Source organism: Pseudomonas sp. A-1 (genome assembly GCF_004801855.1).
Taxonomy (GTDB): Bacteria; Pseudomonadota; Gammaproteobacteria; order Pseudomonadales; family Pseudomonadaceae; genus Geopseudomonas.
This window is the reverse complement of sequence record NZ_SSTC01000029.1, coordinates 1-49,381: the sequence shown is the minus strand read 5'-3', so window position 1 is coordinate 49,381 and position 49,381 is coordinate 1. Positions and strand designations below refer to the sequence as shown.

50 protein-coding genes are annotated in these 49,381 nt (G+C 69.9%); 28 read left to right on the top strand and 22 right to left on the bottom strand.

Features of this window, described 5'->3' with window-relative positions; genetic code table 11:
• From E5198_RS08890 to E5198_RS08865, 6 genes are all read left to right on the top strand, one after another.
• Positions 1–1,376 (top strand): ATP-dependent helicase C-terminal domain-containing protein (locus E5198_RS08890; RefSeq protein ID WP_305956042.1); only part of this gene is annotated, 1,376 nt, incomplete at its 5' end.
• Between the two features lie 200 nt (positions 1,377–1,576).
• Positions 1,577–2,323 (top strand): sulfite exporter TauE/SafE family protein, encoded by a 747-nt coding sequence (locus E5198_RS08885; RefSeq protein WP_136489640.1) that lies wholly within the window; start codon positions 1,577–1,579, stop codon positions 2,321–2,323.
• Between the two features lie 81 nt (positions 2,324–2,404).
• Complete coding sequence (locus E5198_RS08880) at positions 2,405–2,644, top strand: CDGSH iron-sulfur domain-containing protein (RefSeq protein ID WP_136489639.1); 240 nt, start codon at positions 2,405–2,407, stop codon at positions 2,642–2,644.
• Positions 2,645–2,675: 31 nt separating this feature from the next.
• On the top strand, positions 2,676–3,521 hold the full coding sequence (locus tag E5198_RS08875) for an SDR family oxidoreductase (RefSeq protein WP_136489638.1): 846 nt from the start codon (positions 2,676–2,678) through the stop codon (positions 3,519–3,521).
• 46 nt (positions 3,522–3,567) lie between these two features.
• Positions 3,568–4,044 carry an NYN domain-containing protein gene (locus tag E5198_RS08870; protein ID WP_136489637.1) on the top strand — a complete coding sequence of 159 codons (477 nt, stop codon included), beginning with the start codon at positions 3,568–3,570 and terminating at the stop codon, positions 4,042–4,044.
• Positions 4,045–4,110: 66 nt separating this feature from the next.
• Positions 4,111–5,445 carry a DEAD/DEAH box helicase gene (locus E5198_RS08865; RefSeq protein ID WP_136489636.1) on the top strand — a complete coding sequence of 445 codons (1,335 nt, stop codon included), beginning with the start codon at positions 4,111–4,113 and terminating at the stop codon, positions 5,443–5,445.
• Between the two features lie 3 nt (positions 5,446–5,448).
• On the opposite strand, the gene E5198_RS08860 is transcribed toward E5198_RS08865, so the two are convergent.
• Positions 5,449–6,489 (bottom strand): zinc ribbon domain-containing protein, encoded by a 1,041-nt coding sequence (locus tag E5198_RS08860; protein WP_136489635.1) that lies wholly within the window; start codon positions 6,487–6,489, stop codon positions 5,449–5,451.
• 158 nt (positions 6,490–6,647) lie between these two features.
• Here E5198_RS08860 and E5198_RS08855 point away from each other — a divergent pair, with 158 nt between their 5' ends.
• Together E5198_RS08855 and E5198_RS08850 are read left to right on the top strand one after the other, a co-directional pair.
• Positions 6,648–7,796, top strand: a complete 1,149-nt coding sequence (locus tag E5198_RS08855) for a pyridoxal phosphate-dependent aminotransferase (protein WP_136489634.1) — start codon at positions 6,648–6,650, stop codon at positions 7,794–7,796.
• A gap of 89 nt (positions 7,797–7,885) precedes the next feature.
• Positions 7,886–8,680, top strand: a complete 795-nt coding sequence (locus E5198_RS08850; protein WP_136489633.1) for an amidohydrolase — start codon at positions 7,886–7,888, stop codon at positions 8,678–8,680.
• 114 nt (positions 8,681–8,794) lie between these two features.
• Here E5198_RS08850 and E5198_RS08845 read toward each other — a convergent pair whose 3' ends face one another.
• On the bottom strand, positions 8,795–8,983 hold the full coding sequence (locus tag E5198_RS08845; protein WP_136489632.1) for a hypothetical protein: 189 nt from the start codon (positions 8,981–8,983) through the stop codon (positions 8,795–8,797).
• Positions 8,984–9,048: 65 nt separating this feature from the next.
• Between E5198_RS08845 and E5198_RS08840 the strand changes: the two genes are divergently transcribed.
• Positions 9,049–9,582 (top strand): flavin reductase family protein, encoded by a 534-nt coding sequence (locus E5198_RS08840; RefSeq protein ID WP_136489631.1) that lies wholly within the window; start codon positions 9,049–9,051, stop codon positions 9,580–9,582.
• On the opposite strand, the gene E5198_RS08835 is transcribed toward E5198_RS08840, so the two are convergent.
• The 5 genes from E5198_RS08835 to E5198_RS08815 form a co-directional block, all read right to left on the bottom strand.
• Entirely contained in the window at positions 9,579–9,947 is a 369-nt protein-coding gene (locus E5198_RS08835; RefSeq protein WP_136489630.1) for a DUF2784 domain-containing protein, read from the bottom strand. The genes E5198_RS08840 and E5198_RS08835 overlap by 4 nt on opposite strands.
• Positions 9,948–9,949: 2 nt before the next feature.
• The gene (locus E5198_RS08830; RefSeq protein WP_136489629.1) at positions 9,950–10,309 is read right to left on the bottom strand and encodes a cupin domain-containing protein; all 360 of its coding nucleotides are present in this window, start codon (positions 10,307–10,309) and stop codon (positions 9,950–9,952) included.
• 112 nt (positions 10,310–10,421) lie between these two features.
• On the bottom strand, positions 10,422–11,600 hold the full coding sequence (locus E5198_RS08825; protein WP_136489628.1) for an MFS transporter: 1,179 nt from the start codon (positions 11,598–11,600) through the stop codon (positions 10,422–10,424).
• Between the two features lie 186 nt (positions 11,601–11,786).
• Positions 11,787–12,398 (bottom strand): DUF2238 domain-containing protein, encoded by a 612-nt coding sequence (locus E5198_RS08820; protein WP_136489627.1) that lies wholly within the window; start codon positions 12,396–12,398, stop codon positions 11,787–11,789.
• Between the two features lie 73 nt (positions 12,399–12,471).
• Positions 12,472–13,188 (bottom strand): endonuclease, encoded by a 717-nt coding sequence (locus E5198_RS08815; protein WP_136489626.1) that lies wholly within the window; start codon positions 13,186–13,188, stop codon positions 12,472–12,474.
• Positions 13,189–13,397: 209 nt separating this feature from the next.
• Here E5198_RS08815 and arfB point away from each other — a divergent pair, with 209 nt between their 5' ends.
• Positions 13,398–13,811, top strand: coding sequence for an alternative ribosome rescue aminoacyl-tRNA hydrolase ArfB (arfB, locus tag E5198_RS08810; RefSeq protein ID WP_136489625.1), 414 nt, complete (start codon positions 13,398–13,400; stop codon positions 13,809–13,811).
• Positions 13,812–13,881: 70 nt separating this feature from the next.
• On the opposite strand, the gene leuA is transcribed toward arfB, so the two are convergent.
• Positions 13,882–15,552, bottom strand: a complete 1,671-nt coding sequence (leuA, locus tag E5198_RS08805; RefSeq protein WP_136489624.1) for a 2-isopropylmalate synthase — start codon at positions 15,550–15,552, stop codon at positions 13,882–13,884.
• A 60-nt stretch (positions 15,553–15,612) separates the two neighbouring features.
• Between leuA and E5198_RS08800 the strand changes: the two genes are divergently transcribed.
• The 3 genes from E5198_RS08800 (at position 15,613) to E5198_RS08790 (ending at position 18,766) form a co-directional block, all read left to right on the top strand.
• A complete protein-coding gene (locus E5198_RS08800; protein ID WP_136489623.1) occupies positions 15,613–15,846 on the top strand; it encodes a hypothetical protein in 234 nt (77 codons plus the stop codon).
• A 131-nt stretch (positions 15,847–15,977) separates the two neighbouring features.
• Positions 15,978–16,355, top strand: a complete 378-nt coding sequence (locus E5198_RS08795; protein ID WP_136489622.1) for a DUF2946 domain-containing protein — start codon at positions 15,978–15,980, stop codon at positions 16,353–16,355.
• Between the two features lie 89 nt (positions 16,356–16,444).
• A complete protein-coding gene (locus E5198_RS08790) occupies positions 16,445–18,766 on the top strand; it encodes a TonB-dependent receptor (protein WP_136489621.1) in 2,322 nt (773 codons plus the stop codon).
• 121 nt (positions 18,767–18,887) lie between these two features.
• On the opposite strand, the gene E5198_RS08785 is transcribed toward E5198_RS08790, so the two are convergent.
• The 5 genes from E5198_RS08785 to E5198_RS08765 form a co-directional block, all read right to left on the bottom strand.
• Positions 18,888–20,144 carry a mechanosensitive ion channel family protein gene (locus tag E5198_RS08785; protein ID WP_136489620.1) on the bottom strand — a complete coding sequence of 419 codons (1,257 nt, stop codon included), beginning with the start codon at positions 20,142–20,144 and terminating at the stop codon, positions 18,888–18,890.
• A 133-nt stretch (positions 20,145–20,277) separates the two neighbouring features.
• Positions 20,278–21,549 carry a mechanosensitive ion channel family protein gene (locus E5198_RS08780; RefSeq protein ID WP_136489619.1) on the bottom strand — a complete coding sequence of 424 codons (1,272 nt, stop codon included), beginning with the start codon at positions 21,547–21,549 and terminating at the stop codon, positions 20,278–20,280.
• Positions 21,550–21,672: 123 nt separating this feature from the next.
• Positions 21,673–22,509, bottom strand: a complete 837-nt coding sequence (locus E5198_RS08775) for a peptidoglycan DD-metalloendopeptidase family protein (RefSeq protein WP_136489618.1) — start codon at positions 22,507–22,509, stop codon at positions 21,673–21,675.
• 53 nt (positions 22,510–22,562) lie between these two features.
• Complete coding sequence (rhlB, locus tag E5198_RS08770) at positions 22,563–24,071, bottom strand: ATP-dependent RNA helicase RhlB (RefSeq protein ID WP_136489643.1); 1,509 nt, start codon at positions 24,069–24,071, stop codon at positions 22,563–22,565.
• 97 nt (positions 24,072–24,168) lie between these two features.
• Complete coding sequence (locus E5198_RS08765; protein ID WP_136489617.1) at positions 24,169–24,834, bottom strand: alpha/beta hydrolase; 666 nt, start codon at positions 24,832–24,834, stop codon at positions 24,169–24,171.
• Positions 24,835–24,969: 135 nt separating this feature from the next.
• Between E5198_RS08765 and E5198_RS08760 the strand changes: the two genes are divergently transcribed.
• Positions 24,970–25,263: a GIY-YIG nuclease family protein gene (locus E5198_RS08760; RefSeq protein ID WP_136489616.1), complete on the top strand. Its 294-nt coding sequence runs from the start codon at positions 24,970–24,972 to the stop codon at positions 25,261–25,263.
• Between the two features lie 126 nt (positions 25,264–25,389).
• On the opposite strand, the gene E5198_RS08755 is transcribed toward E5198_RS08760, so the two are convergent.
• Positions 25,390–26,208, bottom strand: a complete 819-nt coding sequence (locus E5198_RS08755; protein ID WP_178084057.1) for a polyphosphate kinase 2 family protein — start codon at positions 26,206–26,208, stop codon at positions 25,390–25,392.
• 47 nt (positions 26,209–26,255) lie between these two features.
• Entirely contained in the window at positions 26,256–27,263 is a 1,008-nt protein-coding gene (gene yejK / locus E5198_RS08750; RefSeq protein ID WP_136489615.1) for a nucleoid-associated protein YejK, read from the bottom strand.
• Between the two features lie 113 nt (positions 27,264–27,376).
• Here yejK and E5198_RS08745 point away from each other — a divergent pair, with 113 nt between their 5' ends.
• Both E5198_RS08745 and E5198_RS21980 read left to right on the top strand, forming a co-directional pair.
• Positions 27,377–28,582: an MFS transporter gene (locus E5198_RS08745; protein ID WP_136489614.1), complete on the top strand. Its 1,206-nt coding sequence runs from the start codon at positions 27,377–27,379 to the stop codon at positions 28,580–28,582.
• On the top strand, positions 28,582–28,704 hold the full coding sequence (locus E5198_RS21980) for a hypothetical protein (protein ID WP_256659015.1): 123 nt from the start codon (positions 28,582–28,584) through the stop codon (positions 28,702–28,704). The genes E5198_RS08745 and E5198_RS21980 overlap by 1 nt, the downstream gene beginning before the upstream one ends.
• Positions 28,705–28,714: 10 nt before the next feature.
• Here E5198_RS21980 and E5198_RS08740 read toward each other — a convergent pair whose 3' ends face one another.
• Genes E5198_RS08740 through E5198_RS08720 form a run of 5 tightly spaced genes read right to left on the bottom strand, consistent with a single transcriptional unit; the run spans position 28,715 to position 32,877 of the window.
• The gene (locus E5198_RS08740) at positions 28,715–29,506 is read right to left on the bottom strand and encodes an ABC transporter permease (protein WP_136489613.1); all 792 of its coding nucleotides are present in this window, start codon (positions 29,504–29,506) and stop codon (positions 28,715–28,717) included.
• Positions 29,503–30,225 carry an ABC transporter ATP-binding protein gene (locus tag E5198_RS08735; protein ID WP_136489612.1) on the bottom strand — a complete coding sequence of 241 codons (723 nt, stop codon included), beginning with the start codon at positions 30,223–30,225 and terminating at the stop codon, positions 29,503–29,505. The genes E5198_RS08740 and E5198_RS08735 overlap by 4 nt, the downstream gene beginning before the upstream one ends.
• The gene (locus E5198_RS08730; protein WP_136489611.1) at positions 30,222–31,193 is read right to left on the bottom strand and encodes a YVTN family beta-propeller repeat protein; all 972 of its coding nucleotides are present in this window, start codon (positions 31,191–31,193) and stop codon (positions 30,222–30,224) included. Before E5198_RS08730 ends, E5198_RS08735 begins: the two co-directional genes overlap by 4 nt.
• Before the next feature lie 22 nt (positions 31,194–31,215).
• The gene (locus tag E5198_RS08725) at positions 31,216–31,701 is read right to left on the bottom strand and encodes a tetratricopeptide repeat protein (protein ID WP_136489610.1); all 486 of its coding nucleotides are present in this window, start codon (positions 31,699–31,701) and stop codon (positions 31,216–31,218) included.
• A 3-nt stretch (positions 31,702–31,704) separates the two neighbouring features.
• On the bottom strand, positions 31,705–32,877 hold the full coding sequence (locus tag E5198_RS08720; protein ID WP_136489609.1) for an ABC transporter substrate-binding protein: 1,173 nt from the start codon (positions 32,875–32,877) through the stop codon (positions 31,705–31,707).
• Positions 32,878–33,033: 156 nt separating this feature from the next.
• Between E5198_RS08720 and E5198_RS08715 the strand changes: the two genes are divergently transcribed.
• The 3 genes from E5198_RS08715 to E5198_RS08705 are packed head-to-tail and all read left to right on the top strand — an operon-like array spanning position 33,034 to position 35,411.
• Positions 33,034–33,471 carry a copper-binding protein gene (locus E5198_RS08715; RefSeq protein ID WP_136489608.1) on the top strand — a complete coding sequence of 146 codons (438 nt, stop codon included), beginning with the start codon at positions 33,034–33,036 and terminating at the stop codon, positions 33,469–33,471.
• Positions 33,472–33,498: 27 nt separating this feature from the next.
• Complete coding sequence (locus E5198_RS08710; RefSeq protein ID WP_136489607.1) at positions 33,499–34,779, top strand: sensor histidine kinase; 1,281 nt, start codon at positions 33,499–33,501, stop codon at positions 34,777–34,779.
• A complete protein-coding gene (locus tag E5198_RS08705; protein ID WP_136489606.1) occupies positions 34,767–35,411 on the top strand; it encodes a response regulator transcription factor in 645 nt (214 codons plus the stop codon). Before E5198_RS08710 ends, E5198_RS08705 begins: the two co-directional genes overlap by 13 nt.
• A gap of 208 nt (positions 35,412–35,619) precedes the next feature.
• On the opposite strand, the gene E5198_RS08700 is transcribed toward E5198_RS08705, so the two are convergent.
• Together E5198_RS08700 and exaA are read right to left on the bottom strand one after the other, a co-directional pair.
• Entirely contained in the window at positions 35,620–36,270 is a 651-nt protein-coding gene (locus tag E5198_RS08700) for a pentapeptide repeat-containing protein (protein WP_136489605.1), read from the bottom strand.
• 157 nt (positions 36,271–36,427) lie between these two features.
• A complete protein-coding gene (exaA, locus tag E5198_RS08695; RefSeq protein WP_136489604.1) occupies positions 36,428–38,302 on the bottom strand; it encodes a quinoprotein ethanol dehydrogenase in 1,875 nt (624 codons plus the stop codon).
• Between the two features lie 322 nt (positions 38,303–38,624).
• On the opposite strand from exaA, the gene pedF reads away from it, so the two are divergent.
• The 9 genes from pedF to E5198_RS08650 form a co-directional block, all read left to right on the top strand.
• Complete coding sequence (gene pedF, locus E5198_RS08690; RefSeq protein WP_136489603.1) at positions 38,625–39,062, top strand: cytochrome c-550 PedF; 438 nt, start codon at positions 38,625–38,627, stop codon at positions 39,060–39,062.
• 6 nt (positions 39,063–39,068) lie between these two features.
• Positions 39,069–39,974: an ABC transporter substrate-binding protein gene (locus E5198_RS08685; protein WP_136489602.1), complete on the top strand. Its 906-nt coding sequence runs from the start codon at positions 39,069–39,071 to the stop codon at positions 39,972–39,974.
• A 148-nt stretch (positions 39,975–40,122) separates the two neighbouring features.
• A complete protein-coding gene (locus E5198_RS08680; RefSeq protein ID WP_372239872.1) occupies positions 40,123–40,863 on the top strand; it encodes a quinoprotein dehydrogenase-associated SoxYZ-like carrier in 741 nt (246 codons plus the stop codon).
• 108 nt (positions 40,864–40,971) lie between these two features.
• A complete protein-coding gene (locus E5198_RS08675) occupies positions 40,972–41,910 on the top strand; it encodes a quinoprotein relay system zinc metallohydrolase 1 (protein ID WP_136489600.1) in 939 nt (312 codons plus the stop codon).
• A gap of 285 nt (positions 41,911–42,195) precedes the next feature.
• On the top strand, positions 42,196–42,405 hold the full coding sequence (locus E5198_RS08670) for a hypothetical protein (RefSeq protein WP_136489599.1): 210 nt from the start codon (positions 42,196–42,198) through the stop codon (positions 42,403–42,405).
• A gap of 148 nt (positions 42,406–42,553) precedes the next feature.
• On the top strand, positions 42,554–44,443 hold the full coding sequence (locus E5198_RS08665) for an SLC13 family permease (protein WP_136489598.1): 1,890 nt from the start codon (positions 42,554–42,556) through the stop codon (positions 44,441–44,443).
• A gap of 171 nt (positions 44,444–44,614) precedes the next feature.
• Positions 44,615–46,399 carry a PQQ-dependent methanol/ethanol family dehydrogenase gene (locus E5198_RS08660; protein WP_136489597.1) on the top strand — a complete coding sequence of 595 codons (1,785 nt, stop codon included), beginning with the start codon at positions 44,615–44,617 and terminating at the stop codon, positions 46,397–46,399.
• A 189-nt stretch (positions 46,400–46,588) separates the two neighbouring features.
• A complete protein-coding gene (locus tag E5198_RS08655; RefSeq protein ID WP_136489596.1) occupies positions 46,589–48,244 on the top strand; it encodes a methyl-accepting chemotaxis protein in 1,656 nt (551 codons plus the stop codon).
• A 196-nt stretch (positions 48,245–48,440) separates the two neighbouring features.
• Positions 48,441–49,381 (top strand): aldehyde dehydrogenase family protein (locus tag E5198_RS08650; protein WP_136489641.1); only part of this gene is annotated, 941 nt, incomplete at its 3' end.

The window sequence follows — 49,381 nt, the reverse complement described above, 5'->3', positions numbered from 1 at the left end:
AGGCCCGCGAGCTGCTGCAGCGCCTCGGCGCGCTGGAGCCGCGCGGCAAGGGCTGGGCGCTGACCGCCCACGGCCAGGCGATGGCCACGCTGCCGACCCATCCGCGCCTCGCCCACCTGCTGCTGCGCGGGCAGGTGCTCGGCCTCGGCGCGCTGGCCGCCGACCTCGCCGCGCTGCTGTCCGAGCGGGACATCCTGCGTAGCAGCGGTGGCGCCGACCTGCACACTCGCATCGCCCTGCTCGCCGGCGATTCGCGCGCGGCGCGTGGCGCCCAGCGGGGTGCCGCCCAAGGCGGCGTGCAGCGCGCGCGCCAGCTGGCCCGCCAGTTCCGCAGCCTCCTGCCGAGAAAGGTCGAACAGGCGGTGGCCGATCCCGAACATCCGCGCTGGCTCGGCTGCCTGCTGGCCTTCGCCTATCCCGACCGCATCGCCCGCCAGCGCCGCGCAGGCTCAGCCGACTACCGCCTGGCCAACGGCCGCGCGGCGCAGTTCGGTGAGCCCGATGCGCTGATGAAGCACGAGTGGCTGGTGATCGCCGACCTGGGCAGCCGCCAGGGCCAGCGCGAGGAGCGCATCTACCTGGCGACCGACCTCGACCCGGCGCTGTTCGACGGCCCGCTGGCCGAGCAGGTCAGCGCCAGCGAGGTGCTCGACTGGGACGAGCGCGAGGGCGTGCTGCGCGCCGAGCGCCAGCGCAAGGTCGGCGAGCTGGTGCTGTCCAGCGAGGCGCTGGCCGGGCTGGACGAGGCCGCCCGCGGCCGCGCGCTGATCAATCTGGTGCGGCGCAAGGGCCTGGAGCTGCTGGCGTGGACGCCGGAGCTGCGCCAGTGGCAGGCGCGCGTGGCGCTGCTGCGTCGCCTCGACCTGGCGGACAGGGGCACCAGCGAATGGCCGGACGTCTCCGACAGCGCCCTGCTGGCGACGCTGGAGGACTGGCTGCTACCGTACCTGGGCAGGGTCAGCCGCCTCAGCCACTTCGCCGCACTGGACCTTTCGGCGATCCTCCACGGCCTGCTGCCCTGGCCGCTGCCGCAGCGCCTCGACGAGCTGGCGCCCAGGACCCTCGAGGTGCCGTCCGGATCGAAGGTCCGTCTCGACTACGCCGAGGAGCCGCCGGTGCTGGCGGTGCGCCTGCAGGAGCTGTTCGGCCTGGCCGCCACGCCGCGTATCGCCGGCGGGCGCCTCGGCGTCAAGCTGCACCTGCTGTCACCGGCGCAGCGCCCGGTGCAGGTCACCCAGGATCTGGCCAGCTTCTGGGCCAACACCTACGCCGAGGTGAAGAAGGACCTCAAGGGCCGCTATCCCAAGCACTACTGGCCGGACGACCCGCTGGTCGCCGAGCCCACCGCGCGGGCCAAGCCGCGCAAGGCGACCTGAGGAGGGGTGATCATGCCCACGCTCCGCGTGGGCATGCACGCCGGGGCCGCTCCTGCGGCTGGACGCGGAGCGTCCATGGCCCGGGCTCCCACGCAGAGCGCAGGAGCCATCAATCGGGAGCGGGGAGGCAGGCGCTCTCGCTATCCCCTTTCCCGGCAGCTTCCTACAATGCCCGCTCCTTTCCTGTCTCGAGCCATGCCATGGACCTGCTGCCCGCATCCCTCTCCCTGCTCGACGCCGGCATCCTGATCGCCACCGCCGGCTTCACCTCGCTGCTCACCGGCGCCATGGGCATCGGCGGCGGGGTGCTGCTGCTGGCGATCATGGCCGGCATCGTCCCGGCCGCGGCGCTGATCCCGGTGCACGGCCTGGTGCAGCTCGGCTCCAACGGCAACCGCGCCTGGATGACCCGCCGGCACATCGACCGCGGCCTGCTCGGGCGCTTCGCCCTCGGCGCGCTGGGTGGCGCGCTGCTGGCCTCGCTGATCGTCGTCCAGCTGCCGCTGCAGTGGATCCAGTTCAGCGTCGCCGCCTTCATCCTCTACCTGGTCTGGGGGCCCAAGCCGGGGCAGCGCAGCCTGGGTGCCGGCGGGCAGTTGCTGGCCGGCGGCTTCACCACCCTGGTGTCGATGTTCGTCGGCGCCACCGGGCCGCTGGTGGCCGGTTTCCTCCACCGCCACGACATGGACAAGCTGGCGACCACCGCGACCTTCGCCGCCTGCATGAGCGCCCAGCACCTGCTGAAGATGGCGGTGTTCTCGGCGGTCGGCTTCGCCTTCTGGGACTGGCTGCCGCTGGTGGCGGCGATGATCCTCGCCGGCATGGCCGGCACCTGGCTCGGCCTGAAGCTGCTCGACCGCATGCCGGCGGCGCAGTTTAAGCGCATCTTCGCCTGGGTCGTGACCCTGATGGCGCTGCGCCTGCTGTGGCAGGCGAGCGGATTCTGAGGGCGGCGCGCTCGGGTGGCGTACCCACCGCTCGTCGGGCGGCTATGCTGGAAGGGCACAGCAGCCCGAGGGAGGTGCAGCATGTCCGAACCCCATATCGCCCAGCGCGGCCCCTATGCGGTGGCGGTCGAGGCCGGCAAGGAATACTGGTGGTGCCGCTGCGGCCGCAGCCAGAGCCAGCCGTTCTGCGACGGCTCGCACAAGGTCGGGCCCTTCCGACCGCTGCGCTACCTCGCTCCGCGCAGCGAGACCCTGTACTTCTGCGGCTGCAAGCACAGCGCCACGCCGCCGCTGTGCGACGGCAGCCACAAGCTGTTGTAGGCTGAAGTTCCGGACACGCCAGGAGGGCCCCATGCGCCGAGTCATCCGCAAGGTATTCCGCAGCAAGGTATTCGACCGCAAGGTGGTGCTGATCACCGGCGCCTGCGCCGGCATCGGCCGCGCGCTGGCGCTGCGCTTCGCCCAGGGCGGCGCGCGCCTGGTGCTGCTCGATCTCGACCAGGCGGCGCTGGACAGCCTGGCCCAGCACCTGGCCGACCACCACAACGCCCAGAGTCTGGCCCTGCGCTGCGACGTCGCCGACGCCCAGGCGGTGCAGGCGGCGGTGGCCCTGGCGGTGGAGCGCTTCGGCGGCATCGACGTACTGGTCAACAACGCCGCCATCGCCCAGAGCAGCCCGTTCGCCCGGACCGATCTGGCAGTGTTCGAGCGGGTCATGGCGGTCAATTTCTTCGGCGCGCTGCACTGCACCCAGGCGGCGCTGCCGAGCATCCTCGCCCGCCGCGGGCAGATCATCGTGATGAGCTCGCTGTCCGGCTTCGCGCCGATGCTGCACCGCAGCGCCTACAACGCCAGCAAGCATGCCCTGCACGGCCTGTTCGACACCCTGCGCCTGGAGCTGGACGGCAGTGGCGTCAACGTCATGCTGGTGTGCCCCGGCTTCACCGCCACCGACCTGCGCAAGCACGCGCTGGTCGGCGACGGCTCGGTGACGCCGTCGCCGCTGCCCTTCGTCGGCAAGGTCTATGCGCCGCAGGATACCGCCGAGGCCATCTACCGCGGCGCGGTGCGCCGCAGGCGCCTGCTGGTGCTGTCCAACGTCAACTGGGTCGCCCGCCTGCTGGCGCGCTTCGCCCCGCGGTTGTTCGAACGGGTGCTGGTGCCGCGGTTGTCCGGGCTGAAGGCGCAGACGCGCTAGAATCGGCCAGCCGGCCAGTCCCGCGCCGGCGCCGCAAGGAACCCCGTTGAAGAAGATCGCCCTGTTCGCCGATGTGCAGAACCTCTACTACACCGTGCGCCAGGCCCACGGCTGCCACTTCGACTACGCCGCGCTGTGGCGCGAAGTGGCGGCGCGCGGGCAGATCGTCGAGGCCTACGCCTACGCCATCGAGCGCGGCGACCCGCGCCAGCAGCAGTTCCAGCAGACCCTGCGCCGGCTCGGCTTCACCGTGAAGCTCAAGCCGTACATCCAGCGCAGCGACGGCAGCGCCAAGGGCGACTGGGACGTCGGCATCACCATCGACGTGCTCGACGCCGCGGCGCGGGTCGACGAGGTGGTGCTGGCCTCCGGCGACGGCGACTTCGACCTGCTGCTCGAGCGCGTGCGCCGTGGCGGCACCGAGGCCACCGTCTACGGCGTACCAGGCCTTACCGCGCAGTCGCTGCTGCGCGCCGCCGACCGCTACGTGCCGATCGAGGGCGACCTGCTGCTGCGCGGCTGATCGGCGCCGTGCCGGCCGCCGATTGCAGGTAAACTGGCGCCCTCGTTTTTCTGCCGGTTGCCTGCCATGACCTTCGCTTCCCTCGGCCTGATCGAGCCGCTGCTGCGCACGCTCGACGCCCTCGACTATAAAACGCCCACGCCGGTGCAGAGCCAGGCGATCCCCGCCGTGCTCAAGGGCCGCGACCTGATGGCGGCGGCGCAGACCGGCACCGGCAAGACCGCCGGCTTCGCCCTGCCGCTGCTGCAGCGCCTGAGCATGGCAGGGCAGGTGGCGCCCAACTCGGTGCGCGCGCTGATCCTGGTGCCGACCCGCGAGCTGGCCGAGCAGGTCCACGAGAGCTTCCGCGTCTACGGCCAGCACCTGCCGCTGCGCACCCTGGCGGCCTACGGCGGGGTGAGCATCAACCCGCAGATGATGCGCCTGCGCAAGGGCGTCGACGTGCTGGTGGCCACCCCCGGCCGGTTGCTCGACCTGTTTCGCCAGAATGCGGTGCGCTTCGAGCAGGTGGAGACCCTGGTGCTCGACGAGGCCGACCGCATGCTCGACCTGGGTTTTTCCCGCGAGCTCAACGAGCTGTTCGCCATGCTGCCGCGGCGCCGGCAGACCCTGCTGTTCTCGGCGACCTTCTCGGAGACCATCCGCGAGCTGGCCCGCGTGCTGCTGCGCGACCCGCTGAGCATCGAGGTCAGCCCGCGCAACGCCGCGGCGCAGTCGGTCAGGCAGTGGCTGATCCCGGTGGACAAGAAGCGCAAGAGCGAGCTGTTCTGCCACCTGCTCAAGGCGCGGCGCTGGGGCCAGGTGCTGGTGTTCGTCAAGACCCGCAAGGGCGTCGACGAGCTGGTCGACGAGCTGCAGCATCTGGGCGTCAGCGCCGATGCGATCCACGGCGACAAGCCGCAGCCGGCGCGCCTGCGCGCGCTGGAGCGCTTAAAGGCCGGCGAGGTGCAGGTGCTGGTGGCCACCGACGTGGCGGCGCGCGGCCTGGACATCGACGACCTGCCGCTGGTGGTCAACTTCGACCTGCCGATCGTCGCCGAGGACTACGTGCACCGCATCGGCCGCACCGGCCGCGCCGGCGCCAGCGGCGAGGCGCTCTCGCTGGTGTGCGCCGACGAGGTGCAGCTGCTCGCCGCCATCGAGCTGCTGATCCGCCAGGTGCTGCCGCGCCGCGACGAGCCGGACTTCATCCCCGACCACCGCGTGCCGCAGACCACCATCGACGGCCAGGTGGTGAAGAAGCCGAAGAAGCCCAAGAAACCCAAGATCGAACTGGGCAAGCCGGGCAAGGCCGGCAAGCCGCTGGGCAACTGGATCGACAGCAGCGAACCCAGGGTCAAGGCGGTGCGCAAGATGCCCAGCCTGGGCGGCGGCGCCAAGCGTCCGGCGAAGAAGAAGTAGCGGCTACGGCCGCTGCGCGCTGCTGCCGCAGGCGAAGCAGAAGCGCGCGAAGGCGCTCTTGCGCGTCTGGCACTGCGTGCAGTGGTCGAACAGGCTGAGACCGCAGTGCTGGCAGAAGTCGATCTGCGGGTTGTCCAGCTCGACCGGCCGCTCGCAGCCGGGGCAGACCTTCTTGGCCAGGCGCAGCAGCGAGGTGTCGTAGGAGATCTCCTGGCGCCGCTCGGCATCGGGCTTGGCCTCGGCCTCCAGCTGGCGCTGGCGGTAGCGGTTGAACGCGACGATGGCCTGGCGGCCGATCAGCACGGTGATCACCACGCCGACGATGTTGCGCACATAGCCGCCGTAGCTCGGCAGGTAGGGCACCAGCTCGACGAAGAACACGAACAGCGCGAAGTAGATGTAGCCCCACACGAAGGGCCACCAGGTGCTCTTGCGCTGGCGGGCGAACAGCCAGCCGGCGACCAGCAGCAGCGGCAGGGTGATCGCCAGGCGGATCAGGAACACCCTGAGTTCCTGCGCGCTCTGCTGGCTGCTCATCTGATCGAAGGCGGCGCTGCGCAGCGCGTCGAGCTGGCGCTGCGCTCGCTGCTGCGCCTGCTGGGCGTCGAGCAGGTGCTGCTGCTCGGCCTCCACCGTGCTGCGCACCTGGCGCTCGGCCAGGCGCAGGTGCTCCAGCGCCTCGGTGCGCTTGAGCAGCTCGTCATCGCGGTCCGCCTGCTGGGTCACCTGGCGGCTGGCCAGCCAGGCGCTCAGGCTGTCGCGGGCGGTCTGGCTGTTCTGCCGCGCCGCCTCCAGTCTGAGGCGGCTCTGCTCCAGGGCGTCCTGGGCATCTTGGGCCAGGTCGTGCTGGCGCCTGATCTCCTGCTCGATGCGCTGGCTCGCCTCGGCGTCGAGGAAGTCCTCGACCGTGAAGCGCTGCTCGACCAGCGGCAGGTTCTTCACCACCGCGCCGCCGAGGTTGACCAGGAAGCCGGCGAACACCACGGCCACCGCCCACAGGATGAGGCGGAAGAACTTCTCGGAGCGGCGCTGGGCCTTGTTCATGGGGAGCATCCTTCCTCGCTGGACCGGGTCACAGCATAGCCCAGCGCTTTGGCGGCGCACCGGACGCAGCCGGCAGTTCCGCGCGCTGCGCAGCGGCTGCCCCGGGGCGGCGGATCGGCTATCCTCGCCGCTTGCGCTCCATGCCTTCAGGAACTGCGATGATCGTCAGCAAGCTGCCCAACGTCGGCACCACCATCTTCACCACCATGTCCCAGCTCGCCGCGCAGACCGGCGCGCTCAACCTGTCGCAGGGCTTTCCCGACTTCGACGGCCCGCAGGCGCTGCGCGAGGCGGTCGGTCGCCACGTGATGGCCGGGCACAACCAGTACGCGCCGATGACCGGCCTGCCGGCGCTGCGCGAGCAGGTGGCGGCGAAGATCTCCCGCAGCTACGGCCGCAGCGTGGACATGGACAGCGAGGTGACCATCACCCCCGGCGCCACCGAGGCGATCTTCTGCGCGGTGCAGGCGCTGGTGCGCCCGGGCGACGAGGTGATCGTCTTCGACCCCTGCTACGACAGCTACGAGCCCTCGGTGGAGCTGGCCGGCGGGCGCTGCGTGCACGTGCCGCTGGCGCTGCCGGACTTCGCCATCGACTGGCAGCGTCTCAGCGATGCGATCAGCCCGCGCACCCGGCTGATCATCCTCAACAGCCCGCACAACCCCAGCGGCGCGCTGATTTCCTCTGCCGAACTGGCCCAGCTGGCTGCGCTGATCCGCGAGCGCGAGATCTACCTGATCAGCGACGAGGTCTACGAGCACCTGGTGTTCGACGGCGTGCAGCACGCCAGCGTGCTGGCCCACGAGGAGCTGTACCAGCGCGCCTTCGTGGTCAGCTCGTTCGGCAAGACCTACCACGTCACCGGCTGGAAGACCGGCTACGTGGTGGCGCCGCCGGCGCTCACCGCCGAACTGCGCAAGGTCCACCAGTTCGTCACCTTCTGCGGCATCACCCCGCTGCAGTGGGCGCTGGCCGACTACATGACCGCCCATCCCGAGCACGTCGCCGAGCTGCCGGCCTTCTACCAGGCCAAGCGCGACCTGTTCTGCGACCTGCTGCAGGGTTCGCGCTTCACCTTCAAGCGCACCCCCGGCACCTACTTCCAGCTGGCCGACTACTCGGCGATCCGCGACGACCTGAACGACGTGGAGATGTCGCTGTGGCTGACCCGCGAGCACGGCGTGGCGACCATCCCGGTGTCGGTGTTCTACCAGACCCCGCCCGAGGGCCTGCGGCTGGTGCGCTTCTGCTTCGCCAAGCGCGAGGACACCCTGCGCCAGGCCGCCGACAAGCTGTGCCGGGTTTGACCGGTAGGGTGCGCCATGCGCACCACGGATGAATGGTGCGCATGGCGCACCCTACGTCAGCCGACGATCAAGGATTTACGGAGATTCCCATGCGTGACCTGACCGCCTTGCCCGACCTCAAGCTGGCCCTGGTGCAGACCGCCCCGGTCTGGCAGGACCCGGCCGCCAACCATGCCCATTTCGCCCGCCTGCTCGACCAGGCCGCGGGCGCCGACCTGGTGATCCTGCCGGAGATGTTCAGCACCGGCTTCTCCATGGACGCCGCCGCGCTGGCCGAGTTCGAGGACGGCCCGAGCCGCGCCTGGCTGCTTGAACAGGCCGCGCGGCTGAACGCCGTTGTGGTCGGCAGCGTCATCACCCAGGCAGCCGATGGCAGCTACCGCAACCGCCTGTACTGGGCGCGCCCGGACGGCAGCTGCGCCCACTACGACAAGCGCCACCTGTTCCGCATGGCCGGCGAGCACGAACACTATGCGGCGGGCACCGAGCGCGTGCTGCTGGAGCTGAAGGGCTGGAACGTGCGCCCGCTGGTCTGCTACGACCTGCGCTTCCCGGTGTGGAGCCGCGACCCGCACGACACCGACCTCTTGCTGTACATCGCCAGCTGGCCGGCGGCGCGGCGCAACCCGTGGAACCGCCTGCTGCCGGCGCGCGGCATCGAGAACCTCTGCTACGTGGCGGCGGTCAACCGCATCGGCTCCGACGGCAACGGCTACCCGCACGCCGGCGACAGCCAGGTGCTCGACTTCATGGGCGACAGCCTGCTGGACGCCGGTGAGGCCGAAGGCGTGTTCCACGTCACCCTGTCGGCGCAGGCGCTGGCCAAGTTCCGCACGCGCTTCCCGGCGTACCGGGATGCCGACGAGTTCGAGCTGAAGATCTGAAGTCGGAAGTTGCGTAGGGCGGGTTAGCCGCAACGCGGCGTAACCCGCCATGGCGGCCGGCAGGTCGTCTGTTGTGGGTGGGTCGTCGGGTCACGGCCTGCGGCCTGACCCGAACTACGCCTCCCTCTGCTCCTCGCGCACCAGATACGCCTGCTTGTGCCCGCGCGCCTCGTACTCGCGCATCGCCGCCTCGGCGTCGTCGCGCGTGGCGAAGCGGCGCATCGCCACCTCGTTGCCGTTGTCGTCGATGCGGTAGAGCAGCCAGCGCTCTCGCTCCGGGGCTGCGTCTGTCGAGTCGTCCACGCGCCATGCCTCCCGCCGGGCTATGGTTGATCGGGCCAGTATCCTCCCCTGCCCGGAGCTGCCCGATGAAAGAGTTCCTGCCCCTGGCCGAAGTCTATGCCATCCTCGAACCCGGCCCGGTGGTGCTGCTCAGCACCGCGCAGGCGGGGCGGGTCAACCTGATGCCGATGTCCTGGCACACGATGATGGAGTTCGAGCCGCCGCTGGTCGGCTGCGTGGTCAGCGCGGCCAACCATTCCTTCAAGGCGCTGGAGGCGACCGGCGAGTGCGTGCTCAACGTACCGACCGCCGAGCTGCTCGACCAGCTGGTGGCCTGCGGCAACAGCCATGGCGACCAGGTTGACAAGTTCGCCAAGTTCGGCCTCACCGCGCTGCCCTCGGCGCAGGTGGCGGTGCCGCGGGTGGAGGAGTGCTGGGCGAACCTCGAATGCCGGGTGGTCGATCGCCAACTGGTCGGCAGCTACGACTTCTTCGTCCTCGAGGTGGTGCAGGCCTGGCACGACCCGGCGGTGAGCGCGCCGCGCACCCTGCACCACCGCGGCTACGGCCGCTTCATGATCGCCGGCGAGGAAGTGCAGACCGCCTCGAAGATGCGCTAGCTGCGGGCGCGCCGGCGGCGCCACACCCAGGCGTACACCGCCAGGTTCACCGCCAGCACGAAGGCCGCCAGCACGTACTGCATCGGCAGGCTCAGCCAGTCGGGGTAGAGCAGCGGCAGCAGGTAGTGCTCGACGAAGCCCTCGCTGTAGCCGGCCTCGCCGGCACGCAGGCGCAGCTGCTGCTCCCAGGCGGTGAGCGGGCAGCCGCGGCCGGTCAGTTCGACGAAGATCGCCCAGGCCGCCGCCGGCGGGTGCAGCAGCAGGAGGCCGCGCCAGCAGGCCACCAGCAGGCCGCCGAGCAGGGCGAACAGCACGAAGGCCAGGTGCACGACCAGGATGGCGTCGGCGGCCAGGCCCCAGAGCATGGCTAGTGCGCCTTGGCGTAGTCGAGCATGCCCTGGAAGTCGACCACCACCGCCGGCTCGTCGCCGACCACCCAGGCATCGTGGCCCGAGGGCAGCAGCGACAGGTCGCCCGGCCCGCAGTCGAACTCGCTGCCGTCGTCCATCAGGATGTGCAGCACGCCGGAGACGTGGTACTGGAAGTGCGGCGCCTCGCAGCTTTTGGTCTTGGCGATCGGCTGCAGCGAGGTCGACCAGCGCCAGCCGGGCTCGAAGATGGCGCGGCCGACCGTGGCGCCGCCGATGGTGACCAGCTCCAGCCGGCCCTTGGGAAATTCCCGGACCTCGTCCGGTTTGCCGAAGTGCTTGAGTGCCGCCCTGTCCATGATCCACCTCCCGTTTGCAGGTGTCCTGGTGCCGGCTGCCCGTTGCAGTCGGGTCAACAGTTCAAGGTTAGGTCAGCCATGGTGGCGCCCGCGGCTGGTCGGACGCGCGGCGTCAGTGCAGTCCCAGCCGCTCGCGCGCCGGGCGCAGGTGCGGCAGCGGCCAGGCGGCGGCGATGGTCGCCAGCAGCAGGGCGACGCCGAGCAGCGGCAGCTGTGCCAGTCCGAGCTGGGCGCCCAGCCACAGGCCGCCGAACCAGGCGCCGCTGGCGTTGCCGAGGTTGAAGGCGGCGTGGCTGAGGGTGGCGGCCAGGCCCGCGGAGTCGCCGGCCTGTTCCACCAGCAGCAGCTGCAGCGGCGATGAGATGGCGAAGCTGGCCATGCCCCAGCACAGCAGCAGGGCCATGGTCGCCGGCGTGCTGTCGATGAGGACGAGCAGGCCAAGCAGGGCCAGGGCGCTTGCGCCCAGCGCCAGCGGCACGGCATGGCGCAGGCCGCGGTCGGCCAGGCGGCCGCCGAGCAGGTTGCCGAGGGTCAGGCCGACGCCGAACACCAGGAGACTGGTGTTGCTCAGGTTGGCCGACAGGCCGCCGGCCTCGCGCAGCAGCGGGCTGATGTAGGTGAACACGCTGAACAGCGCCACCGAGGACAGGCAGCAGATGGCCAGGGCGTGCAGCACCGGGCGGCGCAGCACGCCGCTCCAGGCGCCGCCGCCATGGCCGGGCACACCCTGGCCGCGTGGCAGCCACGCCCACTGGGCGAGCAGGGTGCAGACGCCGCAGCCGGCCACGGCGAAGAAGGTCATCCGCCAGCTGCTGGCCTGGCCGAACCAGGCGCCCAGCGGTACGCCGAGCACGTTGGCGATGGTCAGGCCGCTGAGCACCAGGGCCATCGCCGAGGCGCGCCGCTGCGGCGGCGCCAGTTCGGCGGCGAGCAGGGTGGCGCAGCCGAAGAAGCCGGCGTGGCTGATGGCGGTGAACAGCCGCGCGGCGACCAGCCAGGCGTAGTCCGGCGCCAGCGCGCAGCCCAGGTTGCCGAGGGTGTAGGCGCCCATCAGCCACAGCAGCGCCCGCCGGCGCGGCAGGCGGCCGAGCAGCGGGCCGAGCAGCGGCGCGCCGACCACCACGCCCATGGCGTAGGCGCTGACCAGGAGGCCGGCGTCGGCCAGGCTGACGCCGAGGTCGCCGGCCACCTCGGGCAGCAGGCCCATGATGATGTATTCGCTGCTGCCGACCACGAAGCCGCCGAGGGCGAGGGCCAGCAGGGGCAGGGACAGCAGGGCTGGAGCGGACATGGGGCGGGGGATTCTCGGGAGTAGTGCCGAGGCGGCAGGTGACGCGGGAGGCGCATTCTAGCGCGGTACGTCGGGGCTGGGGCGTGTGGGTATGATCGTCCCCACGCTCCTGCGTGGGGATGCCGCAGGGGACGCTCCGCGTCCCATCGGCGCGGGCTTGGCTCCCACGCGGGAGCGTGGGAGCGATCAAGGGCGCAACTGGGCGATCTGCCGGTCCTGCAGACGGGCGAGGCCGAGCAGGCCGGTGCTGGCGCCGATCAGCGCCCAGAACATGTCGGCCTGGGTGTCCCAGGGGTCGCCCTGGGTACCGAGGAAGTCGACGGCGCCGCCACCGGCGATCAGCGCCACCGCCCATTCGATCAGCTCGTAGACGGCGCTGATGGCCATCGCCACGCACAGCGAGAGGAAGGCCAGCATGCGCCCGGCGGCGAGGAAGCCCCCGCGCAGGAGGATCTCGCGGGCGATCAGCGCCGGCACGAAGCCCTGCATGAAGTGGCCGAGCTTGTCGTAGGGGTTGCGCGCAAGATCCAGCAGTTCCTGCACCCAGAAGCCGGCCGGCACCCGCGCGTAGGTGTAGGCGCCGCCGAGGATCAGCACCAGGCAGTGCAGGGCGATCAGCCAGTAGAGCAGGTCGGTGAGCGGGAAGCGCCGGTAGCTGGCCAGCAGCAGCGGCGCGGCGATCAGCACCGGCGAGACCTCCAGCCACCAGGTGGGGCGGTCGTAGGGCGAGATGCCGGAGACGATCAGCGCGGCCAGTACCGTCAGGCCCAGTGTTGCGTGCAAAGATCCGTGTCGCATCGCCGTCTCCTTCAGCCAGCTCGTCGTCACCTTAGCCCGCAGCGCCCGGCGGCGTCCATCGGACGCCGCCGGCTCAGTTGTAGGCCAGTCGCTTCTCGCGCGGTGCGCAGCGCTTGAGGTCCACCTCGCCGACATGCGGGTTGGCGTTGCCCTGCACGCAGGCGATGCGCTGGTTGCGCCAGCGTTCCCACTCGCTGACCGGGTACTGGCGGTTCCAGATGTCGTACAGGCGGCGGTCCTGCTTCGACAGGCGTAGCTGGTAGCGCTCGTTCATGTACAGGTAGATGCGCGCGATGGCGCCGCGGCTGTATTCCGCCGGCATGGCGGTGCGCTGCTTGAAGTCGACCACGAAGGGGCAGGCGCCGTACTGGGTGGGCTTGGCGCTGAGCATGCCGAAGCCGAAGTTGCTGCGGTCGCCGTTGACCTCGCCGACGGCCGGCACCAGGTTGTGCAGGTCGGCCTCGGCCTGGCTGAACAGCGGGTCGTTGGCCGTGCAGTTCTTGCGTCCGCCCTGTTGCCAGCACTGGCGCTGGTGGCCGATCACCCAGGCCGGCACCACGTGCTCCCACTCGATGCGCCCGGCGCGGTTGGCGTTCTTGCGCGGTTCATAGCCGCAGCTGTCCAGATCGACGCGGTTGCCGCGGTATTCGCAGCCGCAGTAGAAGTCCACCGGACGGTCGGCGTACAGCTTCCAGGCGATCTTCTTGGCTTCGCGGAAGGTGCGCGGGGCTTCGGCATGGCTGGAGGTGAAGGGGATGACGGCGAGCAGCAGGAGCAGCAGGAAACGCATGGCAGTCTCGACAACGGGCTGAGAGGAGCGTCCATGCGGTTGCCGGGGATTCTACCGCGGCTGATCGAAAAGTCAGTGAAAACAAATGCTTGCGAAGGATTGGCAAGGCGCTGCAGGGGCGAATTCATTCGCCTTGCGCGGTGTCCGGGCGAATGGATTCGCCCCTGCAGGTATCCTGTCCGGGTCCTCTTCGTGCCGAGCCCTCCGCCATGCTAGAAATCTCCAACGCCGTCCACCTGCCCGACAGCGAGATCGAACTCACCGCGATCCGCGCCCAGGGCGCCGGCGGGCAGAACGTCAACAAGGTGTCCAGCGCGGTGCATCTGCGCTTCGACATCCACGCCTCGTCGTTGCCGGAGTTCTACAAGGAACGTCTGCTGGCGCTGCGCGACAGCCGCATCACCGGCGAGGGGGTGATCGTGATCAAGGCGCAGCAGTACCGCACCCAGGAGCAGAACCGCGCCGATGCGCTGGCGCGCCTGGCCGAGCTGATCCGCAGCGTGGCCAAGGTCGAGAAGGCGCGGCGGCCGACCAGGCCGACGCTCGGCTCGAAGCAGCGGCGGCTGGAGGGCAAGAGCAAGCGCGGGGCGATCAAGGCCGGGCGGGGCAAGGTGGATTTCTGAGCGCAAACGCTCAAATGAAAACGCCCCGGACCTGGCGGTCGGGGCGCTCGGGGTAGCGCAAAGCTCAGACTCAGGCCGCCTGCGCCTCGCTCTGGCGCAGGGCGCGGTTCAGCGCGCTGAACAGGGCGCGGAAGCTCGCCGTGGTCAGGTTGCCGTCGATGCCGGCGCCGTGCAGCGGGCGGCCGCCGTCGACGCGCAGCTCGATGTAGGCCGCGGCCTTGGCGTTGCTGCCGCCGCCGATGGCGTGCTCGCTGTAGTCCATCACCTCGACGGCGACCGGCAGGGCGGCGACCAGCGCCTCCAGCGGGCCGTTGCCGGTGCCCTTCAGGGTCTGGCTGCGGCCGTCGTGCTCGACTTCCACCTCGACGCTGGTGATGCCGTCCGCTTCCTGCAGGCGATGGCCCTTGAGGCTGTAGGTCGCCGGGCCGTCGAGGTATTCGGCGACCAGCAGCTCGTGGATCTGCCGCGCGCTCATCTCCAGGCCGTGGCGGTCGGTCTCGCGCTGCACCACCTGGCTGAACTCGATCTGCATGCGCCGCGGCAGGCTGATGCCGTACTCCTGCTCGAGCAGGAAGGTGATGCCGCCCTTGCCGGACTGACTGTTGACGCGGATCACCGCCTCGTAGCTGCGGCCGATGTCGGCCGGGTCGATCGGCAGGTAGGGCACTTCCCAGACGCCTTCCGGGTCCTGCTGGGCGAAGCCCTTGCGGATCGCGTCCTGGTGCGAGCCGGAGAAGGCGGTGTGCACCAGGTCGCCGACGTAGGGGTGACGCGGGTGCACCGGCAGCTGGTTGCACTCCTCGACCACCTTGCGCACGCCGTCGATGTCGGAGAAGTCCAGCTCGGGGTCGACGCCCTGGGTGTACATGTTCAGCGCCACGGTGACGATGTCGACGTTGCCGGTGCGCTCGCCGTTGCCGAACAGGCAGCCTTCCACGCGGTCGGCGCCGGCCAGCAGGCCCAGCTCGGTGGCGGCCACGCCGGTGCCGCGGTCGTTGTGGGTGTGCAGGCTGACCAGCACGCTGTCGCGGCGGTCGATGTGGCGGCAGAACCACTCGATCTGGTCGGCGTAGACGTTCGGGGTGGCCGCCTCGACGGTCGCCGGCAGGTTGAGGATCAGCTTCTGCTCGGGAGTCGGCTGGAACACGCCGATCACCGCGTTGCACACCTCGACGGCGAATTCCGGCTCGGTGGAGCTGAAGATCTCCGGCGAGTACTCGAAGCGCCACTCGGTGTCCGGGTTCTGCTCGGCCAGGCGCTTGATGATCTGCCCGGCGTTGACGGCGATCTGGATCACCCCGGCCTTGTCCTGGTTGAAGACGATGCGGCGGAAGCTCGGCGCGGTGGCGTTGTAGTAGTGGACGATGGCCTTCTTCGCGCCCTTGAGCGACTCGAAGGTGCGGACGATCAGGTCCTCGCGGGCCTGGGTCAGCACCTGGATGGTCACGTCGTCGGGAATGTGGCCACCCTCGATCAGGGTGCGCACGAAGTCGAAGTCGGTCTGCGAGGCGGACGGGAAGCCCACCTCGATTTCCTTGATGCCCACCGCCACCAGGCACTGGAAGAAGCGCAGCTTCTTGTCGGCGTCCATCGGCTCGATCAGCGACTGGTTGCCGTCGCGCAGGTCGGAGCTCAGCCAGATCGGTGCCTTGTCGATCACCTTGCCCGGCCAGGTGCGGTCGGGGATGTCGATCTGCGGGAACGGACGGTACTTGGTCGACGGGTTCTTCAGCATGGGCATGACGGATTTCCTGAAAACGGGGCTGCGGGGGCGGCGGGCAATACGGAATCGGAGCGGACGATGCGGTATTCAGCTGCGCAGTCGGGGGCTGACCAGGTGCAGGCTGAGGTATTGCCGCTGCAGGATGAGGGTGTGGGATGCGTTCATGGCGGCAACCCTAGCGCCGGCTGCGCGCTGATGGCAAGCATTGCCGGAAAATTGGTGGTTTTCGCCACTTCTTTCCTGATAACGATATTCTATGCCGGTTTCAGCGGGTTTCGTTCGCTCGCCTTGCGTGACGGTTTTTCCGCCTGACGCCCTGCGCCGGCGGGCTGGATCCGTGCGTCGCCGTGTCGCACTAGGTGGGCGGCATGGCCCTGTGCGATCATCCCGGCCGCTGACTGCGGCGACTGGCCGCGCAACTTTTCGTAGGGAGACGTCATCGGGTGATTCGGCAAGGGCGCAAGCGCATTGCAGCCTGGCTCGGTCTGTTCGCCATGTTCATGGCGTTCGCCGGCCCGCTGTACTCGCAGCTGCGGGCACTCGACAGCCTGCAGGTGGCGCTCGCCATCGACCTGGACGCGCTGCACTGCGGCGAGGGCCAGAGCCTGCCCGACGACGGCCCGCCCGAGTGGGTCAAGTGCCTCGACCAGTGCGGCTACTGCGGCCTGCTGGCCGGCAGCCCGGCACTGCCGCCGGCCGTGCAGCTGGCCTTGCCGGCGCCGTCCAGCCTGGTCCACCAGTTCCTCCCGCCGATCCAGAGTCTGCCCCAGGCGCCGCCGGCGACCAGCCAGCCACGCGCACCTCCCTTCCGCCACGCCTGAAACCGTTCCCAACCGGTCGTCCGTCTGCCGGCGCGCTGCTGCGCGCCGGCCGCGACCTGCAGTTCGCTGATTTTGCGTGGAATCCATACATGTCCGTTTTCGCTCGTCCGTCCCTGGCGCAGTCGCGCCTGTCCCGTCCGTTCGCCCTGAATCCGTTCCAGCGTCGCTGGTGGCCGGCGCATGCCGCGCTGCTCGGCGCCCTGGCCCTGCCGCTGCAGGCCGCCGAACCGGAAAGTACCGAGAGTGCCGAAGAGGAGGTTGCGCCGCTGATGGTGACCTTCAAGCCGGCGGAGGTGCGCGAGCGCCCCGCGGCCGCGACCCTGGGCGCCACCGAGATCGACGTGAAGGCCCGCTCCGCTGCCGGCGCGAGCACCTCGGACAGCGCCGCTCTGCTGCGCGGTGCGGCGGGGGTCAGCCTGAACAATGCGGGCGGCATTTCCAGCCTGCCGTCGATCCGCGGCCTGGCCGACGACCGTCTGCGCATCAAGGTGGACGGCATGGATCTGGTGGCCTCCTGCCCGAACCACATGAACCCGGCGCTTTCCTACATCGACCCCAGCAACCTGGGCAAGCTGCAGGTCTTCGCCGGCATCACGCCGGTGAGTCTGGGCGGTGACAGCATCGGTGGCACCATCGTCGCCGAGAGTCTGGCGCCTGAGTTCGCCGCCGCGGGCGAAACCCTGGACAAGGGCTCGGTGGGAGCCTTCCTGCGCAGCAACAACGATGCGCGCGGCGGCAACGTGTCGCTGATGCACGCCAACGACGCGTTCAACATCCGCTACGCCGGCAGCTACAGCAAGGCCAACAACTACATGGCCGGCGACGACTTCAAGACCAGCACCGCCACCGGCCGTCCCGGCGAGAGCAGCGCGCTGGACGAGGTCGCTTCCACGGCCTACGAAACGCGCAGCCATCAACTGACCATGGCCTACAAGCTCGGAGAGGATCTGCTGGAGCTGTCCCTGGGCCAGCACGAGGTGCCGCAGGAGCTGTTCCCCAACCAGCGCATGGACCTGACCGACAACACCCAGCAGCGCATCAACCTGCGTTACCTGAGCCGCTTCGCCTGGGGCAGCCTGGAAACCCGGGTGTACCGCGAGACCGTCGACCACGAGATGGACTTCGGTCCGGACAAGCGCTTCTGGTACGGTAGTGCTTCAGGGGCTGGCACAGCCTGCGGCCCGATCGGCGCGACCTGCGCCGCCGGCATGCCGATGAACAGCGAAAGCACCACCCTCGGCGCCAGCGCCAAGGCCAGCATCGAGCTGAACGAGCGCGACCTGCTGCGCCTGGGCAGCGAGTACCAGCGCTATCGGCTCGACGACTACTGGCCGGCTTCCGGCGGCGGCATGTGGCCGGGCACCTTCGAGAACATCAACGACGGTAAGCGTGATCGGCTGGCGCTGTTCGGCGAGTGGGAGCGCGAGATCGATCCGGCCTGGCTGACGCTGGTCGGCCTGCGTTACGAGCACGTGTCCAGCAGCGCCGGCGTGGTGCACGGCTACGGCAATGCCATGGGCAGCCAGATCCCCGATGCGGCGGCCTTCAATGCCAGCGATCGCAGCCAGAGCGATGACAACTGGGACTTCACCGCGCTGGCCCGCTACAACCATGACGCGAACCTGGACGTCGAGTTCGGCTACGCGCGCAAGGTGCGCTCGCCCAACCTGTACGAGCGCTACACCTGGTCGACCTGGCCGATGGCGGCGGTGATGAACAACTTCGTCGGCGACGGCAATGGCTATGTCGGCGACATCGGCCTCGAGCCGGAAACCGCCCACACGGTGTCCGCCACCCTCGACTGGCACAGCGCCGACCGGCGCCACGAGCTGAAGGTCACGCCGTTCTACACCCATGTCGACGACTACATCGATGCCGTGGCGCGGCCGGGCTGGACCGCCGGCCGATTCAACGTGCTGCAGTACGCCAACCAGACCGCACGCATCTACGGCGTGGATGTCTCGGGGCGCATGCCGCTGATGCGCAACGCACTCGGCCAGTGGGGGCTGGAAGCGCTGGTCAACTACAGCGACGGCAAGAACCGCGACAGCGGTGACGAGCTGTACAACATCATGCCCCTCAATACGACCGTGGCCCTGACCCAGCAGCTGGGCGGCTGGAGCAACAGCCTGGAGATGCTCAGCGTGACGGCCAAGAACGACGGCTCGGACGTGCGCAACGAAATCGAAACCGCCGGCTATACGCTGTTCAACCTGCGCCTGAGCCACAACTGGGACCAGGTGCGGGTGGATGCGGGCGTCGAGAACCTGGCGGACAAGTTCTACTACCTGCCGACCGGGGGCGCCTACACGGCGCAGGGCCGCACCATGAGCATCAACGGCATCCCGTCGGGCATCGGCGTGCCGGGCATGGGCCGCACCTTCTACACCGGGGTGACGGTGAGCTTCTGATCTCGGCGGAGGCTGAGCGTGCCCGCGCTCCGGCGTGGGCACGCATCCCGTGCCGCGCCGGCGGCGGAGCGTGGCGGCCACCGACTGTCCGGCGTCTGGCCGTGCCTCGGGCGTGCCCGGCCTAGCGCTCGCGCCGCTCGGCCGCCGGCAGCCGCCACTCGCGCAGGTCGGCGCCGCTCGGATACTGGAACACGCGCAGGCCGAACTCCGGAAGGATCGCCAGCAGGTGGTCGAAGATGTCCGCCTGGATGCGCTCGTAGTCGGCCCACACGGTGGTGGCGGTGAAGCAGTACAGCTCCAGCGGCAGGCCGGTGGCGGTGGGGGCGAGCTGGCGCACCAGCAGGGTCATGTCCTGGCGGATGTACGGGGCGTGGCGCAGGTAGTTCTCCACGTAGGCGCGGAAGGTGCCGAGGTTGGTCAGGCGCAGCTGGTTGAGCGGCGCGGCCCCCTGGACGAGCAGATGGCGGTTCCACTCGTCCAGTTCGGCGCGCTTGCCGCTCAGGTAGTCGCGCAGCAGGGTGAAGTGGCGCAATTGCTCGATCTGCGCGGCGTCGATGAAGCGCACGCTGTCCTGGTCCAGGTACAGGCTGCGTTTGATCCGCCGCCCGCCCGACTCGTGCATGCCGCGCCAGTTCTTGAACGGGTCGCTGATGAAGCGCTTGGTGGGGATGCAGGTGATGGTCTTGTCCCAGTTCTGCACCTTGACCGTGTGCAGGGCGATGTCGATCACGTCGCCGTCGGCGTTCAGCGCCGGCATCTCCACCCAGTCGCCGACGCGGAGGATGTCGTTGGAGGAGATCTGCACGCTGGCCACCACCGAGAGCAGGGTGTGCTGGAAGATCAGCATCAGCACCGCCGCCATGGCGCCGAGGCCGGAGAGCAGGATCAGCGGCGAGCGGTCGACCAGCGTGGCGACCATCAGGATGGCCGCGAGGGCGTAGACCGCGAACTCCAGCACCTGCAGGTAGCCCTTGATCGGCTTGAGGTGGGCGTCCGGGCGCTGTTCGTAGAGACGGTTGGCCTGGCGCAGTGCGCCGCCGATGGCCAGGGCGATGGTCAGCACGACGAAGGCGCGGCAGACGTTCTCCACCACGGTCACCACCGCCGGGTGCAGGCCGGGGATCAGCGTCACCCCGCTGGAGAGGATCAGCGCCGGCACGATGTTGGACAGGCGGCGGACGACGCTGTGCTCGTAGCTGGGCAGGTGGCGCCCCAGTGGCGTGGCGCTCAGGGTGCGGTGCAGGGCGCGCGCCAGCAGGTGCTTGACGGTCCAGTTGGCCAGCCAGGCGGTGCCCAGCAGCAGGGCGGCGCTCAGCGCGGTGAACAGGTAGGGCCGGGTCTGCAGCCAGTCGAGGGTGGAGGAGAGTGCGTCGAGCATGAGCTTCTCCTTGGCGCGTGGCCCGGGAGACGCCGCGCGCGGCGGCGCGGCCGCGTGCGGCGTCGGGCTGATCTTCCAGTGTAGATGCGGCGGTCGATCGGCGGGCCCCCGCGCGCGGGGCTCGCCGTGCGGCTCAGGCGTGCGCGGTCTGGCGCTCGCGTGGCTCCACGGCCGGCGCGCGCCACTCGCGCATATCGGCGCCGCTGGGGTGCTGGAACACGCGCAGGCCGAACTCCGGGAGGATCGCCAGCAGGTGGTCGAACAGGTCGGCCTGGATGGCCTCGTACTCGGCCCAGGCGGTGGTCGCGGTGAAGCAGTAGAGCTGCAGCGGCAGGCCGTCGGCGCCGGGGGCGAGCTGGCGCACCAGCAGGGTCATGTCCTGGCGGATGCGCGGGTTGTGGCGCAGGTAGTTCTCCATGTAGACGCGGAAGGTGCCGAGGTTGGTCAGCCGGCGCTGGTTGAGCGGCGCCAGGCCCTTCTCGCCGAGGCGCCGGTTCCATTCGCCCAGCTCGTCCTGCTTGTGCTCCAGATAGTCGTGCAGCAGGGCGAAGCGGCCGAGCCGGGCGATTTCCTCGCTGTCCAGGAAGCGCACGCTGTTCTGGTCCAGGTACAGGTTGCGCATGATCCGCCGGCCGCCCGATTCCTGCATGCCGCGCCAGTTCTTGAACGGGTCGCTGATGAAGCGCTTGGTCGGGATGCAGGTGATGGTCTTGTCCCAGTTCTGCACTTTCACGGTGTGCAGGGCGATGTCGATCACGTCGCCGTCGGCGTTCAGCGCCGGCATCTCCACCCAGTCGCCGACCCGGACGATGTCGCTGGAGCTGATCTGCACGCTGGCCACCAGCGACAGCAGGGTGTCCTGGAAGATCAGCATCAGCACCGCGGCCATGGCGCCGAGGCCGGAGAGCAGGATCAGCGGCGAGCGGTCGATCAGGCTGGCGACGATCAGGATGCTGGCGATGGCGTAGACGACGATCTGCACCACCTGCAGGTAGCCCTTGATCGGCTTGAGATGGGCGTCCGGGCGCTGCTGGTAGAGCGCGTTGGCGACCTTGAGCAGCCCGCCGATGGCCAGCGCCACGGTCAGCACGACGAACGCCTGGCAGACGTTCTCCACCACGGTCACCGCGGCCTGCGGCAGGTGCGGGATCAGCTTGATGCCGCTGGACAGCACCAGCGACGGGACGATGTTGGACAGGCGGCGGACGATGCTCTGCTCGCCGGTGACGATGTGCCGGCCGATGGCGGTGGCGCCGAGGGCGCGGTGGATGCCGCGTACCAGCAGGCGCTTGACGATCCAGTTGGCCAGCCAGGCGACGCTGGCCAGCAGGGCCACGCAGACGGCGGCGAACAGCTGCGGCTGCGCCTGCAGCCAGTCGAGGGTTGGGGTGAGTTCGCTGGGCATGGGCTTCTCCTTGTCGCGAGCGGGGGAGCGCTCGGGCTCCCGGTGAGTGCCTCTCGGGCAGGGGGCTGCGGGTGCGGCGCGGCCCGGATGGCGGGGCGGGCCCGCCGATCGAGAACATCCGCCTCAGGGGCGGAAGGCACCGATGAAGATGCTCGGGTCGACCCGGGCATCGTTGAGGCTGACGTTCCAGTGCAGGTGCGCTCCGGTGGCGCGGCCGGTGGCGCCGACCTTGCCGAGCACGGCGCCGCGCGCCAGTTCGTCGCCGACTCTGACATCGATCCGTGACAGATGGCAGAACATGCTGATCAGGCCCTGGCCGTGGTCGACGAACACGGTGCGGCCGTTGAAGAAGTAGTCGCCGACCAGGATCACCCTGCCGGCCGCCGGCGCCTTCACCGGGGTGCCGGCCGGCACGGCGAAGTCGAGGCCCGAGTGCGGGTTGCGCTCCTCGCCGTTGAAGAAGCGGCGCAGGCCGAACGGGCTGGACAGCGGCCCGGCGACCGGCTTGTCGAACAGCAGGTTGCTCGGCTGGCGCGGGCTGAACTGGCGATAGGCGTCGGTCTGCTCGGCCAGCTCGCGCTCGATGCGCCTGAGGCTGGCGGGGCTCGGGTTGACCTGTTCCTTGTTCTTCAGGGTGATGTGCTGCTGCTTGTAGTCGCGGGCGCCGACGGTGAAGCCCAGGCGGCGGCCGTCGTCCACGTCGATGCGCTGCTGCCCCGGCTGGACGCTCAGCGGCACGCCGACCACGGCGAGCCAGCGCCTGCCGTCCTCGCGCACCACCAGCACCGGCTTGCCCTGGTAGCGGGCACCCGGCCGCGCCGGGCCGTCGCCCAGGTCGACCACCGCCACGCCGCCGGGCACCGGCTTGTCGAGCAGGCGCGACAGGAAACCCTCGGCCAGCGCCACGGGCGCGGACAGGGCGAGGAGCAGGGCGGACAGCAGAGCGTACGGTCGGAGCATGGCGGCGGGCAACGGGGGGACGGGCGCCCCCCCGGAGCGAGGGGCGCGGACGGTCAGTGCTGCTTGCGCGGCACCGGCTTGAGCAGCTCGGCCGGCGGCATCTCGCACTGGATCTTGCGGCCGATCAGCGCCTCGATCGGCGGCAGGGCGAAGGCGTCGTCCTCGCCGGCGAAGCTGATCGAGGTGCCGCTGGTGCCGGCACGGCCGGTGCGGCCGATGCGGTGCACGTAGTCGTCGGGATCTTCCGGCAGGGTGAAGTTGATCACGTGGCTGATGGCGTCGACGTGGATGCCGCGGCCGGCCACGTCGGTGGCCACCAGCACGCGGATCTTGCCCTCGCGGAAGCCTTCCAGCACCTTGATGCGCTTGACCTGCGGCACGTCGCCGGACATCTGCGCGGCGCTGATGCCGTCGCGGGTCAGGCGCTCCTCGATGCGGCGCACCTGGTCCTTGCGGTTGGCGAACACCATCACCCGGGTCCAGTCGTTCTGCGCGATCAGGTTGAACAGCAGCTTGTACTTGTCGGCCTCGGCCACCGCGTAGACGTGCTGCTCGACGGTGTCGCTGGCGACGTTCTCCGGCTCGATCTCGACGATGGCCGGGTTGACCGTCCACTGCTTGGCCAGGTTCATCACGTCGTCGGTGAAGGTGGCGGAGAACAGCAGGGTCTGGCGCTCGCCCTTCATCGGGGTCTGGCGGATGATCTGCCGTACCTGCGGGATGAAGCCCATGTCGAGCATGCGGTCGGCCTCGTCGAGGACCATCACCTCGACCATGTCCAGGTGCACCTCGCCGCGCTGGTTGAAGTCCAGCAGGCGGCCGGGGGTGGCGACCAGGATGTCGCAGTAGCGCGCTTCCAGCTGCTTGAGCTGCTTGTCGAAGTCCATGCCGCCGACGAAGCTCATCACGTTGAGGCCGGTGTACTTGGTCAGGTCGCGGGCGTCGTTGGCGATCTGCACCACCAGCTCGCGGGTCGGCGCGATGATCAGCGCGCGCGGCTCGCCCATGTAGCGTTCCTTCGGCGGCGGCGTGATCAGCAGCTGGGTGATGGTGGAGATCAGGAAGGCGGCGGTCTTGCCGGTGCCGGTCTGCGCCCGGCCGATGGCATCACGGCCGCGCAGGGTATGGCCGAGCACCTGGGCCTGGATCGGCGTGCAGTAGGGGAAGCCGAGGTCGTGGATGGCGTGCATCAGGCGCGCATCCAGCTTGAAGTCGTGGAAGCGGGTCTTGCCTTCGGCCGGCTCGACCACGAAGTCTTCCAGCTTCCAGTTGTCCACCGCCGGCTTGCGCGGGGTGCGTTCGCGGCGCGGGCGATCGGCCTTCGGCTTGCTGTCGCGCGGCTGGCCTTCGCCGTTCTTCTCGGCGCGCGGCTTGTCGCCACGCGGCTTGCGGGCGCGCTCGCCGTCCTGCGGGGCCGGCTGCTGCTCGGCGCGGGGGGTGGTGTTCTCGGTGTGCTGGGCGGCGTCGGCCAGGCTTTCGCCCTGGCCGCTGGCCGGGCTGGTGTTCTGGGGCAACTGGGCCTCCGGGTCTTTGCTGAAGATTTGCGTGAGTGCCTTGAGCACGGTGATCTCGATCTGCATGAGATAGATACAGACTGCAGTGTAAAGCAAGATCGGGGCCTGGCGAAGCCGCGTGGCGGCGGCGCCAGGCCCGCCGGACTCAGCCGGCCAGGCGCTCGCGCAGCCACAGGGCGATGTCGCGCAGCTCCTCGTTGACCACCTCGTGGCCCATCGGGTAATCGTGCCAGGCCACGGTCACGCCGCGCGCGGCCAGCCAGTCGTGGGCGCGGCGGCCGAGCTCGGGGGCCACCACCTGGTCGTCGCGGCCGTGCAGGCACAGCACCGGGTGGGCCTGCTGGATGGCGCCGAGCTGCTGGGCGTCCTCGAAGGTCGGCGCATAGGTGGACAGCGCCAGCACCCCGCCCAGCTCGCCGGCCCAGCGGCGGAAGGCGGTGTGCAGCACCACCGCGCCGCCCTGGGAGAAGCCGGCGAGGAAGATGCGCGCGGCGGGAATGCCGGCGGCGCGCTGCGCCTCGATCAGCGCCAGCACCGTGCTGGCGGACTCCTCCAGCTGCTCGCGGTCGATGGCGCGCTCCGGGCCGGTGGCGAGGATGTCGTACCAGGACGGCATGCTCCAGCCGCCGTTGATGGTCACCGGGCGGCTCGGCGCCTGCGGCAGCACGAAGCGCACGCCGGGCAGCACGCTCTGCAGCGCCTCGGCCACCGGCTGGAAGTCGAAGCGGTCGGCGCCGAGGCCGTGCAGCCAGATCACGCAGGCGCGGGCCGGCTCGGCGGGTTCGAGGGTCAGGGGCGGGGTATCGTGCATGGGCATTCCGTCGAAGGGCGATGGGGCCGCGCAGTGCGGCGGGGCAGGGGGGATTATCGCCGCGCCCTGCGCCCCGGCGAAAGGCGCCGGCGGCCGTCCCCTATAATCGCGGCTTTTCCTGCCGGGGGTGGCGCGATGACGGTCGCCGACAAGCCGTGGTTCGTCTATCTGGTGCGCGCCGAGAACGGCGCGCTGTACTGCGGGGTCAGCGACGACCCGCAGCGGCGCTTCGCCGCGCACCGCAGCGGCAAGGGCGCGCGCTTCTTCCACAGCAGCCCGGCGCAGGCGCTGGTCTACGTCGAGGCCTGCGCCGGCAAGGGTGCGGCGCTGTCGCGCGAGCGGGCGATCAAGCGCCTGGCCAAGCCGGCCAAGGAGCGGCTGGTGAGCGAGTGGGTGGCAGCAGAGCCTGATCCTTGTCGGGTGGGTTAGCCGCAACGCGGCGTAACCCACCAGCCAGTCCGCAGGACTGGCAGGCTCGAGTAGTGCGACCTGTGGTCGCGATGGTGGGTTACGCCGCTGCGCGGCTGACCCACCCTACGCCCTGCGGATGCGTGTTCAGGCCCGCTCCAGCTCGTCGAGGCCGAACGGCAGCGGCGGGCTCGGCCAGCGCTGGTCGAGGCGCTCGAACTCGCGGGCGACCAGGCTGGCCAGCAGCAGGTCGCGCAGCCACTTGTGGTTGGCCGGGATCAGCCGCCAGGGCGCCGGCGAGCGCTGGCTGGCAGCGAGGATGCCGGCCCAGTGCGCCTCGCGCCGATCGAACTGGCGGTGCGCCTCGAGGTCCTCGGCGCCGACCTTCCAGTGCTTGCGCGGGTCGAGCAGGCGCTTGCGCAGGCGCGCCTTCTGCTCGACGCGGGAGATCTGCAGGTAGACCTTGAGCAGGCGGATGCCGCGCCCGGCCAGCTCGTCCTCGAAGGCGGCCAGCTGCGCCAGCCGCGCGGGGATGTCCGCGGCGGCGATGAAGCCGTCGAACAGGTCGCAGGCCACGCCCTCGTAGGGGCTGCGGTTGAACAGCACGACCTCGCCAGGCGCCGGCAGGCAGCGCCGGTAGCGTTCGAGGAAACCCTCGGCGCGCTCGGCCGCCGTCGGCTGGCGGAAGCCGTGCACGGCGAGCCCCTGCGGGCCGAGGCCGGCGAACACCTGGCGGATGGCGCCGTCCTTGCCGGCGCAGTCCGGGCCCTGCAGCCAGACCAGCAGCGCCTCCTGGCGGCGCGCGCGCAGCAGCGTCTGCTGCTCGGCCAGCCACGGCCTGAGCGTCTCCAGTCGTACCCGCGCGCCGTCGCGGTCGAGGCCGCACAGCCGCTCGGCGTCGACCGGCGCCGCCGCGTGCGGGTCCCCCAGGCAGGCGTCGAGCTGGGCGTCGGACAGGCGGAGCATGGCGATTTCTCCTTGCGCTCGTTGCTGCGTAGGTGGCCCTCGGCAGGTCAGTCCTTGCGCCGCTTGAGCTGGTCCTTCAGCTTGCTCGGCAGCTGGCGGATGATCAGGGTGTCGCTGCTCTCGTCGTACTCGATCTGCGAACCCAGCAGGTGCGCCTCGAAGCTGATCGACAGGCCCTCGGCGCGCCCGGTGAAGCGGCGGAACTGGTTGAGGGTGCGCTTGTCCGCCGGGATCTCCGGGGCCAGGCCGTAGTCCTGGTTGCGGATGTGCTCGAAGAAGGCGCGCGGGTGCTCCTCGTCGATCAGCTCGGACAGCTCCTCGAGGGCGATCGGTTCGCCGCGGCGGGCCTGGCTGCTGGCGTAGTCGACCAGTGCCTCGGTCTTCTCGCGCGCCTGCTCCTCGGCCAGGTCCTCGCTCTCGACGAAGTCGCTGAATGCCTTGAGCAGGGTGCGCGTCTCGCTCGGCGCGTCGACGCCTTCCTGGCAGCCGATGAACTCGCGGAAGTACTCGGAGACCTTCTTGCCGCCCTTGCCCTTGATGAAGGAGATGTACTGCCGGGAGGTCTTGTTGTTGCGCCACTCGGACAGGTTGATGCGCGCGGCCAGGTGCAACTGGCCGAGGTCCAGATGCCTCGACGGGGTGACCTCGAGGCTGTCGGTGACCGCCACGCCCTCGCTGTGGTGCAGCAGGGCGATGGCCAGGTAGTCGGTCATGCCCTGCTGGTAGTGGGCGAGCAGCACGTGGCCGCCAGTGGACAGGTTGGACTCTTCCATCAGCTGCTTGAGGTGCTCGACCGCCTGGCGGCTGAAGGCGACGAAGTCGCGGCCGCCGTCGAGGTACTCGGCCAGCCAGCCGCTGAACGGGTAGGCGCCGGACTCCTCGTGGAACAGCCCCCAGACCTTGTTGGGCTTGGCGTTGTAGCTGTCGTTGAGGTCGGCCAGCAGGTTGTCGATGGCCTGCGATTCGCCCAGCTCGCTGTCGCGGGCGTGCAGCGTGGCGGGGTTGCCGTCGGGCTTCTTGTCGATCAGGTGGACGATGGCGTGACGGATCGGCATGGCGGTCTCGTGGCGGGAAATTCGGATGCGTCAGTGTAACCGATGGGTGGCGCCGGACGGTCCGCCAGGCATATCCGAGTGTTATCCTCGTCTTTTGCCTGCTGGAGACCCCCATGAGCTCGCTTTGGCGCCACTGCGGCTGGATGCTGCTGGGCAGTTCGCTGATCCTCGCCCTGTCGCTGGGCGTGCGCCACGGCTTCGGCCTGTTCCTGCCGCCGATGAGCGCCGAGTTCGGCTGGGGCCGCGAGGTGTTCGCCTTCGCCATCGCCCTGCAGAACCTGATCTGGGGCCTGATCCAGCCGTTCACCGGCGCCTTCGCCGACCGCTTCGGGGTCAGGCGCACCGTGCTGATCGGCGGCGTGCTCTACGTCGCCGGCCTGGCGCTGATGGCCTTCAGCGACTCGCCGGCCTCGCTGTCGCTGAGCGCCGGCCTCTTGATCGGCCTCGGGCTGTCCGGCACCTCGTTCTCGGTGCTGCTCGGCGCCGTCGGCCAGGCCGCGCCGGTGGAGAAGCGCAGCATGGCCATGGGCGTCGCCGCTGCGGCCGGCTCGTTCGGCCAGTTCGTCATGCTGCCGGGCAGCCTCGGGCTGATTTCCTGGCTCGGCTGGTCGGGAGCGCTGCTGGCGCTGGCCGCGCTGATCGCCCTGATCCTGCCGCTGGCGAGCATGCTGCGCGCGCCGGCGCAGGCCGTCGCGCACGGCCCGGTGCAGACCCTCGGCGAGGCCTTGCGCGAGGCGGCCGGGCATTCCGGCTTCTGGCTGCTGGCGCTGGGCTTCTTCGTCTGCGGCTTCCAGGTGGTGTTCATCGGCGTGCACCTGCCGGCCTACCTGGTCGACCAGCACCTGCCGGCGCAGGTCGGCACCACGGTGCTGGCGCTGGTCGGCCTGTTCAACGTGTTCGGCACCTACACCGCCGGCTGGCTGGGCAGCTGCTACGCGAAACCGAAGCTGCTCGCCGCGCTGTACCTGATCCGCGGGGTGGTGATCGTCGCCTTCCTGTGGGCGCCGCTGTCGGAGTGGACGGCCTATGCCTTCGGCATGGCCATGGGCTTCCTGTGGCTGTCGACGGTGCCGCTGACCAACGGCACGGTGGCGACCCTGTTCGGTGTGCGCAACCTGTCGATGCTCGGCGGCATCGTCTTCCTGTTCCACCAGCTCGGCTCCTTCCTCGGCGGCTGGCTGGGCGGCTACCTGTTCGACCGCACCGGCAGCTACCAGCTGGTCTGGCAGATCTGCATCGGTCTCAGCGTGATGGCCGCGCTGCTCAACTGGCCGGTGCGCGAGCAGCCGGTGGCGCGGCTGCAGGCGGAGACCGCCTGATGCGCCGCGTGCTGCCCTGGCTGGCCGGCGGCCTGCTGCTGGCGGCGCTGCTCGCCCTGGCCTGGTGGGGCTGGCAGCAGGGCGGGCTGGCGCTGCTGATGCAGGGGCTGGGCGCGTGCTGAGGGCGCGGGGTCAGGCGTTGCGCCGCAGCGCCGCGTGCTGCGGGTTGAAGGTCAGCACGGCGAGCAGGCTGCACAGCGCGGTGACGCCCAGGCAGACCAGCAGGGCGGTGACGCTCAGGCGCTCGTAGAGGGCGAAGCGCACCAGCTCCACCGCGTGGCTGAACGGGTTGAGCGCGCACAGCCAGTACAGCCACTCGCTGGCCTCGCGCATCTTCCACAGCGGGTAGAGCGCCGAGGACAGGAAGAACAGCGGGAAGATCACGAAGTTCATCACCCCGGCGAAGTTCTCCAGCTGGCGGATGCCGTTGGACAGCAACAGGCCCAGCGCGGCGAGCATCAGCGCGGCGAGCAGCAGCGCCGGCAGGGCATACAGCAGGCCCCAGGCCGGCGGCTGCACGCCGTACAGCCAGGCGATGGCGAGGAAGGCGTACACCTGCAACAGCGACAGCAGGCTGGTGGCCAGCAGCTTGGCGGCGAGCAGGAACGGGCGCGGCAGCGGGCTCATCAGCAGCACGCGCATGCTGCCCATCTCGCGGTCGTAGACCATCGACAGCGAGCCCTGCATGCCGTTGAACAGCAGGATCATGCAGGCCAGCCCCGGCACTATGTAGGTCTCGTAGGTGATGTAGGTGTCGTAGGGCTCGATGATGGCGATGCCCAGCGCGGCGCGGAAACCGGCGGCGAACACCAGCAGCCACAGCAGCGGGCGCACCAGCGCGCTGAGAAAGCGCGAGCGCTGCTGGACGAAGCGCAGCCATTCGCGCAGCACGATGCCGCGCAGGCATTCCAGATAGGCGGTCATGCGGCAACCTCCGTCAGGCGGGCGAAGCTGGCGGGCAGGTCCTCGCCGCCTTCGGCGAGGCTGGCGGCAGTGCCGCGGGCGACCAGGCGGCCGCGATGGAGGATCAGCAGCGGATCGTCGGCCTGCACCTCGTCGAACAGGTGGGTGGTCCACAGCACGGTCAGGCCGTCCTCGGCGCAGAGCGTGCGCACGTGCTGGTTGAGCGCCTGGCGGCTGGCCGGGTCGAGGCCGGCGCTGGCCTCGTCGAGCAGCAGCAGCAGCGGGCGGTGCAGCAGCGCGCGGGCGATCTCCACGCGGCGGCGGTGGCCGCCGTTGAGCGCGCGCACCGGCTCGCGGCGGCGCTCGGCGAGCTGCTGGCGGTCCAGCTCCAGCTCGATGCGCTCGGCCGCCACGCCACGCGGCAGGCCGTGCAGGGCGGCGTGGTAGCGCAGGTTCTGCTCCACCGAGAGGTCGAGGTCGAGGGTGCTCTGCTGGAACACCACGCCGATCTGTGCCAGCGCGCGGCGCGGCTGCTGGCGGATCGAGCAGTCGCCGATGCGGATGTCGCCCTCCTGCAGGTCGTAGAGGCGGGTGAGCAGGGCGATCAGGGTCGACTTGCCGGCGCCGTTGGGGCCGAGCAGGGCGTTGAAGCGCCCGGGCGCCAGGGCGAAATCCAGCCCGGCCAGCGCCTGGCGCGCGCCGTAGGCGAAGCCGACCCCGGACACCTCGAGGCCGATCATGGCGTCACCACCACGCCCCACGGGTAGCGGCCGACCTTGATCGACTTGGTGACCTTGAGGCTGTCCAGGTCGATCACCGAGACATCGCCGCTGACCCCGTTGGTGGTCAAGAGCTGCTTCTCGCCGGGGGTGAAGGCCATGTGCCAGACGCGGCGGCCGACCAGCAGGTAGTCGAGCACCTCGTAGGTCCTGGCGTCGACCACCGCCACGTGGTTGGCCGGGCCGAGGGCGACGAAGGCGTACCTGCCGTCGGCGGTCAGCTTGACGCCCACCGGCTGCACCTTGTCCGGGTGCACGCCCTTGATGGCGAAGTTCAGGGTCTTCACCGGCTGGCGGGTGGCGACGTCGATCACCGTGACGGTGCCGCCGATCTCCGCCGAGGCCCACAGCAGCTTGCCGTCCTGGCTGAACTCGACGTGGCGCGGGCGCTGGTCGACCTGGGTGTTGTCGACCAGCTCGTGGGTGGTGGTGTCGATCCAGTGCAGCATGCTGGTGGTTTCGCTGGTGTTCACCGCCCACTTGCCGTCCGGGCTGACCGCCATGCCTTCCGGCTCGACGCCGACGTCGATCTGCGCCTTGACCTGCTCGCTGTCGACGTCGACCACGGTGACCAGCGCGTCGTCCTCGTTGGAGATGTACAACCACTGGTTGTTGGGGTGCAGGGCGAACTGCTCGGGGTCGGCGCCGGAGGGCAGTTCCTTGACGATCTTGCGGCTGGCCAGGTCCATCACCTGCACGCGGTCGGAGTCGCTGGCGCAGATGTACAGCAGCTTGTTGTCGCTGGACAGGGTCAGGCCGCGCGGGCGCATGCCGACCTCGAGGGTCGCCACCGTCTCCAGCTTGTCCAGGTCGATCACGCTGAGGTTGTTGTCCTTCTCGTTGGACACGTAGGCGGTGGCGGCGAGGGCGCTGCCGGCGGCGAGCAGCAGCGGGGCGGAGATGAGGCGGGCAAGGCGGGACGCGTGCATGTGATGTTCTACCTTCTTGTTGTCATTGGCGGGGTACGGCGGCGTGTGCGGCCAGGCGCTGCAGATAGCCGATGGCCTCGCTCTCGCCGGCCGCGGCCGACTTCTCGAGCCAGCGCCGGCCTTCCGCCGGGTCGGCGGGGACGCCGCGGCCTTCGCTCAGGGCCACGCCCCAGTGGTAGCGGGCCAGGCTGACGTAGGGCGCGTCATCCGGCTGGCTGGCGCCCCGGCGCATCAGCTCGGCGGACTTGCCCAGGTCTACCGGCATGCCGGATCCGGATTCGTACATCTGCGCCAGCCAGATCATCGAGTAGACGTCGTTCCAGCGCCGGATGCAGTCCTCGAAGATCTGCATGGCCGCCGCATGGTTGCCGGTCTTCTCGGCGGCGTAGCCGTACAGGCATTTGATGCGCTTGTCGCTGTCGATGTACGCCTCGTAACTCAGGTCGCTGGTTTCCTGGGCCAGCGCCAGGGGACTGCACAGCAGTAGTGGGAGCGTGAGATAGCGCATGCTTCAGAGATCCTTCTCGTTGAGGCGGCAGCGGCTTTCCGGGCGGTCGTAGCCCAGGCTGTCGAGGTCGGTGACCGGGTGCAGGAAGCCGTCCTGCGGCGAGGTGGTGACCAGCGCGCGCGGCTGCACCACCGGGATCGGCTGGCGCAGCTGGCCGTTCCAGTCGCGGAAGCTCAGCTTGCGGCCCTTGAAGCCGTCCAGCGGCAGCTCGGCGGACAGCGCCAGCTGGCGGATCGCCGCGGGATCGCTGCTCTTCAGCTTGTTCGCCGCGGTGGCGATGCTGCGCACGGCGATCCAGGCGGCGAAGTCGCGGTCGTTCATCCAGCGTTTCGCGTGTTCCTCGAAGCGCTTCTGCAACTGGGCTGCGCCGTAGGTTTCCACGGTCTTGTGCCAGCCGGTCGGGGTCAGGCCCTGGGTGCCGGCCACCGGGCGCGGGTACCAGGTGTGGTAGGGCACGTACTCGCCGAAGTCGCCGCGTTCGTCGGCGACCAGCACCACGTCGTACTCGGCGGTCTGGGTGAACAGCGGCATCTCGGCCTGGGCGCTGCGGCGCTGGTCGTTGTCGAAGGTCCACGGCTTCTCGGCGACGATCTTCACGCCGAAGCGCCTGGCGGCGCGGCGCAGGGCGTCGGCGTAGGCCTGGTCGTCGGCGGTCGGGCCGGGGATCAGCAGGGCGCGCTGCCACTTGCGCGCGGCGAGGAACTGGCCGAGGGCGTCGGCGAGCATGGCGCGGCTGGGCAGGGTGTGCAGCACGTTGGCCGCGCAGGCGTCGGTGCGCAGGCTGTCGTCGGCGCTGCCGGCGTTGAGCAGCAGGCTGTCCGGCATGGCTGCGGCCAGCTGGCGCAGGCTGTCGGCCGGGGCGTTGACCACGAACAGGCGCAGGCCGGACTCGTGCAGGGCGCGCGCCTGCTCCAGCAGCGCTGAGGGGCTGGCGGCCTCGACGCTGTCCAGGCGATAGCTGTGCTTGAGGAAGCGCCCGGTGCTGTTGCTGTCCTCGATGGCCAGCTCGGCGCCGCGCAGGCCGGCGTCGGTCGGCTCGGGGATGACGTTGGACAGCACCGGGCCGCGCTCCGGGGTGTAGCCGAGGTAGCCGATGCGCACTTCCAGCGCGGCGCTGGCCGGGCCGGCCGCGAGCAGGCCGAGGGTGGTGATCAGGCAGGGCAGCAGGGTACGCATGGCAGCCTCCGATGGGGTTGCTGCCAGCTTAGGAAGGGAGTGGGGGCAGGCAAATATGCAGAAAGTACCGCCGGACCGGTACCAAGGTACTGATTCGGCGGCGGGATGCTGCTCTTAGCATGGACTCCGACAACAACAAGTACAGGAGCCTTGCCCATGTCCCCGCTCAGAACCCTGGCCCTGCCTGCCGTGCTGATCCTCTCCATGCTCGGCTTCGATGGCGCCCACGCCGCCGGCGACCTGACCCGGCGCACCGAAGCCTTGCCCGACCTGGTGATGGGCTCGGAAGCCAGCGACTACAGCCTGTCGCAGACCGAGTACCGCCTGGAAACCGGCAAGGCCTACCAGCTGAAGATCATCGCCAGCGGACGCAAGGAGTACGCCTTCCAGGCGCCGGAGTTCGCCGGCGCCATCTACCTGCGCAAGGTCGAGGCCGGCGGTGTCGAGGTCAAGGCGACCACCCTCAACGAGCTGGAGTTCGAGGACGCCGGCGAGGCGGAGATCTTCTTCGTGCCGATCAAGCCGGGCAAGTACCGCTTCTACGCCAAGGGCCTGGAAGGCAAGGGCATGCTCGGCGTGTTCGTGGTGCGCTGATTCGCCGCCCCTGCGAGGCCTGATCCCGTGGCTGCGCCGCTTTCCGCCCTCGGCCGCGCCAGCCTGCTGGTCAGCGGCCTGTTCCTCGCCGTGCTGCTGGTGTGCCTGGCGCTGCTGCTGCGCCAGGCCGAGCTGGACATCCGCCGCGAGCTGCAGGCCGCCGACAGCGTGGCGCGCTTCCTCGCCCTGCGCGCGGCGGACGATCCGGCGCTGCTCGACGAGAGCCTGACCGCCAACCTGCGCCACCTCGAACTGGACTGGGGGGGCGGCGCTAGGGCCAGCAGCGACACGGCGGACAACCCCCTTGCCTTGTGGGCCGCCGGGCGCTTCGCCGACCTGCCGGTGTACCGGGTGGCGCTGGCCGACGGCCGCAGCCTGAGCATCCGCGTCAGTCCCGTCGACGAGCTGGACGAGGTGTGGGAGTCGCTGCTGCAGCTGCTGGCGCTGTTTCTCGTCGCCTGGCTGCTGTGCCTGGGCGCCAGCGCCTGGCTGGTGCGCCGGGGGCTGACGCTGCTCACCGACATCCTGCGCGCCCTGCAGGCGATCGCCGGCGGTGCGCTGGACACCCGCCTGCCGGCCTATGCCCAGCCCGAGGCGCGCCGGCTGGCCGGGCAGGTCAACGCCATGGCCCAGGCCCTGCAGCAGGCCGGCGCCGACAACCAGGCGCTGACCGCGGCGCTGCTGGAGACCCAGGAGCGCGAACGCACCCGCCTGGCCCAGGCGCTGCACGACGACCTCGGCCAGATCCTCGCCGGCATGCGCGCCCAGCTCTACCTGCTCGACGCCTGCCGCGAGTCGCCGCAGCAGGTCGCGGCGATCAGCCGGCGCCTGCAGGACAACGGCGAGCAGATGCAGCAGAGCTTCCGCAGCCTGGTGCGCGACCTCTATCCGGTGGTGCTGGAACGCCTCGGTCTCGGCGAGGCGGTGCGCCAGCACGTCGAGCAGTGGCAGGCGCAGCAGGGCATCGCCTGCGAACTGGAGCTGGACGCGGCGCTGCCGCGGCTGCGCGACGAGGCGCGCGCACACGTCTATCGCCTGCTGCAGGAGGCGCTGACCAACGTCGCCCGGCATGCCGGCGCGCGCGGGGTGCGGGTCGGCCTGACCTGCCGCGGCGCGCTGCTGCGCCTGGAGGTGTGCGACGACGGCCGCGGCCTGCCGGCCGAACTGCGCGAGGGCGTCGGTCTGCGCTCGATGCGCGAGAGGGCGCGCTGCCTCGGCGGCGCCCTGCAACTGCACGGCGCCGCGCCCCGCGGCCTGCGCCTGTGCGTGGATATTCCGTGGCGGGAGTGGACGACATGCACATCCTGATAGTCGACGACCATGCGGTGGTGCGCCAGGGCTACGCCAGCCTGCTGGCGACCCTGCTCGAGGACGTTTCCGTGAGCGAGGCGGCCAGCGGCGAGGAAGCCCTGCAGCGGGTGGCCCAGGGCTGCCCGGACCTCTTGATTCTCGATGTCGGCCTGCCCGGCATCAGCGGCCTGGAGACCGCGCGGCGCCTGCTGGCGCGCCACGCCGGGCTGCGCGTGCTGTTCTTCAGCATGCACGACGAGCTGCCGGTGGTGCGCAAGGCGCTGGAGGCCGGCGCCAGCGGCTACCTGACCAAGAGCGCGCCGCCGCAGGTGCTGCTGGAGGCGGTGCGCAAGGTGCTGGCCGGGCACACCTACCTCGAGCACGGCCTGGCCACCGCGCTGGCCTGCTCCGGCCAGGAGGACCAGGACCCGCGCCTTCGCGGCATGACCCAGCGCGAGCTGGAGATCTTCGTCATGCTCGCCCGCGGCGTCGGCCTGCGGCAGATCGCCGAGAAGCTGTGCATCAGCGCCAAGACCGTGTCCAACTACCAGACCCTGCTGAAGAACAAGCTGCAGGTCGCCAGCCAGGGTGAACTGGTGCACCTGGCCATCGACACCGGCCTGCTGCGGGTGGGGCAAGTCGGGGCGTAGGGCAGGCCGCAGGACAGGACCGTAGGGTAGAAAACCCGCGCAGCGGTTTTCTACCGCTTCCCGTGCTGCAACCCGGTTGGCTGGCAATCGCTGCGCGGCTTGCCAACCCTTCGCCACTGCGCCTGAGTGCCGAGCCTGTAGAGGCGAATTCATTCGCCTTTGCGAGGTGTCTGGCGAATGAATTCGCCCCTACAAATCCGGTTCTCTCTCACTTCTCCCAATCCAGCGGGCACTCCCTGCAGCCTTCCATGTTGGTGCCCTGGAAGGTGGCGTAGTGGCGGCGCGCGCCGGCGAGGTCGACGTTTTCCAGGTTGGCGTCGTTGATCTTGGCTTCCTGCAGGTTGGCGTCGCGCAGCGTGGCGCCCTTGAAGTCGGCCTTGCTCAGCCAGGCCATCTCCAGGTTGGCGGCCGTCAGGTTGGCGTCGTGCAGGCGCGCCGCGGACAGGCGGGCGAATTCCAGGTTGGCGCCGGTCAGGTCGGCGCCGGTGAAGCGTGCGGCCTGGCCGTGCGCGGCCCAGCCGTTGATCGCCACCAGCCGCGCGCCGGAAAAGTCGGCCAGGCGCAGGTTGGCCTGCTGCAGGCTGGCGCGGGTCAGGTCGGCCTTGTGCAGCCGGGCCTTCTCCAGGTTGGCCAGGTCGAGCCGGGCATGGCGCAGGTCGGCGCCGCTCAGGTCGGCGCCGGACAGGTCGATCCGGCGCAGGTCCAGATGACGCAGGTTGGCGCCGCGCAGGTCGGCGCCGGGGCAGCGGCTTTCCGCCTCCAGGCGGCAGCCGTTGATCACCGTGGCGCCCTCGTCGTCGGCGTGGGCATGGCTGGCGAGGGACAGCAGGGCGAGCGGCAGAAGCAGAAGAGGGCTCATGGCAGCATTCCTGTAGGGTGCGCCGTGCGCACCATGAAGAGGGGAGGTGCGCACGGCGCACCCTACGGGCGGTGAGCGGAAAAAGGACGGGGACGCACCGGGCGCCCCCGCCAGAAGCCGGGCGGCGGAGAGACGCCCGGTTTTTCCTGCCAGGTCCTCAGCGCTTGGCGGTCTTGGCGTCCCAGCTCGGCAGCTTGAACACCCAGAACGAGCCGCCCTGGGCGACCGGCTTGGTCAGCTCGGCCATGTCGCCGCCCCACAGCGGCACCGCGCCGCCGTAGCCGGCGGTCACGCCGATGTACTGCTCGCCGTCCTGCTCCCAGGTGATCGGCGGCGAGATGATCCCGGTGCCGACGTTGAACTGCCACAGCTCCTTGCCGGTCTTGGCGTCGAAGGCCTTCAGGAAGCCGTCGCCGGTGCCGGTGAACACCAGGTTGCCCTTGGTGGCCAGCACGCCGGCCCACAGCGGCAGCTTCTCCTTGTGCTCCCAGGCCACCTTGCCGGTGGTCGGGTTCATCGCGCGCAGGATGCCGACGTGGTCGTCGTACATGCGCTTGATGCGGAAGCCCTGGCCGAGGTAGGCGGAGCCCTTCTTGTAGGCGACCTCCTCGGTCCAGTAGTCCTCCTTCCAGTGGTTGGCCGGCACGTAGAACAGTCCGGTGTCCTGGCTGTAGGCCATCGGGTTCCAGTTCTTGCCGCCGAGGAACGGCGGCGACACTTCCACCGCCTTGCCGTGCTTCTCGCCCGGCTCGGGCTTGGCCGGGCGCTGGCCTTCGTTCTCCACCGGGCGGCCGGTCTTGAGGTCGATGTGGCTGGCCCAGGTGATGCCGTCGACGAACGGGAAGGCGTTCTGCAGCTTGCCGTTGGCGCGGTCGACCACGTAGAAGAAGCCGTTGCGGTCGGCGTGGGCGGTGGCCTTGACGGTCTTGCCGTCCTTGTCCTTGTAGTCGAACAGCACCAGCTCGTTGTTGCCGGAGAAGTCCCAGGCGTCGTTGGGGGTGTGCTGGTAGAACCACTTCACCTCGCCGGTGCTCGGGTCGACGCCGACCTGGCCGGAGGTGTACAGGCTGTCGTAGTCCTTGGGATCGCCGCCCTCGCTGGTGCGCGCCCAGCCGTTCCACGGCGCCGGGTTGCCGGCGCCGATGATGATGGTGTTGGTCGCCGGGTCGAAGCTGGCGCTCTGCCAGGGCGCGCCGCCGCCGTGGCTCCAGGCTTCCTTCTTGCCGGTCGGCGACTTGGGATCGTCCGGCCAGGACGGCGCCTTGACGTCGCCGGTCGGGGTGCTCTCCTTGCCGTTCAGGCGGCCCATGTGGCCCTCGACGAACGGGCGCATCCAGACTTCCTCGCCGGTCTCCGGGTCGCGGGCGAACAGCTGGCCGACCACGCCGAACTCGTCGCCGGAGCTGCCGTGGATCAGCAGCACCTTGCCGGTCTTCTGGTCCTTCACGATGGTCGGCGCGCCGGTCATGGTGTAGCCGGCACCGTGGTCGCCGAACTTCTTCTTCCACACCACCTTGCCGGTGTCCTTGTTCAGCGCGACCACCGCGGCATCGAGGGTGCCGAAGTAGATCTTGTCGCCGTAGATGGCGGCGCCGCGGTTGACCACGTCGCAGCACGGGCGGATGTCGTCGGGCAGGCGGTGGCTGTAGGTCCACAGGCGCTTGCCGGTCTTGGCGTCGATGGCGAACACCCGCGAGTAGGAGCCGGTGACGTAGATCACCCCGTCGTGGACGATGGCCTGGGATTCCTGGCCGCGCTGCTTCTCGTCGCCGAAGGAGTAGGACCAGGCCGGGGTCAGCTTGAACACGTTGTCGGTGTTGATCTGCGCCAGCGGACTGTAGCGCTGGGCGCTGGTGCCCATGCCGTACTGCAGCACGTCGGCGGTGGTGACGTGGTCGTTGGCGATGTCTTCCCAACTGACCGTCTTGGCCAGCGCCGGCAGGCCGAGGCCGAGGCCCGCGGCCAGCACCAGACAGTGGATGGTGCGGCTCAGCGGGCGCGGAGCGGAGGGCAGGATCTCTCTTGTTGTCATGGGGGCGGTATCCCTGGTCGGTGGTGGAAGGCTGCGCGGGGCAGCCGCTCACCCCGATAGTGGCCCCGGGACGATGTGCCGGATAGGGAAGACTTCCCGCTGTCTTCGGGAAAAAATCCCTTTTGAAACAATGACTTGTTCTGCTACCAAGGGTCTGCTCCGAAGGGCCCCAGGTACTGCTTCCAAGGTCTCATACCAAGGGAGTAGGGCGCGGGCACCAAAGCAGAATACTGGCTCTGGCCGTCGTCTCCCTAAGATGCGATCAACGCATTCCGCGTCCTGGAATGCACCGCCTTGCACCGCATCGAAACGAGGTATCGCCATGAACAACAAGAAATTCCTGCCGGCCCTTCTGGCTACCCTGGCCCTCGGCGCCGCCACCCAGGTCCTGGCCCATGGCGACGTGACGCCGCAGGCCGTCAACACCGCCGGCCTGGAGCAGCTGGGTAGCGAGTGGCGTGACGAGAACCCCTATCGCGCGCCCTACGAGAACAATGCCCATGCCGTGGAAATCGGCAAGTCCGCCTATACCCAGAACTGCGCGCGCTGCCACGGCCTGGATGCCATCTCCGGCGGCATCGCCCCCGACCTGCGCATGCTGGATGCCGGCATCGAGGGCGACGAGTGGTTCAAGGAGCGGGTGATCAACGGCGCGGTGCGCGACGGTCGCGTGTACATGCCGAAGATGGCCGACTTCCTCAGCCAGGAAGCCCTGTGGGCCATCCGCAGCTACCTGGAAAGCGTCGCCATCACGGAGTAAGCCGCCATGCGCCTGCTCGCCCTGCTGTTCGCCAGCCTGCTGCTGCTCGCCCAGGGCGCGCAGGCGCAGGTCCGGCCGTTCGACGACATCGTCGCCTCGGGAGTGCTCAAGGTGGCGGTATACGAGAACTTCCCTCCCTACAGCTACCAGCAGGACGGCCAGGCGCGCGGCGTCGACGTCGAGCTGGCGCAGAAGCTCGCCGACAGCCAGGAGCTGCGCCTGGAGCTGATGTGGATCACGCCGGGCGAGAAGCTCGACGACGACTTGCGCAACTTCGTCTGGAAGGGCCACTACCTGCGCCCCGACGAACTCGCCGACGTCATGCTGCGGGTGCCCTACGACCGCAACTACGCGTTCAAGCGCAACGAGCTGGGCGAGCTGGTCAACGAGCTGGTGGTGATGTTCGGCCCCTACCAGCGCGAGCGCTGGCAGGTCGCCCACGACACCCGCCGCCTCAAGGAAGTGCCCAGCGTCGCGGTGTTCGGCTACCACCCCATCGGCGTCGAGCTGGAGAGCGTGCCGTCGTTCTACATGAGCTCGGTGTTCGGCGGGCGCATGAGCGGCAACACCCGCCACTATCCGAGTCCGCCGCTGGCCTTCGCCGCCATGCGCGAGGGCAAGGTGGATGCGGTGATGGCCATGCGCGGCGAGATCGACTGGCTGCTGCACGAAGCCGGGGATCCGCAGCTCAAGGCCGCCGACAACGCCTATCCGGAGATGGGCCGCCAGCAGTGGGACATCGGCATGGCGGTGCACGAGAGCAACCGCCAGCTGGCCTATGCCCTGGAGGGCGCCCTGGTGGAGCTGATCGGCTCCGGCGAGCTGGCAAAGGTCTACGCGCGCTACGGCCTGCGCTACGAGGTGCCCGAGCTGTACGAGGGCGAGGTGCAGGCGCAGACCCACGGCGAGTGAGCGTCGCTCCCACGCCTGATCGCTTCCACGCTCCGGCGTGGGAGCGTCTGCCGGGACGCTCTGCGTCCCGGGTTGCAGGCGCAGGAGCGCTATCGGTGCGCATGGCGCACCCTACACGGGAAGGAGGCAGGGAATGACCATCCGGAGCATGGGGCTGGCGCTGGGCTGGCTGTTGCTGAGCAATCCGCTGTGGGCGGCGGAGTCCGATCCGCTGCAGTCGCCGATGTGGAGCTTCCACCAGACGCGCTTCCTCGGCGAGGCGCCCTACGAGTTCGACGAGCGGGTGCGCCTCAGCGCGCCACCGTTCGCCGAGGATTCGCGCCAGGTGCCGATCAGCATCGACGCCTCGGCGCTGGGCAGCGAGGTGGTGCGCATCGTCGCCTGGGCCGAGCTCAACCCGATCCCGCACATCTTCACCTTCTTCCCCAGCGGGCCGGTGGCACCGCGCATCGCCCTCAACATCCGCGTCGAGCAGGCCACGCCGATCCGCGCCGCGGTGCTGACCCGCGACGGCACCTGGCACGTCGGCTCGACCCGCGTCGACGCCGCCGGCGGCGGCTGCACCGCGCCCAGCGCGGTGCGCGCCCAGGCCGGCTGGGAGGAACACCTCGGCGAGATCTTCGGCGCCCGCTTCCCGCAGGGCGACGGCAGCCGCCTGCGCCTGCGCATCGCCCACCCGATGGACAACGGCCTGTCCGGCGGCATCCCCGAGTTCTTCGTCGAGCGCGCCGAGCTGCGTGGCGCGGGCGGCGCGGTGCTGGCCAGCCTGGAGCTGCACCCCTCGGTCAGCGAGAACCCGACCCTGACCCTGCAGCTGGACGGCCAGGACGCCGACCAGCAGCTGTGGCTGCGCGACAACAACGGCAACGAGTTCGAGGCGGCGTTCTGAGTGTCCAGCCAGGTGCGCGTGGCGCACCCCACGGTTCAGGGCGCGCGAATGCGCGTCGGCGTGGGTAGGGTGCGCCGTGCGCACCGATCACATTGCAAAGGAGGCAGCATGCGTTTGGTTACCTTGCTCGTGGCGATTTTCCTCAGCCTGCCGCTGATGGCGGCCGAGCTGGCCTACGACCTCGAGCCCCGGCAGATCGCCGCGGACACCTGGCTGCTGGAAGGCAGCACCGGCAACTTCGAGATGGCCAACGGCGGCAACATCGTCAACGTGGCGTTCATCGTCACCGAGGCCGGGGTGGTGCTGATCGACACCGGCATCTCGAAGCGCTACGGCGAGGCGCTGCGCGCCGCCATCGGCCGGGTCACCGACCGGCCGATCGCCTTGGTGATCAACACCCACCACCACCCCGACCACGTGTTCGGCAACCAGGCCTTCAGCGATGTGCCCATCGCCAGCCTGGCGAAGACCCGCGAGCTGCTGGCCGAACAGGGCGGCGCCTTCGCCGACAACATGTACCGCCTGCTCGGCGACTGGATGCGCGGCACCGAGGTGCTGCTGCCCGACGAGACGCTGGAGCCCGGCGTGCGCGAGATCGGCGGCCACCGCCTGCAGCTGCTGGCCTTCAGCGGCCACACCGGCGCCGACCTGGCGGTGTTCGACCAGACCACCGGCGTGCTGTTCGCCGCCGACCTGGTGTTCTACCAGCGCGCCCTGACCACCCCGCAGACGCCGGGGCTGGAGGTCTGGCTGGGCGACCTGGCGGAGCTGGAGAAGCTGCCCTACAAGCTGCTGGTGCCCGGCCACGGCCCGGTCGCCACGGGGCGCGAGCCCTTCGTGCAGATGCGCGACTACCTCGGCTGGCTCGACGGTCTGCTGCGCGAGGCGGCGGTCGCCGGCCTGGACATGAACGAGGCGATGCAGGCGCCGATCCCCGAGCGTTTCGCCGCCATCAGCCTGACCCGCTTCGAGCTGATCCGCACGGTCAGCCACCTCTACCCCAGGTACGAGGCGCAGGTGTTCCGGCGGGTGGATGCGGGGCAGTAGGGGCGCCGGAACCGCCCGATCCGCGCGCCATCCGGCCCACTTCCCGGCTGGAACGCCTGGCATTGCTCTGGATCAATGTCCGGGGCAGCGGTCGATTTCATAAATGTTAAACAGTGCCGGGGCAGGCCCCTGGCGTCGGAGGAAACTGTACGGGCGAGTGAGCTCGAGACCGAGCGACGACATAGAGGGATTTTGATGAACTGCAAGACCAGTGGGACCCCGGACGGCCAGCCTGAGTGCTGTGGCCATTGCGATAGCGAGCAGCGCGAAGCCCCGGATGGCCGGATGCTGCAGATGGAGCTGGAGTGGCGCGCCCAGGAGCGCATCGCCATCGCCGAACTGGTGGACCAGGCGCATCATCTGATCCAGGAGATCATCCGCGGCGAGCACGGCATCGATGTACTGCCGGCGGCCAGCAGCCAGCTGGCCAAGGCGAGCCAGCTGCTCAACTGGCCGATGCCGTTCGACCCGGCCCGGCACGCCAGGAACGCCTGACCGCCCGCTCCGTCCGGTCGCCGGCGCGCCCTGCCGCCGGTCCTGCGCCCCGCCTGCGTGCGGGGCGTTGCGTTTCCGGGACCGGGCTTGTCGCCCGGCCCGCCGCTGGCTAGGGTTCAACTCAGTCGGACCGGGCGAGGCGGTGGGCATGACGGGCTCCCAGATGGCGATAGTCGCGGTGCTGCTGGTCACCCTGGCGCTGTTCCTCTGGGGCCGCTGGCGGCACGACCTGGTGGCGCTGGCCGCGCTGCTGGCCTGCGTGCTGCTCGGCCTGGTGCCGGCCGAGGAGGCCTTCGCCGGCTTCGGCCATCCGGCGGTGATCACCGTCGCCTGCGTGCTGGTGCTCGGCCAGGGCCTGCAGCAGAGCGGTGCGGTGGACATCCTCGCGCAGCGCCTGCTGCCCGGCAGCGGCGGGCCGACCAGCAGCCTGCTGGCGCTGCTGGGGCTGGCCGCGCTGCTGTCGGGGTTCATGAACAACGTCGGCGCCCTGGCCCTGCTGATGCCGATCGCCCTGCAGCTGGCGGCGAAGCACCAGCTGGCGCCGGGCCAGGTGCTGATGCCGCTGTCGTTCGCCTCGATCCTCGGCGGCATGACCACCCTGATCGGCACGCCCCCCAACCTGATCGTCTCCGGCTACCGTGCCTCCAGCGGCCTGGGTGGCTACGCCATGTTCGACTTCACCCCGGTGGGGCTGGCGGTGGCGCTGCTCGGCGTGCTGTTCGTCGGTCTGCTCGGCTGGCGCTGGGTACCGGCGCAACGCCCGGCCGGCACCGCGCACTTCGAGAGCGACAGCTATCTCAGCGAGGTGCGCATCGAGGAGGGCGGCAAGGCGGCCGACAAGATGCTGCGCGAGGTCGAGCAGCTGCTCGACGACTGCGACGCGCAGATCGTCGGCCTGGTCCGCCACGACGTGCGCATCGCCTCGCCGGCACCGCGCCGGCGCCTGCAGGCCGGCGACATCCTGATCATCGAGGTCGAGCCGGAGTCGCTGTCCCCGGCGCTGGCCAGCCTGGGCGCCAAGCTGGTGGAGGACGTGCCGCCGCCGGCCCCGGAGCCGCTGCCCGCAGAGGAGGGTGGCGATCTGTCGGCCGCGGCGGCGGACCAGGCACCCGGAGCGGGGCAGGCGCCGGAGCCGGGTGGGGAGGTCGCGGATGCTGCGCCGAGAAGCCGGGCCGGCAGCGAGGAGCTGGTGATCCGCGAACTGGTGGTGATGCCGGGCTCCAGCCTGATCCGCCGCTCGGCCAGGGATCTGGAGCTGCGCAGCCGCTACGGCATCAACCTGCTGGCGATCTCGCGCCAGGGCCTGCGGGTGATCCGCCGCCTGCGCTCGACGACGCTGAGCGCCGGCGACATGCTGTTGCTGCAGGGCGGCGAGGAGGCGCTGGCCGGCTTCGCCGGGCTGTTCGGCTGTCTGCCGCTGGCGCCGCGCGACATTCGCGTGCCGAGGCCGGGCCAGGCGCTGCTCGCCGGGGTGCTGATGCTGGCGGCGGTGGCGCTGGCGGCCTTCGGCGTGCTGCCGGCGGCGGTGGCCTTCGCCGGCGGTGCGCTGGCCTTCGCGCTGACCAACCTGGTGCCGCCGCGCGCCCTGTACGCGGCGATCGACTGGCCGGTGATCGTGCTGCTCGGCGCCATGCTGCCGGTGGCCGACGCCATGTTCTCCACCGGCGCGGCCGGCGTCATCGCCCGTTTCCTGCTCGAGCACCTGGCGCGCGGCGAGGCGCTGCTGGCGCTGGTGCTGCTGCTGGTGGTGACCATGTTCCTCTCCGACCTGATGAACAACGCCGCCACCGCCGCGGTGATGAGCCCGATCGCCCTGAGCAGCGCGGCGCAGCTCGGGGTCAACGCCGACGCCTTCCTGATGGCCATCGCGGTGGGCGCCTCCTGCGCCTTCCTCACCCCCATCGGCCACCAGAACAACACCCTGATCCTCGGCCCCGGCGGGCTGCGCTTCGGCGACTTCTGGCGCCTGGGACTGGCGCTGGAGCTGGTCGTGCTGGCGGTGGGGGTGCCCATGCTGCTGTGGGTCTGGCCACTCTGAGAGCCCGCTCCGAACCCGCGCCGCGCGCGGCTTGCGGGCGGGTATTGCTACCAAGGAAGCATGTCTTTGCTCCCCGCGATCAATTGTTGCGCCACCCCCTGCGGCGAAGAATTCGCTACAGACCGGGAAAAATTCCCGGCACATAACAATGAACCCGCAGAGGTAGCCGCAATGAAGCACTCCGGTCTCACCCATTCCTTTGCCAGGACCACGCTGGGCCTTGCGCTGGCGCTGTCCGGTCTGTCCGCCTGGGCCGTCACCGACGACGACATCCTCAAGGATGCGCAGACTCCCGGCGAGGTCGTCACCAACGGTCTCGGCCTGCAGGGCCAGCGCTACAGCACCCTGAACACCCTCAACGCCGACAACGTCACCCAGCTGCGTCCGGTGTGGGCGTTCTCCTTCGGTGGCGAGAAGCAGCGCGGCCAGCAGGCCCAGCCGCTGGTCAAGGATGGCGTGATGTACATGACCGCCTCCTACTCGCGGGTGTTCGCCGTCGACGCGCGCACCGGCAAGGAACTCTGGCAGTACGACGCCCGCCTGCCCGACGGCATCATGCCGTGCTGCGACGTGATCAACCGCGGTGTCGCCCTGTACGGCGACCTGGTGATCTTCGGCACCCTCGACGCCAAGCTGGTCGCCCTCAACAAGGACACCGGCAAGGTGGTGTGGAAGAAGACCGTGGCCGACTACAAGGCCGGCTACTCGATCACCGCCGCACCGCTGGTGGTCAATGGCAAGCTGATCACCGGCGTGTCCGGTGGCGAGTTCGGCGTGGTCGGCAAGATCGAGGCCTACAACCCGAAGAACGGCGAGCTGCTGTGGACCCGTCCGACCGTGGAAGGCCACATGGGCTACGTCTGGAAGGACGGCAAGAAGGTCGAGAACGGCATCACCGGCGGCGAGGCCGGCAAGTCCTGGCCGGGCGACCTGTGGAAGACCGGCGGCGCGGCGCCGTGGCTGGGTGGCTACTACGACCCGGAAACCAACCAGCTGCTGTTCGGCACCGGCAACCCGGCGCCGTGGAACTCGCACCTGCGCCCCGGCGACAACCTCTACTCGTCCTCGCGCCTGGCGCTGAACCCGGACGACGGCACCATCAAGTGGCACTTCCAGACCACCCCGCACGACGGCTGGGATTTCGACGGCGTCAACGAGCTGGTGTCGTTCAACTACCAGGACGGCGGCAAGACCGTGAAGGCGGCGGCCACCGCCGACCGCAACGGCTTCTTCTACGTGCTCGACCGCACCAACGGCAAGTTCATCCGCGGCTTCCCGTTCGTCGACAAGATCACCTGGGCCAAGGGCCTGGACAAGAACGGCCGGCCGATCTACGACGACGCCAACCGTCCGGGCTCGCCGGGCGACGCCGGTGCGCAGGGCAAGACCGTCACCGTGGCGCCGTCCTTCCTCGGCGGCAAGAACTGGATGCCGATGGCCTACAGCCAGGACACCGGGCTGTTCTACGTGCCGTCCAACGAGTGGAGCATGGACATCTGGAACGAGGGCACCGCCTACAAGAAGGGCGCGGCCTACCTCGGCGCCGGCTTCACCATCCACCCGCTCAACGAGGACTACATCGGCGTGCTGCGCGCCATCGACCCGAAGACCGGCAAGGAAGTCTGGCGCTACAAGAACTACGCGCCGCTGTGGGGCGGCGTGCTGGCCACCAAGGGCAACCTGGTGTTCACCGGCAACCCGGAAGGCTTCCTGATGGCCTTCGACGCCAAGACCGGCAAGAAGCTCTACGAGTTCAACACCGGCTCGGGCGTGATCGGCTCGCCGATCACCTGGGAGATGGACGGCGAGCAGTACGTCTCCGTGCTGTCCGGCTGGGGCGGCGCCGTGCCGCTGTGGGGCGGCGAGGTGGCCAAGCGCATCAAGGACTTCAACCAGGGCGGCATGGTGTGGACCTTCAAGCTGCCCAAGGAAGTGGCGGCGGTGGCCAAGCGCTGATCCGTCCGCTGTAGCAGTGCACGAGGCCGGCGACTTGCCGGCCTCGTCGCGTCTGCCGGTCGCTCAAGTTTGCGGTGCGGCGGCCGATATCCAGGCGATGTCCCGCGCAAGGCGACCGCCGCCATGTTCCCCGACGGTCTGCCGTGCTTCCAACAAGAACAAGGCCGGCAAGCCCGGCGGCAGTAGCGGATGGCCACAGGCCGCCCTGCCTGCCGGCGCCGGCGCCTCCAGCGAGGAGCCCCCATGACATCCATCCGTTTCCGCACGCTCGCCGAACGCCTGTTGCCGGGCGGCGTGGCGGCCCTGTTGCTGCTCGCCCAGGCGCAGGGCTGGCTGCCGTTCTGGCTGTGCCTGGCCCTGCTGCTGGCGGCGCTGCCCGCCGTGGCGCTGCTCGTGCGCCGCCGCTCGCGGGGTGGCAGCACGGCCGGTGTCGATGTCGACCAACTGGCCCGCGGCCTGTCCCACTCGATCAGTCACAACGCCCTGTCGGCCGCCGGCGTCGCCTACTCGGCGCAGCAGCTGGCCGAGCGGGTCGAGTCGCAGGTCACCGCCGCCGCGCAGATCGTCGGCAGCGCCGAGGTGATGATCGCCACCGAGGCGCAGACCTCGGCGCTCAGCAAGCAGGCGGTGGAGGCCGCCATCGAGGCGCGGCAGAGCAGCGATGCCGGCCGCCGCGTGCTGGTCGACACCATCGGCCGCATGCAGCAGCTGCGCCAGCAGGCCGGCGCCAGCCGCGAGCTGATCGAGGAGCTGAACCGGCGCAGCGCGGATATCCAGCGGGTCACCGGGGTGATCGAGGAGATCGCCAGCCAGACCAACCTGCTGGCGCTCAACGCGGCCATCGAGGCGGCGCGCGCCGGCGAGCACGGCCGCGGCTTCGCCGTGGTGGCCGGCGAGGTGCGCAGCCTGGCCGGGCGTACCGCGACGGCGACCGCCGAGGTGGGGCAGATGATCGGCGAGATCCAGCGCCGCACCCGCGAGGTGGTCGAGCAGATCCGCAGTCTGTCCGCCGAGCTGGTTACCGGGGTCAACGAGGTGGAGCGCGCCGGCCAGCACCTGGAGAGCATCGCCGCGCTGTCGGTGGATGTCGAACGGCAGATCAGCGAGATCGCCGTCGGCTCCGACGACAACCGGCGCCAGCTCGGCAGCCTGTTCGCCGCGGTCGACCAGATGCGCAGCGACCTGGCGGTCAGCGACGAGCAGACCCGCCGCCTGGAGGGCGAGGCGATGAAGCTGGAGGAGCTGACCGAGCACATCAGCGAGCAGCTCGCCGCGGTGGCCCTCGACGACTACCACCAGCGCGTCTACGACCTGGCCCGCGAGGGCGCGCAGGCGATCACCCGGCAGTTCGAGGCGGCGATCAAGGCAGGACGGATCAGCCTCGACGACCTGTTCGACCGCCACTACCGGCCGGTGCCCGGCACCCATCCGCAGAAGTTCGCCAGCCGCTTCGACCGTTTCACCGACGAGGTGCTGCCGGCCATCCAGGAACCGCTGCTGGGGCGCCACGAGGGCGTGGTGTTCGCCATCGCCTGCACGCCGGACGGCTACGTGCCGACCCACAACCTGGCGTTCAGCCAGCCGCTCACCGGCGACCTGCAGGCGGACATGGCGCACAGCCGCAGCAAGCGCATCTTCACCGACCGTACCGGCATCCGCTGCGGCAGCCACCAGCAGCCGCTGCTGATGCAGACCTACACCCGCGACACCGGCGAGCTGATGCACGACCTGTCGGTGCCGATCCTCGTCCACGGGCGCCACTGGGGCGGGCTGCGCCTGGGCTACCGGCCGGAGGCCGCAGCGGCGCCCGAGCCGGCGCGCCAGCGCCAGCACGCCGCGGCGTGACGGGCGGCGCAAGGCGTCTGCGCGGCACCTTGCGCTTTGCCGGCGCGCATGCAACCTTTCTTGCGGCCGTTACTACCAAATAACGAGCTTCTGCCTTCCATCGGCGCATACCTGCGCCGCGTGCGGACTGCCACCATCAACGCACAGTCCGCGCAGAACCAGATCGGACCGCAACAATAAAAGAGAGGCCATGAGCATGATCTACGCACAACCGGGTACCGCTGGCGCCGTCGTTTCCTTCAAGCCGCGTTACGGCAACTTCATCAATGGTGAGTTCGTGGCTCCGGTGAAGGGCCAGTACTTCACCAACACCACGCCGGTCACCGGCGAGGCCATCGCCGAATTCCCGCGCTCCACCGCCGAAGACATCGAGTTGGCACTGGACGCCGCCCACGCCGCCGCCGACGCCTGGGGCCGCACCTCGGTGCAGGACCGCGCCAACATCCTGCTGAAGATCGCCGACCGCATCGAGCAGAACCTGGAAGTGCTCGCCGTCGCCGAGACCTGGGACAACGGCAAGGCCGTGCGCGAGACCCTCAACGCCGACGTGCCGCTGTCCGCCGACCACTTCCGCTACTTCGCCGGCTGCATCCGCGCCCAGGAAGGCGCCGCCGCCGAGATCAACGACACCACCGCCGCTTACCACTTCCACGAGCCGCTGGGCGTGGTCGGCCAGATCATCCCGTGGAACTTCCCGCTGCTGATGGCCGCCTGGAAGCTGGCCCCGGCGCTGGCCGCCGGCAACTGCATCGTGCTGAAACCCGCCGAGCAGACCCCGCTGTCGATCATGGTGCTGGCCGAGATCATCGCCGACCTGCTGCCGCCGGGCGTGCTGAACATCGTCCAGGGCTTCGGCCGCGAGGCCGGCGAGGCGCTGGCCACCAGCAAGCGCATCGCCAAGATCGCCTTCACCGGCTCCACCCCGGTCGGCTCGCACATCCTCAAGTGCGCCGCCGAGAACATCATCCCCAGCACCGTCGAGCTGGGCGGCAAGTCGCCGAACATCTTCTTCGAAGACATCATGCGCGCCGAGCCGGAGTTCATCGAGAAGGCCGCCGAAGGCCTGGTGCTGGCCTTCTTCAACCAGGGCGAGGTGTGCACCTGCCCGTCGCGCGCGCTGATCCAGGAGTCGATCTA

Excerpts from the sequence above, each read along its gene's own strand:
- E5198_RS08885 (WP_136489640.1), top strand. The coding sequence starts at position 1,577 with ATGGACCTGCTGCCCGCATCCCTCTCCCTGCTCGACGCCGGCATCCTG.
- E5198_RS08880 (WP_136489639.1), top strand. The coding sequence starts at position 2,405 with ATGTCCGAACCCCATATCGCCCAGCGCGGCCCCTATGCGGTGGCGGTC.
- E5198_RS08875 (WP_136489638.1), top strand. The coding sequence starts at position 2,676 with ATGCGCCGAGTCATCCGCAAGGTATTCCGCAGCAAGGTATTCGACCGC.
- E5198_RS08865 (WP_136489636.1), top strand. The coding sequence starts at position 4,111 with ATGACCTTCGCTTCCCTCGGCCTGATCGAGCCGCTGCTGCGCACGCTC.
- E5198_RS08860 (WP_136489635.1), bottom strand. The coding sequence starts at position 6,489 with ATGAACAAGGCCCAGCGCCGCTCCGAGAAGTTCTTCCGCCTCATCCTG.
- E5198_RS08855 (WP_136489634.1), top strand. The coding sequence starts at position 6,648 with ATGATCGTCAGCAAGCTGCCCAACGTCGGCACCACCATCTTCACCACC.
- E5198_RS08850 (WP_136489633.1), top strand. The coding sequence starts at position 7,886 with ATGCGTGACCTGACCGCCTTGCCCGACCTCAAGCTGGCCCTGGTGCAG.
- E5198_RS08840 (WP_136489631.1), top strand. The coding sequence starts at position 9,049 with ATGAAAGAGTTCCTGCCCCTGGCCGAAGTCTATGCCATCCTCGAACCC.
- E5198_RS08835 (WP_136489630.1), bottom strand. The coding sequence starts at position 9,947 with ATGCTCTGGGGCCTGGCCGCCGACGCCATCCTGGTCGTGCACCTGGCC.
- E5198_RS08830 (WP_136489629.1), bottom strand. The coding sequence starts at position 10,309 with ATGGACAGGGCGGCACTCAAGCACTTCGGCAAACCGGACGAGGTCCGG.
- E5198_RS08825 (WP_136489628.1), bottom strand. The coding sequence starts at position 11,600 with ATGTCCGCTCCAGCCCTGCTGTCCCTGCCCCTGCTGGCCCTCGCCCTC.
- E5198_RS08820 (WP_136489627.1), bottom strand. The coding sequence starts at position 12,398 with ATGCGACACGGATCTTTGCACGCAACACTGGGCCTGACGGTACTGGCC.
- E5198_RS08815 (WP_136489626.1), bottom strand. The coding sequence starts at position 13,188 with ATGCGTTTCCTGCTGCTCCTGCTGCTCGCCGTCATCCCCTTCACCTCC.
- arfB (WP_136489625.1), top strand. The coding sequence starts at position 13,398 with ATGCTAGAAATCTCCAACGCCGTCCACCTGCCCGACAGCGAGATCGAA.
- leuA (WP_136489624.1), bottom strand. The coding sequence starts at position 15,552 with ATGCCCATGCTGAAGAACCCGTCGACCAAGTACCGTCCGTTCCCGCAG.
- E5198_RS08800 (WP_136489623.1), top strand. The coding sequence starts at position 15,613 with ATGCGGTATTCAGCTGCGCAGTCGGGGGCTGACCAGGTGCAGGCTGAG.
- E5198_RS08790 (WP_136489621.1), top strand. The coding sequence starts at position 16,445 with ATGTCCGTTTTCGCTCGTCCGTCCCTGGCGCAGTCGCGCCTGTCCCGT.
- E5198_RS08785 (WP_136489620.1), bottom strand. The coding sequence starts at position 20,144 with ATGCTCGACGCACTCTCCTCCACCCTCGACTGGCTGCAGACCCGGCCC.
- E5198_RS08780 (WP_136489619.1), bottom strand. The coding sequence starts at position 21,549 with ATGCCCAGCGAACTCACCCCAACCCTCGACTGGCTGCAGGCGCAGCCG.
- E5198_RS08775 (WP_136489618.1), bottom strand. The coding sequence starts at position 22,509 with ATGCTCCGACCGTACGCTCTGCTGTCCGCCCTGCTCCTCGCCCTGTCC.
- E5198_RS08765 (WP_136489617.1), bottom strand. The coding sequence starts at position 24,834 with ATGCACGATACCCCGCCCCTGACCCTCGAACCCGCCGAGCCGGCCCGC.
- E5198_RS08760 (WP_136489616.1), top strand. The coding sequence starts at position 24,970 with ATGACGGTCGCCGACAAGCCGTGGTTCGTCTATCTGGTGCGCGCCGAG.
- E5198_RS08755 (WP_178084057.1), bottom strand. The coding sequence starts at position 26,208 with ATGCTCCGCCTGTCCGACGCCCAGCTCGACGCCTGCCTGGGGGACCCG.
- yejK (WP_136489615.1), bottom strand. The coding sequence starts at position 27,263 with ATGCCGATCCGTCACGCCATCGTCCACCTGATCGACAAGAAGCCCGAC.
- E5198_RS08745 (WP_136489614.1), top strand. The coding sequence starts at position 27,377 with ATGAGCTCGCTTTGGCGCCACTGCGGCTGGATGCTGCTGGGCAGTTCG.
- E5198_RS21980 (WP_256659015.1), top strand. The coding sequence starts at position 28,582 with ATGCGCCGCGTGCTGCCCTGGCTGGCCGGCGGCCTGCTGCTGGCGGCG.
- E5198_RS08740 (WP_136489613.1), bottom strand. The coding sequence starts at position 29,506 with ATGACCGCCTATCTGGAATGCCTGCGCGGCATCGTGCTGCGCGAATGG.
- E5198_RS08735 (WP_136489612.1), bottom strand. The coding sequence starts at position 30,225 with ATGATCGGCCTCGAGGTGTCCGGGGTCGGCTTCGCCTACGGCGCGCGC.
- E5198_RS08730 (WP_136489611.1), bottom strand. The coding sequence starts at position 31,193 with ATGCACGCGTCCCGCCTTGCCCGCCTCATCTCCGCCCCGCTGCTGCTC.
- E5198_RS08725 (WP_136489610.1), bottom strand. The coding sequence starts at position 31,701 with ATGCGCTATCTCACGCTCCCACTACTGCTGTGCAGTCCCCTGGCGCTG.
- E5198_RS08720 (WP_136489609.1), bottom strand. The coding sequence starts at position 32,877 with ATGCGTACCCTGCTGCCCTGCCTGATCACCACCCTCGGCCTGCTCGCG.
- E5198_RS08715 (WP_136489608.1), top strand. The coding sequence starts at position 33,034 with ATGTCCCCGCTCAGAACCCTGGCCCTGCCTGCCGTGCTGATCCTCTCC.
- E5198_RS08705 (WP_136489606.1), top strand. The coding sequence starts at position 34,767 with ATGCACATCCTGATAGTCGACGACCATGCGGTGGTGCGCCAGGGCTAC.
- E5198_RS08700 (WP_136489605.1), bottom strand. The coding sequence starts at position 36,270 with ATGAGCCCTCTTCTGCTTCTGCCGCTCGCCCTGCTGTCCCTCGCCAGC.
- exaA (WP_136489604.1), bottom strand. The coding sequence starts at position 38,302 with ATGACAACAAGAGAGATCCTGCCCTCCGCTCCGCGCCCGCTGAGCCGC.
- pedF (WP_136489603.1), top strand. The coding sequence starts at position 38,625 with ATGAACAACAAGAAATTCCTGCCGGCCCTTCTGGCTACCCTGGCCCTC.
- E5198_RS08685 (WP_136489602.1), top strand. The coding sequence starts at position 39,069 with ATGCGCCTGCTCGCCCTGCTGTTCGCCAGCCTGCTGCTGCTCGCCCAG.
- E5198_RS08680 (WP_372239872.1), top strand. The coding sequence starts at position 40,123 with ATGGGGCTGGCGCTGGGCTGGCTGTTGCTGAGCAATCCGCTGTGGGCG.
- E5198_RS08675 (WP_136489600.1), top strand. The coding sequence starts at position 40,972 with ATGCGTTTGGTTACCTTGCTCGTGGCGATTTTCCTCAGCCTGCCGCTG.
- E5198_RS08670 (WP_136489599.1), top strand. The coding sequence starts at position 42,196 with ATGCTGCAGATGGAGCTGGAGTGGCGCGCCCAGGAGCGCATCGCCATC.
- E5198_RS08665 (WP_136489598.1), top strand. The coding sequence starts at position 42,554 with ATGACGGGCTCCCAGATGGCGATAGTCGCGGTGCTGCTGGTCACCCTG.
- E5198_RS08660 (WP_136489597.1), top strand. The coding sequence starts at position 44,615 with ATGAAGCACTCCGGTCTCACCCATTCCTTTGCCAGGACCACGCTGGGC.
- E5198_RS08655 (WP_136489596.1), top strand. The coding sequence starts at position 46,589 with ATGGCCACAGGCCGCCCTGCCTGCCGGCGCCGGCGCCTCCAGCGAGGA.